The 57,671-nt window shown below is 64.9% G+C and carries 43 protein-coding genes and 1 pseudogene (2 of these 44 only partly in view); 27 read left to right on the top strand and 17 right to left on the bottom strand.

The features are described 5' to 3' along the window. Window positions 1-1,998, bottom strand: the 5' portion of a protein-coding gene (locus QN397_RS06850) for an indolepyruvate ferredoxin oxidoreductase family protein (protein ID WP_323500504.1). 1,611 nt of this gene lie to the left of the window's left edge; the window shows 1,998 of its 3,609 coding nt (coding positions 1-1,998); it begins with the start codon at window positions 1,996-1,998; its stop codon lies beyond the left edge, outside the window. 174 nt (window positions 1,999-2,172) lie between these two features. Between QN397_RS06850 and QN397_RS06845 the strand changes: the two genes are divergently transcribed. Together QN397_RS06845 and QN397_RS06840 are read left to right on the top strand one after the other, a co-directional pair. Next, window positions 2,173-2,676, top strand: coding sequence for an Lrp/AsnC family transcriptional regulator (locus tag QN397_RS06845; protein WP_323500503.1), 504 nt, complete (start codon window positions 2,173-2,175; stop codon window positions 2,674-2,676). A 6-nt stretch (window positions 2,677-2,682) separates the two neighbouring features. Beyond that, complete coding sequence (locus QN397_RS06840) at window positions 2,683-4,332, top strand: MFS transporter (protein ID WP_323500502.1); 1,650 nt, start codon at window positions 2,683-2,685, stop codon at window positions 4,330-4,332. Between the two features lie 10 nt (window positions 4,333-4,342). Here the strand turns inward: QN397_RS06840 and ltnD are convergent, their stop codons facing one another. Continuing rightward, complete coding sequence (gene ltnD, locus QN397_RS06835; RefSeq protein WP_323500501.1) at window positions 4,343-5,254, bottom strand: L-threonate dehydrogenase; 912 nt, start codon at window positions 5,252-5,254, stop codon at window positions 4,343-4,345. Window positions 5,255-5,279: 25 nt separating this feature from the next. Beyond that, entirely contained in the window at window positions 5,280-7,484 is a 2,205-nt protein-coding gene (locus QN397_RS06830) for a PAS domain-containing hybrid sensor histidine kinase/response regulator (protein ID WP_323500500.1), read from the bottom strand. 115 nt (window positions 7,485-7,599) lie between these two features. Between QN397_RS06830 and QN397_RS06825 the strand changes: the two genes are divergently transcribed. From QN397_RS06825 to QN397_RS06800, 6 genes are all read left to right on the top strand, one after another. Beyond that, window positions 7,600-8,610: a diguanylate cyclase gene (locus tag QN397_RS06825; protein ID WP_416352314.1), complete on the top strand. Its 1,011-nt coding sequence runs from the start codon at window positions 7,600-7,602 to the stop codon at window positions 8,608-8,610. Window positions 8,611-8,842: 232 nt separating this feature from the next. Continuing rightward, window positions 8,843-9,073: a BcsR/BcsP family cellulose biosynthesis protein gene (bcsR, locus tag QN397_RS06820; protein WP_323498185.1), complete on the top strand. Its 231-nt coding sequence runs from the start codon at window positions 8,843-8,845 to the stop codon at window positions 9,071-9,073. Then, complete coding sequence (gene bcsA, locus QN397_RS06815; RefSeq protein WP_323500498.1) at window positions 9,055-11,256, top strand: UDP-forming cellulose synthase catalytic subunit; 2,202 nt, start codon at window positions 9,055-9,057, stop codon at window positions 11,254-11,256. Before bcsR ends, bcsA begins: the two co-directional genes overlap by 19 nt. Next, on the top strand, window positions 11,256-13,574 hold the full coding sequence (gene bcsB, locus QN397_RS06810; protein ID WP_323500497.1) for a cellulose biosynthesis cyclic di-GMP-binding regulatory protein BcsB: 2,319 nt from the start codon (window positions 11,256-11,258) through the stop codon (window positions 13,572-13,574). The genes bcsA and bcsB overlap by 1 nt, the downstream gene beginning before the upstream one ends. After that, entirely contained in the window at window positions 13,571-14,749 is a 1,179-nt protein-coding gene (gene bcsZ, locus QN397_RS06805) for a cellulose synthase complex periplasmic endoglucanase BcsZ (protein WP_323500496.1), read from the top strand. Before bcsB ends, bcsZ begins: the two co-directional genes overlap by 4 nt. Then, on the top strand, window positions 14,725-17,622 hold the full coding sequence (locus tag QN397_RS06800) for a cellulose biosynthesis protein BcsC (protein WP_323500495.1): 2,898 nt from the start codon (window positions 14,725-14,727) through the stop codon (window positions 17,620-17,622). Before bcsZ ends, QN397_RS06800 begins: the two co-directional genes overlap by 25 nt. Window positions 17,623-17,644: 22 nt before the next feature. Here QN397_RS06800 and QN397_RS06795 read toward each other — a convergent pair whose 3' ends face one another. Next, entirely contained in the window at window positions 17,645-19,351 is a 1,707-nt protein-coding gene (locus tag QN397_RS06795; RefSeq protein ID WP_323500494.1) for a bifunctional diguanylate cyclase/phosphodiesterase, read from the bottom strand. 79 nt (window positions 19,352-19,430) lie between these two features. Further along, window positions 19,431-22,106 carry an alpha-ketoglutarate dehydrogenase gene (mdeB, locus tag QN397_RS06790; protein WP_323500493.1) on the bottom strand — a complete coding sequence of 892 codons (2,676 nt, stop codon included), beginning with the start codon at window positions 22,104-22,106 and terminating at the stop codon, window positions 19,431-19,433. 122 nt (window positions 22,107-22,228) lie between these two features. Between mdeB and QN397_RS06785 the strand changes: the two genes are divergently transcribed. After that, entirely contained in the window at window positions 22,229-24,649 is a 2,421-nt protein-coding gene (locus QN397_RS06785) for a PhoX family protein (RefSeq protein ID WP_323500492.1), read from the top strand. Here the strand turns inward: QN397_RS06785 and QN397_RS06780 are convergent. The 4 genes and pseudogenes from QN397_RS06780 to QN397_RS06765 all read right to left on the bottom strand — a co-directional run bounded on the left by QN397_RS06780 (window position 24,565) and on the right by QN397_RS06765 (window position 28,611). Then, window positions 24,565-24,966 (bottom strand): hemagglutinin repeat-containing protein, encoded by a 402-nt coding sequence (locus QN397_RS06780; RefSeq protein ID WP_323500491.1) that lies wholly within the window; start codon window positions 24,964-24,966, stop codon window positions 24,565-24,567. The two genes, QN397_RS06785 and QN397_RS06780, sit on opposite strands and share 85 nt — an antisense overlap. Before the next feature lie 83 nt (window positions 24,967-25,049). Beyond that, complete coding sequence (locus QN397_RS06775; RefSeq protein ID WP_323500490.1) at window positions 25,050-25,388, bottom strand: hypothetical protein; 339 nt, start codon at window positions 25,386-25,388, stop codon at window positions 25,050-25,052. A gap of 2 nt (window positions 25,389-25,390) precedes the next feature. Next, window positions 25,391-27,461, bottom strand: a pseudogene (locus tag QN397_RS06770) (hemagglutinin repeat-containing protein). 4 nt (window positions 27,462-27,465) lie between these two features. After that, a complete protein-coding gene (locus tag QN397_RS06765) occupies window positions 27,466-28,611 on the bottom strand; it encodes a murein transglycosylase A (RefSeq protein ID WP_323500489.1) in 1,146 nt (381 codons plus the stop codon). Between QN397_RS06765 and QN397_RS06760 the strand changes: the two genes are divergently transcribed. Next, window positions 28,610-28,771 (top strand): hypothetical protein, encoded by a 162-nt coding sequence (locus QN397_RS06760; protein ID WP_187053606.1) that lies wholly within the window; start codon window positions 28,610-28,612, stop codon window positions 28,769-28,771. The two genes, QN397_RS06765 and QN397_RS06760, sit on opposite strands and share 2 nt — an antisense overlap. Window positions 28,772-28,831: 60 nt before the next feature. Further along, window positions 28,832-29,485, top strand: coding sequence for an OmpA family protein (locus QN397_RS06755; RefSeq protein ID WP_323500488.1), 654 nt, complete (start codon window positions 28,832-28,834; stop codon window positions 29,483-29,485). 17 nt (window positions 29,486-29,502) lie between these two features. On the opposite strand, the gene QN397_RS06750 is transcribed toward QN397_RS06755, so the two are convergent. The 3 genes from QN397_RS06750 to QN397_RS06740 form a co-directional block, all read right to left on the bottom strand. After that, window positions 29,503-30,129 carry a response regulator transcription factor gene (locus tag QN397_RS06750; protein ID WP_323500487.1) on the bottom strand — a complete coding sequence of 209 codons (627 nt, stop codon included), beginning with the start codon at window positions 30,127-30,129 and terminating at the stop codon, window positions 29,503-29,505. Between the two features lie 14 nt (window positions 30,130-30,143). Next, entirely contained in the window at window positions 30,144-32,186 is a 2,043-nt protein-coding gene (locus tag QN397_RS06745) for a PAS domain-containing sensor histidine kinase (protein WP_323500518.1), read from the bottom strand. A 153-nt stretch (window positions 32,187-32,339) separates the two neighbouring features. Beyond that, window positions 32,340-36,464 (bottom strand): YhdP family protein, encoded by a 4,125-nt coding sequence (locus QN397_RS06740; protein WP_323500486.1) that lies wholly within the window; start codon window positions 36,462-36,464, stop codon window positions 32,340-32,342. Window positions 36,465-36,489: 25 nt separating this feature from the next. On the opposite strand from QN397_RS06740, the gene glnE reads away from it, so the two are divergent. Continuing rightward, window positions 36,490-39,297 carry a bifunctional [glutamate--ammonia ligase]-adenylyl-L-tyrosine phosphorylase/[glutamate--ammonia-ligase] adenylyltransferase gene (gene glnE / locus QN397_RS06735; RefSeq protein WP_323500485.1) on the top strand — a complete coding sequence of 936 codons (2,808 nt, stop codon included), beginning with the start codon at window positions 36,490-36,492 and terminating at the stop codon, window positions 39,295-39,297. A 4-nt stretch (window positions 39,298-39,301) separates the two neighbouring features. After that, on the top strand, window positions 39,302-40,348 hold the full coding sequence (locus tag QN397_RS06730; RefSeq protein ID WP_323500484.1) for a septal ring lytic transglycosylase RlpA family protein: 1,047 nt from the start codon (window positions 39,302-39,304) through the stop codon (window positions 40,346-40,348). 15 nt (window positions 40,349-40,363) lie between these two features. Here the strand turns inward: QN397_RS06730 and QN397_RS06725 are convergent, their stop codons facing one another. Then, window positions 40,364-41,221 carry a ferritin-like domain-containing protein gene (locus QN397_RS06725; protein WP_323500483.1) on the bottom strand — a complete coding sequence of 286 codons (858 nt, stop codon included), beginning with the start codon at window positions 41,219-41,221 and terminating at the stop codon, window positions 40,364-40,366. A 127-nt stretch (window positions 41,222-41,348) separates the two neighbouring features. On the opposite strand from QN397_RS06725, the gene QN397_RS06720 reads away from it, so the two are divergent. Further along, entirely contained in the window at window positions 41,349-41,990 is a 642-nt protein-coding gene (locus QN397_RS06720) for a glutathione peroxidase (protein WP_323500482.1), read from the top strand. A gap of 288 nt (window positions 41,991-42,278) precedes the next feature. Here the strand turns inward: QN397_RS06720 and QN397_RS06715 are convergent, their stop codons facing one another. Then, entirely contained in the window at window positions 42,279-42,890 is a 612-nt protein-coding gene (locus tag QN397_RS06715) for a glutathione S-transferase N-terminal domain-containing protein (RefSeq protein ID WP_323500481.1), read from the bottom strand. A 97-nt stretch (window positions 42,891-42,987) separates the two neighbouring features. On the opposite strand from QN397_RS06715, the gene QN397_RS06710 reads away from it, so the two are divergent. The 4 genes from QN397_RS06710 to QN397_RS06695 are packed head-to-tail and all read left to right on the top strand — an operon-like array spanning window position 42,988 to window position 47,261. Then, entirely contained in the window at window positions 42,988-44,175 is a 1,188-nt protein-coding gene (locus QN397_RS06710) for a YjgN family protein (RefSeq protein ID WP_323500480.1), read from the top strand. Window positions 44,176-44,182: 7 nt separating this feature from the next. Further along, on the top strand, window positions 44,183-45,271 hold the full coding sequence (locus tag QN397_RS06705) for a M48 family metallopeptidase (RefSeq protein ID WP_323500479.1): 1,089 nt from the start codon (window positions 44,183-44,185) through the stop codon (window positions 45,269-45,271). Window positions 45,272-45,321: 50 nt separating this feature from the next. Next, on the top strand, window positions 45,322-46,701 hold the full coding sequence (gene purB / locus QN397_RS06700; protein ID WP_323500478.1) for an adenylosuccinate lyase: 1,380 nt from the start codon (window positions 45,322-45,324) through the stop codon (window positions 46,699-46,701). After that, window positions 46,701-47,261 (top strand): YaeQ family protein, encoded by a 561-nt coding sequence (locus QN397_RS06695; protein WP_187053618.1) that lies wholly within the window; start codon window positions 46,701-46,703, stop codon window positions 47,259-47,261. Before purB ends, QN397_RS06695 begins: the two co-directional genes overlap by 1 nt. A gap of 27 nt (window positions 47,262-47,288) precedes the next feature. On the opposite strand, the gene QN397_RS06690 is transcribed toward QN397_RS06695, so the two are convergent. Both QN397_RS06690 and QN397_RS06685 read right to left on the bottom strand, forming a co-directional pair. Further along, complete coding sequence (locus tag QN397_RS06690; protein ID WP_323500477.1) at window positions 47,289-47,591, bottom strand: putative signal transducing protein; 303 nt, start codon at window positions 47,589-47,591, stop codon at window positions 47,289-47,291. Between the two features lie 2 nt (window positions 47,592-47,593). Further along, window positions 47,594-48,046: a DUF3717 domain-containing protein gene (locus QN397_RS06685; protein ID WP_323500476.1), complete on the bottom strand. Its 453-nt coding sequence runs from the start codon at window positions 48,044-48,046 to the stop codon at window positions 47,594-47,596. Between the two features lie 472 nt (window positions 48,047-48,518). Here QN397_RS06685 and QN397_RS06680 point away from each other — a divergent pair, with 472 nt between their 5' ends. From QN397_RS06680 to QN397_RS06670, 3 genes are read left to right on the top strand one after another with little or no spacing between them, the layout of a single operon-like run. After that, window positions 48,519-49,277 carry a TerC family protein gene (locus QN397_RS06680; RefSeq protein ID WP_323500475.1) on the top strand — a complete coding sequence of 253 codons (759 nt, stop codon included), beginning with the start codon at window positions 48,519-48,521 and terminating at the stop codon, window positions 49,275-49,277. 46 nt (window positions 49,278-49,323) lie between these two features. Further along, window positions 49,324-49,851 carry a hypothetical protein gene (locus QN397_RS06675; protein ID WP_323500474.1) on the top strand — a complete coding sequence of 176 codons (528 nt, stop codon included), beginning with the start codon at window positions 49,324-49,326 and terminating at the stop codon, window positions 49,849-49,851. 44 nt (window positions 49,852-49,895) lie between these two features. After that, entirely contained in the window at window positions 49,896-50,249 is a 354-nt protein-coding gene (locus QN397_RS06670) for a phage holin family protein (protein WP_323500473.1), read from the top strand. A gap of 19 nt (window positions 50,250-50,268) precedes the next feature. On the opposite strand, the gene QN397_RS06665 is transcribed toward QN397_RS06670, so the two are convergent. Next, entirely contained in the window at window positions 50,269-51,885 is a 1,617-nt protein-coding gene (locus QN397_RS06665) for a M48 family metalloprotease (RefSeq protein ID WP_323500472.1), read from the bottom strand. Window positions 51,886-51,940: 55 nt separating this feature from the next. Here QN397_RS06665 and moaC point away from each other — a divergent pair, with 55 nt between their 5' ends. From moaC to QN397_RS06635, 6 genes are all read left to right on the top strand, one after another. Beyond that, window positions 51,941-52,420, top strand: a complete 480-nt coding sequence (gene moaC / locus QN397_RS06660) for a cyclic pyranopterin monophosphate synthase MoaC (RefSeq protein WP_187053625.1) — start codon at window positions 51,941-51,943, stop codon at window positions 52,418-52,420. 139 nt (window positions 52,421-52,559) lie between these two features. Further along, window positions 52,560-53,207 (top strand): Tfp pilus assembly protein FimT/FimU, encoded by a 648-nt coding sequence (locus QN397_RS06655; protein WP_323500471.1) that lies wholly within the window; start codon window positions 52,560-52,562, stop codon window positions 53,205-53,207. After that, window positions 53,204-53,770: a type IV pilus modification protein PilV gene (gene pilV / locus QN397_RS06650; RefSeq protein ID WP_323500470.1), complete on the top strand. Its 567-nt coding sequence runs from the start codon at window positions 53,204-53,206 to the stop codon at window positions 53,768-53,770. Before QN397_RS06655 ends, pilV begins: the two co-directional genes overlap by 4 nt. A 35-nt stretch (window positions 53,771-53,805) precedes the next feature. Continuing rightward, on the top strand, window positions 53,806-54,552 hold the full coding sequence (locus QN397_RS06645; protein ID WP_323500469.1) for a prepilin-type N-terminal cleavage/methylation domain-containing protein: 747 nt from the start codon (window positions 53,806-53,808) through the stop codon (window positions 54,550-54,552). Beyond that, window positions 54,549-55,139 (top strand): pilus assembly PilX family protein, encoded by a 591-nt coding sequence (locus QN397_RS06640; RefSeq protein WP_323500468.1) that lies wholly within the window; start codon window positions 54,549-54,551, stop codon window positions 55,137-55,139. Before QN397_RS06645 ends, QN397_RS06640 begins: the two co-directional genes overlap by 4 nt. Before the next feature lie 14 nt (window positions 55,140-55,153). Continuing rightward, window positions 55,154-57,671 carry the 5' portion of a pilus assembly protein gene (locus QN397_RS06635; RefSeq protein WP_323500467.1) on the top strand. 836 nt of this gene lie beyond the right edge of the window, so only the first 2,518 of its 3,354 coding nucleotides appear in the window; its start codon is at window positions 55,154-55,156; its stop codon lies off the right edge, out of view.

Here is a 57,671-nt window from a genome sequence, read left to right as displayed (position 1 = left end):
CGCCGTGCCGCGCTTGCGGCGGCGCCGCTTTTCGGTCGCGCAGGTCTGGTCGTAAATGATCGTGGTCGTGCCCTTGATCTCGCGAAACTCGCGCTGGATTTCGTCGAGATCGTCGCGATGGCGAATGGCGACGCCCTTGCCGGCGTAGCTGCCCGGCACCGTGACGCCGTCGTACTTCTCGGGTTCGTCGGTGACGATGACGACCTTCATGGCGCCTTCGGCATGCAGGCTTTCCGCGATCTGAAGGACCGAATGGCCTTCGGGCCGCTCGCCGATCGCCTGACCGCCGGTCATGGCGACCGCGTCGTTGTAGAGGATCTTGTAGGTGATGTTCACGCCCGCCGCGATCGACTGGCGAATGGCGAGCAGGCCGCTGTGAAAGTACGTCCCGTCGCCCAGGTTCGCGAAGATGTGCTGGTCGGTGGTGAAAGGCTGCTGGCCGACCCACGGCACGCCCTCGCCGCCCATCTGCGTGAAGCCGATGGTGCTGCGGTCCATCCAGGTTGCCATGAAGTGGCAGCCGATGCCGGCCATGGCGCGTGAACCTTCGGGCACCACGGTGCTGGTGTTGTGCGGACAGCCCGAGCAGAACCAGGGCTGGCGCCCCTCGGTCACGCCGCCGGCCTGCATGATTTCCATCGAGCGCTCCTTGGCGTCGAGGATGGCGATCTGCGCCTGCACGCGCGCTCGCATGTCGGCGCCAGCATTGTCGAGGATGCCGAGCTTCTTCAGGCGCTGCGCGATGGCCTTGGCGATCAGAGCCGGATTCAAGTCGGCGTTGGCGCGCAGCAGCGTGTTCGCGGTCGGGTTCGACATCGACCATTCGCCACCCGAAAAGTCGCCATCGTCGAGCTCGTTGAATTTGCCCACGACATGCGGCCGGACGTCGGCGCGCCAGTTGTAGAGCTCCTCTTTCAATTGGTATTCGATGACCTGGCGCTTCTCTTCGACCACCAGGATCTCTTGCAAGCCGGTTGCGAACTCGCGGGTGAGTTGCGCCTCGAGCGGCCACACCACGCCGACCTTGTGCAGACGAATGCCGAGCTGTCGACAAGTCGCGTCGTCGAGGCCAAGGTCCAGCAACGCCTGGCGCGTGTCGTTGTAAGCCTTGCCGCTGGCCATGATGCCGAAGCGATCATGGTCACCTTCGATCACGTTGTAGTTGAGGCGGTTGGCACGGATGTACGCCAGCGCGGCGTACCACTTGTAGTGCATCAAGCGTGCCTCCTGCTCCAGCGCGTGGTCGGGCCAACGAATGTGCAGGCCGCCCGGCGGCATTTCGAAGTCGGTCGGGATCACGATGTCGACACGCTCCGGGTCGATCATGGCCGTCGCGCTCGACTCGACGATTTCCTGGATCGTCTTCATGCCTGACCAGATGCCCGAGAACCGGCTCATCGCGAAGGCGTGAACGCCGAGGTCGAGAATTTCCTGCACGTTGGCCGGAAAGAACACCGGCGTGCCGCAGGCCTTGAAGATGTGGTCGCTCTGGTGCGCCGCAGTGCTGCTCTTGCTGATGTGGTCATCGCCTGCCACCGCGATCACGCCGCCGAACTCGGTGGTGCCAGCCATATTGGCGTGCTTGAAGACGTCGGAGCAACGGTCCACGCCCGGCCCCTTGCCGTACCAGATGCCGAAAACGCCGTCGAACTTGTTGGTACCCGGCGGCGAGAAGCCCAGTTGCTGCGTGCCCCACAGCGCGGTGGCCGCCAGCTCTTCGTTGACGCCCGGCTGGAACACGATGTTCTGCGCCTTCAGGTACTTGCTGGCCTTCCACAGCGCCTGGTCGTAGCCGCCGAGCGGCGAGCCGCGGTAGCCGCTGATGAAGCCCGCCGTGTTCTTGCCGTTTTGCTGGTCGCGCAGGCGCTGCAGCATCGGCAGCTTGACCAGCGCCTGCACCCCGCTCATGAAGGCGCGACCGTAGTCGAGCGAATATTTGTCGTCGAGGGTGACGGTCTCTAGCGCCTTGCGAATGTGCTCGGGCAGGGGTGCATTCATCGTCTCTGTCTCCTGAATTGGCGTGGCCTTGTGGGCGTGGCTGAAGGGTCTGTGCCCGGTAGGGCGCGTGCCCACGTTGTACGCAAAGTGTATGCCTGGGTCACGGACAGGTGTTTGCGTTCTTTGCCTTCAAAACGCCGCTTCCAGAATGGATCTTTCTTAAAATAGCGTCTTATGGAAAGCATCGACAAGTTCGATCTGGCAATCCTGCAAGAACTGCAGACCGACGGCCGCCTCACCAATGCCGAACTTGCGCAACGCGTCGGTCTCTCCGCCGCGCCCTGCTGGCGCCGCGTGCGTGCGCTCGAAGAGGCGGGCTTCATCAAGGGCTATCACGCAGAAATCGACCGCCACAAGATCGGACTCGGCGTGCTGGCTTTCGTGCGGGTCGACACCGAGCGCGTCCAGGGCGACGCCACCCGCAAACTCGAGGACGCTATCCGCAAGCTGCCCGAGGTGGTGGCCTGCCACTACATCAGCGGCACCGGCACCTTCGAGCTGCAGGTGGTGGCGCAAGACCTCGACAGCTTTTCGAGCTTCGCTCGCCAGCACCTGATGAACCTGCCCAATGTGAAAGACCTGCACACCAGTTTTTCGCTGGGCGAAGTCAAAGCGAACAGTGCGTTGCCGCTGGGGCATTTGGCCGGCAAGCCTTCGCGTACGCGAGCGGGACGATAGCCGGCGATGCCACCGATTTCCCCCGACCAGAACGCCGAGCCAGAGACTTATGCCGAGCCGGCCACCGACCTGCGCCCACCCCGCGTCGGCGCGTTCGACCCGCTGAGCCTGCCGGTGTTCCGCATGCTGTGGAGCACCTGGCTCATCGCCAATGTCTGCATGTGGATGAACGACGTGGCGGCGGCGTGGATGATGACCACGCTCACCACGACGCCGATCTGGGTCGCGCTGGTGCAATCGGCCTCGACCTTGCCGGTGTTCTTGCTCGGGCTGCCGAGCGGCGCATTGGCGGACATCCTGGATCGGCGGCGCTGGCTGATCGCCACGCAGTTCTGGCTGGCCGGCGCCGCCGTCGTGCTGTGCGCAGCGAGCGTGCTCGACCTCATCAACGCGCCGCTGCTGCTGGCACTCACCTTCGCCAACGGCATCGGGCTGGCGATGCGTTGGCCGGTGTTCGCGGCCATCGTGCCGGAGCTGGTGCCGCGCACCCAATTGCCGGCGGCGCTCGGGCTCAACGGCATCGCGATGAACGCATCGCGCATCATCGGCCCGCTGCTGGCCGGCGCGCTCATCGCCAGCGCGGGCAGCGTATGGGTGTTCGGACTCAACGCGGTGCTGTCGGTGGCCTCCGGCTTTGTCGTGATGCGCTGGCGGCGTGAGCACATACCCAATCCGCTCGGCCGCGAAAAGCTCATCGGCGCGATGCGCGTCGGCGTGCAGTTCGTGCGGCAATCGCAGCGCATGCGCGCGGTGCTCGTGCGCATCTCGATCTTCTTCCTGCATTCCACCGCGCTGCTCGCCCTGCTGCCTTTGCTGGCGCGCGGCCTGCACGGCGGCGATGCCGGCACCTTCACGCTGTTGCTCGCTTCGATGGGTGCAGGTGCGATCGTTGTGGTGCTGTTCCTGCCGCGGTTGCGCCAGGCTTTCGACCGCGATCAACTGGTGCTGCGCGGCACGCTCATCCAGTCGGCCGCCACGGCTGTGATGGCCTACGCGCCCAACACCTGGGTCGCGGTGCCCGCCATGTTCTTCGCCGGTGCCGCCTGGATCACTGTGGCCAATTCACTGTCGGTATCGGCCCAGCTCGCATTGCCGGACTGGGTGCGAGCCCGCGGCATGTCGATGTACCAGATGGCGATCATGGGCGCGACCGCTTTCGGTGCTGCCGTGTGGGGCCAGATCGCCACGGTCGGCACGCTGCAGACCGCCTTGCTGATCGGTGCCGTGAGCGGCGTTCTGATGATGGGCGTGGCGTTGCGCTACGTGGTGGATGGCGGCGGCAGCGACGAAGACAACGACCTGAGCCCCGCGCGTGAAGGCTGGGCGCAGGCGCCTGCGCATCCGGCACCGAGCGAGGGCCGCGTCGTCATCACGGTCCAATACATCATCGATCCGGCACGGGCCGCGGCCTTTCATCTGGTGATGCAGCAGACGCGCCGCACGCGGCTGGCCGAAGGCGCGATCGGCTGGGAACTGCTCAACGACATTCGCGAGCCGGAACGCTATGTCGAGCAGATCGTCGATGCGTCGTGGACCGAGCATCTGCGGCGCTTCAACCGTGCGACCGCCGCCGACCTGGCGCTGCGTGAACGCCGCCTTGCGTTCCATAGGGGCGAGGGCCCGCCGGTCGTTACGCGCTATATCGTGAAGCGTTGAACTCGCCCTGTCAGGACTTCTTCGTGGGCAACTCGATGCCAGGGAAGATCTTGATCACCGCGCTGTCGTCTTCCTTCGCAAAGCCGGCGGTCGAGGCTTGCATGAACATCTGGTGCGCGGTGCTCGACAATGGCAACGGAAACTTCGTCGCGCGCGCCATGTCGAGCACGATGCCGAGGTCTTTCACGAAGATGTCGACGGCCGACAACGGTGTGTAGTCGGCGGCGAGCACGTGGGCCATCCGGTTTTCGAACATCCAGCTGTTGCCGGCGCTGTGCGTGATGACTTCGTACAGCGCGGCCGGGTCGACGCCTTCACGCAGGCCGAGTGCCATCGCCTCTGCCGCCGCGGCAATGTGCACGCCGGCCAGCAACTGGTTGATGACCTTGACCTTGCTGCCCGCGCCGGCCTTGTCACCCAGGCGGTAGACCTTGCCGGCCATTGCATCGAGCACTTCGCCGACCTTGGCATAGGCCTCGGGCGTGGCGGCCGTCATCATCGTCATCTCGCCGCTGGCGGCCCGCGCGGCACCACCGGAAATTGGCGCGTCGATGTACAGCAGGCCCATGGCCGCCAGGCGGGACTCGAAGGCGATCGACACGGTCGGGTCGACGGTGGAACACATCACGAACACACTGCCGGGCTTCATCGTGGCCGCGACGCCGTTTGCGAATTTGTCACCAACACTGCCGAACAGCACGCTCTCGGTCTGCGCCGCGTTCACGACCACCGAGACCACCACGTCGCACTGCGCGCCCAACTCGGCCAGCGACGCACAGGCGGCGCCGCCGTCTTTAGCGAACGCATCGGCAACTTCTTTGCGCACATCGAACACGCGCAGGTCGAAGCCCTTGCGGCGCAACGATTGCGCCATGCCACTGCCCATGGCACCGAGGCCGATCAGACCAATCTTCAACGTCATCTTGTCGTCTCCTTTTGTTGTGTAGTCAAGCCAGTAGTTTTTCCAGATCGACATCGACTCGCGTCGCTTCGCGGTCGAGCACATTCACGCAATACAGCACCTCGATCCATTGCTCTGCGCGCACCGCTGTTTCCAGCTGACGCGAAGCCTGTGCCGCGCCAAGCGCGAAGATGGCCGAGAAGGCGCCTTTGAGCGCGTGAACGTGCTGCAGCAGCACCGGCACTTCACGCGCGATCGAGGCCTTGCGAATGGCGCGGCGCCGCAGCGCGATGTCTTCCCGCATCACGCCGGCGAGTTCACGCACAGACGCCATGTCGTTGCCCATGGTCTCCAGGAGCCGCGCAAGGTCCAGTGCCGATGCGCCCTTGCGCTCGGGAGCGGGCACAGAGGCGATAGGCGCTGGCGCTGTCACCACGGCGGTGATCGTCTTGCGCACCGACGGTGCCGAAAGTGAAACGGGCGCCACTGGCGCCGGCCTGCTCGGAAAGGCGCTCAGGTCGAAATCGAATTCAGGCACGAGCACTTCAGGCACCTCGCTCGACGCGCGCATCGCCGACTGCATGGCCTCGGCCAGCCGCGCGGGCGACACGGGCTTGGAGACATAGCCGTCCATGCCCTCGGCAAGGCAACGCTCGCGATCGCCGGCCATCGCATGCGCGGTGAGCGCGACGATGGGCGTGCGCGGGCGGCCGGGCAGCGCCGCTTCGCGCGCGCGAATCTGCGCGGTGGCATCGAAGCCGCTCATGACCGGCATCTGCACGTCCATCAGCACCAGATCGAAGCGCTGCCGTTGCCACGCGCTCACGGCCTCCTCGCCGTTGCGCACGACCGTGAAGGTGCACCCCATGTCGCCCAGCAGCCGGCGCATCAACAACTCGTTGACGGCATGGTCTTCCGCCAGCAGCACGTTCAGGCCGTGCACCGTGAGCATGTCGAGCGGAGCCGGCTCCGACAGCACGCTGAAGTCGTCGTTGGCCTCGTCGAACACGGCGGTGAAGCTGAAGGTGCTGCCCTGCTGCGGTCGACTCTCGACCCGGACCTCGCCCTCCATCATGTTCACCAGCCGCGCGCAAATCGCCAGGCCCAGGCCGGTGCCGCCGTGTCGCCGCGTGGTCGACGCATCGGCCTGCGTGAAGGCCTCGAAAATCTGCCGCTGCTTGTCCTCCGGGATGCCGATGCCGGTGTCGCGCACCGAGAACAGCAGCCGCTGCCGACGCGGCGGAAGATCGCCCTGGTCGTCGTCGACAGCCAGCGTGACATGGATGCTGCCGCGTTCGGTGAACTTGATGGCGTTCGACATCAGGTTCGACATCACCTGGCGCAACCGTCCGGGGTCACCCACGACCACCGGCGGCACATCGGGTGCGATGTCGATATCGACACTCACGCCTTTCTTCTCCGCAGCCGGGACATGCAGCGCGACCACGTCGTTGATCCAGCGTTCGACGTCGAAGCGGATCTGCTCGAAGACCAGCTTGCCGGCTTCGATCTTGGACAGGTCGAGCACGTCGTTCAGCAAGCCCAGCAAGGCGGTGGCCGAGCTGTCGACCAGTTGCAGGTAGCGCCGCTGCTCGGCATCGAGCTTCGACTTGTGAAGGAGCCGAGTGAGTCCGAGGATCGCGTTGAGCGGCGTGCGCACTTCGTGGCTCATGTTGGCCAGGAACTCGCCCTTGGCGCGGCTGCTTTCCTCCGCCTCGGCGCGCGCCTTGTCGATCTCGGCCAGCATCTCGCGGCGCGCCGTGATGTCGCGGTTGTAGCCGGTGAGCTTCAGCGGGGCACCGGCGGTATCGCGCTCGGTGATCATGCCGATGCTCTCGATCCAGATCCACCCTGTGGCTGCCGCCACGCGGTGCTCGACCGAATAGCGATCGCTGTTGCCATTGAGGGCAGCCTCGAATGCGGCGCGCACCGCCAGCACATCCTCGGGATGCACCCGCGACAGCAGTCCGCGCAGATCCCAAAGACTGTCGGGCGCCGCATCACCGATCATCTCGTCCCAGCGCAGGCTGAGAAAAATGCGGCCGCTCGGCACATCGCACTCCCACTGCGCAACGCGCGCTGCCTCGGCGACCAGCATGTGGCGCCGCGCCGACACCAGCGTCTTGCGCGAGGCTTCGATTTCTTCGGCCTGGCGCAGCGTCAACGCCTCGAGCGCATCACGCTCTTCGGACAGCCGCTCGATGCGGACCAGCGCACCTTGCAAGGCGTCGTCGTGCTCAGCATGTGTCATTTCAGATGCGGGTTGTAACTTCGAGGCGTAATAATGAAAACGACTTAGTGCTCGATCAAAAAATCATTTGCCGAACAAATCCACGGCGCCTTTTGGCGCGTAAGCCAAAACGAGTATGCACGTGAACGTTGGACTTAAAAACGATGAGGATGATGCCGAGGCGGAGAGCGCCACGGTGCTGCTGGTCGACGACCAGCCGGTCATCGGCCTGATCGTTCGCAAGATGCTGTCGAGCGACGCAGCCATCGGATTCCACGAGTGCAACGACGCCACCGCAGCGATCGACACGGCGCGCGCTTGCCGTCCCACCGTCATCCTGCAAGACCTCGACATGCCGGGCGCCAACGGGCTCGATCTGGTCATGGCTTACCGCTCGATCCCCGAGCTGCGGAACATTCCGATCATCGTGCTGTCGTCCAACGACGAGCCAGCGATGAAGAAGGCGGCCTTCGCCATCGGCGCCAACGACTACCTGGTCAAGCTGCCGGAGCCGATCGAGTTGATGGCGCGCGTGCGCTACCACTCACGCTCCTACATGGCGCTGCTCCAGCGCGACAACGCCTACCGCGCACTGCACGAGGGCCGGACGAAGCTGCGGCAAAGCAACTTGGAGCTGCAGCGCCTGACCAACTCGGATGGACTGACCGGCCTCGCAAACCGTCGCTACTTCAACACGTACATCGAGCAGGCGTGGGCCACATCCCAAAAAGACGCCTCCGTGCTGTCGCTGTTGATGATCGATGTCGACTACTTCAAGCTCTTCAACGATGCGTTCGGCCACCTTGCAGGAGACGACGCGCTGCAGCGGGTCGCGCAAGCGGTGCAGGGCGCGATAGTCGAACCGATGAGTCTTGCCGCACGATTCGGTGGTGAAGAGTTTGCCGTGATCCTCCCCTGCAAGGGTGCCAAAGCGGCCTGTGAAATGGGCGAACGCGTGCGCCGTGTTGTCGAGGCATTGGGCATTCCCCATCCTTCGGTCGCAGGCGCCAGTGTCACCGTGAGCATCGGGGTAGCGACGATGACGGCCAGTGTCGCGACACGCTCGACCGACCTGATCGCCGCGGCAGATGCCCGGCTCTATTGCGCCAAATACGACGGGCGCAATCGGGTGGTCGGCGCGGCTTAGCGGTCGCGGCGATTGCGCTTGTCCGCAATCGCACATATGCAACAGCAGGGCGTTGTGCACGCCATGTTGGTTGGCAACAAGGAGGTCGTCCGCGAAAATGAAATCTCTCAGATTCGCTCATGATTTCCCACAAAACCCTCTTGAAGTACCACGAACGTTCTACTTGCTCGGTTCAGTGGCCCGAATTCGATCGGGCATTCGCTGCCGACTCGAGTGACGGCCTTGAATTTCCATGACGACCGAAGGCGATCAGCCCGAGGACATTGCTTGCCTGTTCCGTAAGTTCGGCGGCGATCCGACGACATACAAGGAGTTCGCGCCACGCGACGAGCCCGCTGCCGATGTGGGCGTACGGCCACTGATTTCGCCTTTCCCCGCGACTGCACCGGCGCCCGAGCCTGTGCCGCCCTCCGCCGTGACGGCACGGCGTGGCTTGCTGTCCCGATGGCGCAGACCCAGCTGACCCACGTCGTCACGCTGCCGCCCGAGCCGCCACCGGCCGAGTCGCTGCTGCTCGACCATCCGGTGCTGCGTGTCGTCGCTTGGGTCGCCACCTTCGCGCTACTGCCCGCCGTCGTCATCACGCCGCTGACGCTGCACCAGCAGCTCACGCTGTCGGTTGTCATTTTGATCACCGGTCTCGTCGTCAACCGCTTTGCCGGACGCTTCGCCAGCCTGGTGCTTATCTTTCTTTCGGTGGTGGCATCGTCGCGCTACATGTACTGGCGCGTGACCGAGACGATGACCATGGACAGCGCGCTCCAGGTCGTGCTCGGCGCGGGTCTGTTGATGGCGGAGGTCTACGCCTTCATCGTGCTGCTGCTCGGCTATGTCCAGACCGCTTGGCCGCTCGGCCGCAAGCCCGTACCCATGCCGGCCGACCCGGCAGTCTGGCCGACCATCGACGTCTTCATCCCGACCTACAACGAGCCACTGTCGGTGGTGCGCCCGACGGTGCTCGCCGCGCAGGCCATCGACTGGCCGCGCGACAAGATCAACATCTTCGTGCTGGACGACGGGCGGCGCGAAGAGTTCCGCGTGTTCTGCGAGGCGGTCGGTGTCGCGCACGTCACCCGCACCGACAACAAGCACGCCAAGGCCGGCAACATCAACGCCGCGCTGAAGAACACCAGCGGTGAGTTCGTCGCCATCTTCGACTGCGACCACATCCCGACGCGTTCGTTCATGCAGATCGCATTGGGCTGGTTCGACCGCGAACCCAAGCTCGGCATGGTGCAATTGCCGCACTACTTCTTCTCGCCCGATCCTTTCGAGAAGAACCTCGATACCTTCGGCACAGTGCCGAACGAAGGCGAGTTGTTCTACGGCCTCATCCAGGACGGTAACGACCTCTGGAACGCGACCTTCTTTTGCGGCTCGTGCGCCGTGCTGCGGCGGACCATCTGCGAAGAGGTCGGCGGTATCGCCACCGAGACGGTGACCGAAGACGCGCACACCGCGCTCAAGATCCATCGGCTCGGCTACAGCACCGCGTACCTCGCGCTGCCGCAAGCGGCCGGCCTGGCGACCGAAAGCCTGTCGGGCCATGTCGGGCAACGCATTCGCTGGGCGCGCGGCATGACCCAGATCTTTCGCATCGACAACCCGCTGTTCGGCAAGGGCCTGAGCTGGGCGCAGCGCCTTTGCTACCTCAACGCGATGCTGCACTTCCTGTACGGCCTGCCGCGCATCATCTACCTCACAGCGCCACTGGCTTACCTGTTCTTCGGCGCGAGCGTGATCCACGCCTCGGCCTCGATGATCTTCGCCTACGCGCTGCCGCACGTGTTCCACGCCAACTTCACCAACAGCAGGGTGCAGGGGCGGTTCAGGTACCTGTTCTGGAACGAGGTGTACGAGGCGGTACTGGCCTGGTACATCTTCAGGCCGACGCTGGTCGCGCTCATCAATCCCAAGCTCGGCAGCTTCAACGTGACGGCCAAGGGCGGCCTGATCCAGAAGCAATATTTCGACACCGAGATCGCGCGCGCGAGCATGTTGCTGATGGCGATCAACTTCGTCGGCGTCGTCGTCGGCTTGTGGCGCCTCACCTTCGTGGATGCCGACAACATCGCGACGGTATGGCTCAACCTGGCGTGGACCGTCTACAACCTGATGATCCTCGGCGCCTGCGTGGCGGCCGCCAACGAGTCGCGCCAGGTGCGCAGCGCGCATCGCGTCGCGCTCGAAGTGCCGGCCACGCTGCACTTTTCCGACGGCCGTTCGATGCGCTGCACCACCTCCGATTTTTCGACCGGTGGCCTCGCCCTCGACCTGCCGGCGGAAGTACTGGCCGAGGATGCGACGCCGGTCGAAGTCGCGCTCTATCGCGGCAACACCGAGTACCGCTTTCCGGCCACCGTTCGCTTCAACAGCGGCAAGCGGATGGGCCTGCGCTTCGACCCCATGAGCTTCGCGCAGGAGCGCGCGCTGGTGCAATGCACCACCGCCCGCGCCGACATCTGGGTCGCGCGCTGGGGCAACCATCCACGTATGGCGGCTCACCGCGTCATGGCACGCATCGCGCACATCAGCGCCATCGGATTCAAAGACATGTTCGCTCACTATCTGCGTACCGCCGCCGGTAAGTTCCACGCGCCGGCGCCCGCCACGGCCGCCCTGCGCGACGCCAAGGATCCGATCTGATGCGCGCCGCTCTCGTTGCCCGTTCCGGTGTCATGTTCGGCATCGTCGCGCTGCTCGGTCTGGCGACTGCACCGGCCGATGTCGCATGGGCGCAGGCCCGGCCTGCGGCGAGCGCCGTGCCGGCATTGCCCGCGGCTGCGCCAGCTGCCAGCGGCGACCCCCGCACGCTCAACCTCAAACAGCTCGGACTCAACTACGCCATCAAGCTGCGTGGCGTCAGCGGGACTGTCGGCATTCCGTTCAGCGTGCGTGCCGACGAGCTCGTCACCGCTGCTTCTCTGCGGCTCAACTACGCGTTCTCGCCGTCGCTCATTCCCGCGCTGTCGCACCTCAAGGTGAGCGTGAACGATGTCGAGGTAACGACCTTGCCGTATGGCGCGGCCGAGGCAGGCAAACCGCAGACCGTCGACATCCCTATCGACCGCCGCCTCATCGCGGACTTCAACCGCATCAACATCGAACTGGTCGCGCACTACACGAACGAATGCGAAGACCCCGACCACAGCAGCCTGTGGGCCACCGTCGACGCGTCGAGCGCGCTGACGCTCAACGTGACGCCGCTCAAGGTCACGAGCGACCTCGCGACGCTGCCGCAGCCCTTCTTCGACCGGCGCGATGTGCGGCGCGCGAGCATTCCGTTCGTCTTCGCCGGAGCATCGGCCTCTGCAGCGTCGACCACCGCTGCGCTGGGTGCGGCCGGCATCGTGTCGTCGTGGCTCGGCGGGCTTGCCGGCTATCGCGGCGCGACCTTTCCGGTGACGACCGGAGAGTTGCCCACTGCGGCGCACGCAGTCGTCTTTGCCACGCCGGAGAGCAGCATCGCAGGCCTCATCCTGCCAGCGATCAAAGGACCGACGCTGACCGCGGTCGACCATCCACGCGACCCGGCCTTCAAGCTGTTGCTGGTGATGGGCCGCAACGCTGCCGAGCTGACCACCGCTGCATCGGCGCTGGCACTCAACAGCCGCGCGTTCACCGGCGCGACATCGACCATCGCCGACCTGCAGTTGCCCGCGCCGCGCAAGCCGCACGATGCGCCGCGATGGATTTCAAGTGACCGCCCTGTCATGCTCGGCGAGCTGGCACCGGGGCCCGTTTTTTCCGTGTCGGGCTACACGCCGGACGTGGTCAAGGTCGATCTGCTGATCCCGCCAGACCTCTTCACCTGGCGCAGCCGCGGCATCCCGCTCGACCTGCAATACCGCTACACGCCCCGCGTGCGGCCCGACCAGTCGACGCTGAACCTGAGCGTCAACGACACCTTCATCGGATCGTTGCCGCTGCGTGCGGCCAACATGGCGAGCGATGCCTGGTGGAACGTGTTCGCGCTGAAGTTGCTGCCCGATGGTTCGGCCCTGCACAGCACCCAGCTGCATCTGCCGCCGCTCGCCATGGGCTCGCGCAGCCAGCTCCGGATGCACTACTACTTCGAGCAGCCGAGGACCACCTGCACACCCGTACTGGACAACGTGCGCGGCGGCATCGACCCGACCTCGACCATCGACGTATCGCGCTTTCCGCACTACATCGCGATGCCCGAACTGGCCGCTTACGCAAATGGCGGCTTCCCGTTTTCGCGGATGGCCGACCTGGCCGAAACCGCGGTGGTGATGCCCGATCGCGCGGAGCGGGGCGACATCGAAACTTACCTCGCGCTGATGGGCCACATCGGCGACGTGACCGGCTACCCGGCCCTGCGCGTCACGGTCGGCTCGGCTTCCAACGTCGATCAGTGGGCCGACAAGGATCTGCTGGTGCTCGGCAACCTGAAGAACCAGCCGCTCTTCACCCGATGGGCCGCACAGATGCCGTTGCGGCGCGACCCTGCCGCAACTGCAGGCCAGGGCGCCGAGCAGTTCCACATCGGTACCTGGTTCGAGGACACGCTGAACCTGATCCAGGGCTCGCGTCAACGCGAAGACCTGCCCACCAGCACCACGCAGATGTCGGTGTTCGAAGAGCGCACCGATGCCGTGCTGGCGGGCTTTCAGTCGCCGCTTCGTGCCGGCCGCAGCGTGGTCGCGGTGGTGGCCAACGAAGCCTCGCAACCAGCGCTCGTCAACGCGCTGCTGACGCCCGATCTGCTGCAACGCATCCAGGGCAGCATGTCGATCGTCCGGGCCGCACAGGTGAGCAGCCTGCTGAGCGGCGAGACCTACTACGTGGGCACGCTGCCGCCGTTCACCTGGCTGCAATGGAACCTGTCGCGCAGCCCGTTGCTGCTGGCAGGGCTGGTCGTGCTCGTCGCGCTGCTGGGTGCCGGCGTCTCTTTCGCCAGTCTGCAATTGCTGGCCCGCAAGCGCTTGCGTCGCCAATGAATCCATTCGATTCCCGCATCGCAGACCGGCGGCGCTGGCTCGCCGGCCTGGCGCTGTCACCGCTTGCTGCGAGCCTTGCCGCATGGCCTGCCTGGGCGCGCGCTGGCGCCGGCGACTGCATCACGTCGTCCGACTGGTCGCGCTTTGCCGCACGCCACATCCAGGCCGATGGCCGCGTGATCGACTTCGACACGCCGCAACAGCAGTCGACCTCCGAGAGCCACTCGTACGGCCTGTTCTTTTCGCTGGTACACAACGACCGCGACACCTTCGCCCGCTTGCTGACATGGACCGACACCAACCTGGCCGGCGGCAGTCTTGCCACGCGCTTGCCGGCCTGGCAATGGGGACGCCAGCCCGACGGCAAAAGCTGGGGCGTGCTCGACAGCAATCCGGCTTCCGACGCTGACCTGTGGCTCGCCTATTCCCTGCTCGAAGCGGGCCGCCTGTGGAACCTGCCGCGCTATCGCTCGCTCGGCCGTGCCGTGCTGCAAATGGTCGCGCGCGACGAAGTCACGACGCTCGACGGACTCGGCCGCATGCTCTTGCCTTGGCCGCAGTCAGTGGCCACGGGGCCGGCCTGGCGGCTCAATCCCAGCTACATGCCCCTGCAGTTGCTGCGCTACTTTCAGCAGGAGTCGCCGCGAGGGCCGTGGGGCGAGATTGCCGACAACACGCTGGGCATGATCAGCGCCGTCACACCGCAAGGCTTCGCGCCCGACTGGTGTGCCTGGTCGAGCGACGACAAGGCTTTCGTCGCCGACCCGGACAAGGGGCCGGTCGGAAGCTACGACGCAATCCGCACGTACTTGTGGGCCGGCATGCTGCATGCTGAGGACCCGGCCCGCACGATGCTGCTCAAGAGCCTCTACGGCCCGCGCCGCGCCATCCAGCAGGGCAAGCCGATGCCCGAGTACGTCGACACGTCGACCGGTGTCGGCCGGGGCATCGGCCCGACCGGCTACACCGCGGCGCTGTTGCCGTACCTCAAGGCACAAGGCGCCGCCGTACCGTTTTTGCCGCCACCGTCCTCGACGCACAAGCCGCTCCCCTACTACGAACGCATGCTGATCCTCTTCGGCCAGGGCTGGCTCGAGGGCCGCTTCGCCTTCGGCAAGACCGGCGAGCTGCAAACCCATTGGAAGTCTCCATGTCCTTCCGCACGACCGACATGAAAACCCCCCTCCATGCGCCCTTCGCTTTGTCGCCGACGTCGATGCGGCAACGCGCTCCGGCCCGGCAATGGATCGTCCGGCTCGGCTTGCTCGGTACCTTGTGCGCAGGGGCCGGCGCCGGTGGTTCGGCTTTCGCGCAGAGCGACGCGCGTTCGGCCCTGATCGAGCAAGGCAACTACTGGCAGAGCCTCGGTCGCGCCGAGCTCGCGGAAGAGAGCTGGACGAAGCTGCTGCGCGTCGATCCGAAGTCGGCCGATGCGATGTACGGCATGGCGCAGGTCGAGCTCACCCGCGGCAATGCCGAAGCCGCGCGCAGCTGGATCACACAACTGCAAACCGCACACCCGACCGATGCGCGTGTGGCGCGTCTGCAGCAGCAGGCTCGCCAGCCCGGTGCGTCCGCCGGTGACCTGCAGCGCGCCCGCGCCGCCGCGCAGGCCGGACGCGCAGCCGAAGCAGTGCAGCTCTATCGCGCGCTGTTCGGCAACCGGCCACCGCCGACACCACTGGCACTGGAGTTCTACGGGGTGCTTGGCGGCACGCCGCAAGGCTACGACGAAGCACGCAAGGGCGTCGCGCAGCTGATCAAAAGCCAGCAGGGCAACCTCAACGCCAGGCTCGCATTGGCGCAGCTCGACACCTACCGCGAGCCGAGCCGGCGCGACGGCATCAAGCAACTGGCAGACCTGTCCAAGCAACCCAGCGTGGCGGCCCGCGCCAGGGCAAGTTGGCGGCAGGCGTTGCTCTGGCTCGACGCCCGTGCGGCCGACGCCCCGCTCTATCGGGACTACCTCGCGGATCAGCCCGACCCGGCGGTGTCGGCGCGGCTCGGCACGCTGGCGGAAGCACGCACGGCATCGACCGCTTCGCCGGCCGCACAAGCGCTCGGCGAAGGCTTCAAGGCACTCGACCGCGGCGACAACGCCCTCGCGCAGCAGCGCTTTCGGCAGGCGTTGCGCGCGCAGCCGGGTGCTCTCGACGCACTCGGCGGGCTCGGCTTGGTCCGCCTCAAGCAGGAGCGATTTGCCGAAGCCGAGCAGTTGCTGCGGCAGGCATCGAAGGCACCGAACGGCGGCAAGTGGGCATCTGCCTTGCGCAGCGCCAGCTACTGGACATTGATCCGCCAGGCCACCGCGGCGCGCGACAGGAACGACACGACCGCAGCGCGCGCGCTGCTGGAGCGCGCTGTGAAGCTCGATGCACGCGAGCCGGTCGGGCAGAACGCGCTGGCCGATCTGCGGCTTGCCGCAGGCCCGTTCAGCGACGCCGGGCAAGGCACCCGCGTGCGCGTCGAACAGGCGCGCGCGCAAGCCCGCACCCAGGTCGAAGCGGGCGACGACGCCGGTGCGCGACGCACGCTCGAAGACGCGAGGCTCATCGCGCCCGACAGCCCGTGGGTGCAGTTCGACCTCGCCAGCATCTATCGGCGCAACGGCCTCATGGCACAGGCTCGCGACCTGATGGACGGCCTCTTGCTGTCACAGCCCGACAAGCCGGACGCGTTGTATGCCAGCGCCTTGTTCGCATCCGATGCTGGTGACCCGGCGTCCGGCCTGCAATACCTCGATCGCATCCCCGCCAACGCCCGCACGCTCGACATGTCGGCGCTGCAGGACCGCCTGTGGGCGCAAGGCCAGGCCGATGCGCTACGCGATGCCGGCAACCTCGAAGCCGAGCGCAGCGCGACCCTGAGCGTCGGCACCAGCTTTCGCACACGCGCCGGCGAGGCCGGCATGAGCAGGCTGTCGGACAGGGAGATCCCGATCGAGGCCCGCATCCCGGTCCGCAACGGCAAGATCGTGATCGGTGCGACGCCGACGTTTCTCGATGCCGGCACGCTGTCGCCGGCGTTCGGCACGGCCGGTCGCTTCGGCGCCGGGCCGGCCGCCGCGCTCGCGCAACTGCAGGGCACCGCACCGGCCGTCGGCTCGCAGACCGCCAGCGGCGTCGGACTGAGCTTGGGCTATGAAGGCAAGAACCTGAGCGCCAGCATCGGCACCACGCCGCTCGGCTTTTCTGAGACCAATGTCATCGGCAACGTCAGCTACGCCGGCCAGCTCAGTGACAAGGTGTCGCTGAAAGGCGAGCTGTCGCGCCGCGCGGTGACCGACAGCCTGCTGTCTTTTGCAGGCGCCAAAGATGCGCTCACCGGAGAGAAGTTCGGCGGCGTGGTCGCGACCGGTGGCCGGCTCGACCTGACGCGCGACAACGGCACCTACGGCTTCTACGGCTACGGCTCGTACCACGCGCTGACCGGCACCAACGTGCAGAACAACGATCGCGCCGAGCTGGGCGGCGGCATCTACGTGCACCTGATGAAGAGCGCCACGTCGAGCCTCACCGCGGGCATGAACATCGACCTGCTGCACTACGGCAAGAACCTGAGCTACTACACCTTTGGGCAGGGCGGCTACTTCAGTCCGCAGCGCTACATGAGCGTCGCGTTTCCAATCGACTGGACCGGCCAGCACGACCGTCTGTCGTGGCGGCTCAACGCATCGTTGGGCGTGCAGTCGTTCACCCAGAACGATTCGCCGTACTTCCCGACCGACCCCACACGCCAGTCGGACGCTGCACGCGCGACCGCGGTCGCCACGGCGCTTGGCGTCAACAGCGCGCCGTTCACCGGCTCGTACCTGGAATCGAGCAAGACCGGCCTCGCCTACAACCTGGCCGGCCTGCTCGAATACCAGTTGGCCCCGCAGGTCTACCTCGGTGGTTTGCTGAGCTTCAACAATGCGCAGAACTACCGCCAGGTGACGGGCGGCATCTACCTGCGCTACGTGTTCGGCGGCTCGTCGGAGGCAGGCCGGTCGCGCAACGGCGGCGCCACGCTGCGTCCGCTCAGCTCCCCTTACACGCCGCTGCTTTGAAGCGTTGCTTTGAGGCGTTGCTTCAAGCCGCAGGCGCCGCGTGTCCCCACGGCGGCGCGCGCTCGAACTCCGCGATCCACTCCGGAATCTGTGGCGCGAACATCGGCCGGGCGATGCCGTAGCCCTGGCCGAACGTGCAGCCGAGCGCCATCAGCGCATCGCCGTGCGCGACGGACTCGACACCCTCGGCGATGGCCTTGCGCCCGAGCCCGTGCGCCATTACCAGGATGCCTTCGACGATGGCCCTGTCTTCTGCGTCCTCGACCATGCCGCGCACGAAAGACTGGTCGAGCTTGAGCGCCGCCACCGGCAACTGGCGCAAATAAGTGAGCGATGAATAGCCGGTGCCGAAGTCGTCCAGCGTGACCGGCACGCCGAGCATCTTGCAGGCCAGGATGAAGTCGGCCACCGCGCCGAAATCCTTGATGGCGGTGGTTTCCAGGATCTCCAGTTCGAGCACGCCGGCCTGCAGTTGCGGATAGCGCGCCAGGTGCCGCGTCAGCCGCTCGATGAAGTCGGGCCGCAGCAAATGGCGCGGGCTGATGTTGACGCTGATCGACGTGCGCAAACCACCATCGAGCCACGCTGCCGCCTGCCGCATCGACTCGCCGATGACCCAGTCGCCGAGCAGCTCGACCAGTTCGTGGTCTTCGATGAGCGGCACGAAAGCGACCGGCTGCAACAGCCCGTATTGCGGATGTTGCCAGCGCACAAGCGCCTCCATGCCGATGACCTTGCCGTGCGCCATGTCGACCTTGGGCTGGTACGCGAGCACGAACTCGCTCTGCTCCAGGCCGTTCCGGATGCGCTGGCGAATCTGCTGCTCCTGGTGCTGCTCGAGCGCACGCGACGCGTCGAAATACTGCACCTGGCTGCCACCACCGCGCTTGGCAAAAAAGAGCGCATAGCGCGCGTGCTGCAGCAGCACTTCGGTCGGCTCCTCGCCATAGCGCATCAACGCCACGCCGACGCTGACGCGAATGCGCGTGGTGCGTTCCTGCAGCCGGAACGGGTGGGCCAGTCGGGCCAGCACCTGCTCGATCAAATCGTCGCATTGCGCCTGGCTGGTGAAAGACATCACCAGCGCGAACTCGTCGCCGCCGACGCGGGCCACGGTGGCATCGTGCGGCACCGCCGCCTTCAGCCGGCGCGCAACTTCGCGCAACACGGCGTCGCCACCGACCGGGCCGAAGCCGTCGTTGACGTTGCGGAACTGGTCGAGGTCGAGATAGCAGATCGCCAGCAGCCGCTCGGGGTCGCCGTCGTGCATGTGCGGCGCGCGCTGCAGTTCTTCCAGGGTTGGAATGCGGTTGGGCAGCCGGGTGAGTGCGTCGTGCCGCGACAGCATGTCGAGCCGCTCGGCGCGCACGCGGCTCATCTTCAGGCCGAAGCTCCACAGGATGGATTGGTCGTCCATGCGCTCCGCACGCATGTCGACCAGCAGGCCCTCGCCGTGCAGCCCGCGCAGGACGACGTTGTCGCGCTCGACCACGCCGAGTGCGGGCACGGCGACGTCGCTCAGGGCTTCGGTGTTGAATGCGGTTTTTGCGCCGAGCGTGGGGCCACCCCCGACTCCCGCTTCAACGGCCACCGGTTCGAGCACCTCGGCAAACGGCAGATCAGCCAGCGAGCCCGGCGCATAGCCCAGCAAGTGGTGCGCGTCCACGTCGGCCCAGAGGATCTGCCCATCGCGAATCTTGAGGTGGCCGACGAGCGTGCGGGTGAACATGGCGGCAATTGTTCACCAAAGTACGCCCGCCGGGGCGCAGGAATCGCATCGAGCGCACAAAACAGCGTTAGGCGACGACTCAGCGCATCGCGTGCCGCGCAGCCCGCACGATGCTGGCCGCATCGACACCGAAGAAGTCGCGGAGGGCCGCACGCGTGTCGCTGCGCCCGAAACCGTCGGTGCCGAGCGTGAGGTAGCGGCGGCCTTCGGGCAGGTAGGCGCGCACGCTCTCAGGCACGGCACGGACATAGTCGGTCGCGGCCACGACGGGGCCGTTGCCCCGGCCGAGTTGCTGGGCGATGAAGGGCATTGAGACGGCATCGCCACGCAACGCCGCCGCCTCGCACGCGCCGCCATCGCGCGCGACCTCGCTCCAGCTGGTAACGCTGAACACATCGACCGCGATGCCCTCGCTCGCCAGTTGCTGCGCGGCCTTGATCACTTCCGTGAGGATGGCGCCGGAGCCCAATAGCGTGACGTCCGCGACTCCCTTCGCTTCACCGTACCGTCCGAACCGATAGCACCCGCGCAACACATCCGCATGCACTTGCGCCGGCAGGCTCGGCTGCGCGTAGTTCTCGTTCATCAAGGTCACGTAGTAGAAAACGTCCTTCTGCTCGACCAGCATCTCGCGCATGCCCGCATCGACGATCACCGCCATTTCGCCGGCGAAGGCCGGGTCGTAGGCCTTGCAGTTGGGAATGGTCGCTGCGATCAGATGGCTGGTGCCATCCTGGTGCTGCAGCCCTTCGCCGCCGAGCGTGGTGCGGCCCGATGTGGCGCCGAGCAGAAAGCCGCGCGAGCGCTGGTCGGCGGCTGCCCAGATCTGGTCGCCGACGCGCTGGAAGCCGAACATCGAGTAGTAGATGTAGAACGGCAGCATCGCAAGGCCGTGCACGCTGTAGCTCGTTGCGGCAGCGGTCCAGCTGGCGATGGCGCCGGCCTCGCTGATGCCTTCTTCCAGGATCTGCCCGTCGGTGGCTTCGCGGTAGCTCAGGATGGTGTCGATGTCTTCCGGCGCATAGCGCTGGCCCACGCTCGAATAGATGCCGACCTGCTTGAACAAGTTGGCCATGCCGAAGGTGCGCGCCTCGTCGGCCACGATGGGCACCACGCGCGGGCCCAATGCCTTGTCTTTCATCAGCGCGCCGAGCATGCGCACGAACGCCATGGTGGTGCTCATGTCCTTGCCGTCGGCTTCGAGCGCGAACTTGGCGTAGGCATCGATGGCTGGCACGGGCACCACGTCGCAGGTTGTCTCGCGCCGCGGCATCGCGCCACCGAGTGCTTCGCGATGCGCCTTGAGGTAGCGCATCTCGGCGCTGTCGTCGGCCGGCTTGTAGAAAGACAGCGAGGTCGCCTGCTCGTCGGAGAGCGGCAGGTTGAAGCGATTGCGAAAGCCGATGAGGTCGGCACTCTCGAACTTCTTGTGCGAGTGCGTGGTCATCTTGCCTTGCCCCGCGCCCATGCCGTAGCCCTTCTTGGTGTGGGCCAGGATGACGGTCGGCTGCCCGACGTGCGCCGCGGCTGCAGCATAGGCGGCGTGGATCTTCACGAAGTCGTGGCCGCCGCGCTTGAGGCGATCGATCTGTTCGTCGGTCATGCCTTGCGCCAGGCGCTTCAATTCTTCGTTCTGGCCAAAGAAGGTGTCGCGGTTGAAGCGGCCGTCCTTTGCGGCGAAGGTCTGCATCTGACCGTCGACCGTGTTGGCGAAGGCACGGGCCAGCGCGCCGGTGGTGTCGCGCGCGAAGAGGCCGTCCCAGTCGCTGCCCCAGATCAGCTTGACGACGTTCCATCCTGCCCCGGCGAAGAGCTTTTCGAGCTCGTCGATGATGCGGCCGTTGCCGCGCACCGGGCCGTCCAGGCGCTGCAGGTTGCAGTTGACGACCCACACCAGGTTGTCGAGCTTCTCGCGCGCGGCCAGGGTCAATGCGCTCATGGATTCGGGCTCGTCCATCTCGCCGTCGCCGAACACGCCCCACACGCGTCGCTCTGCGACGTGTTTTCCGTTTTCATTGCGGGCGCTGCAGTCGAGCAGCTGCCGATCGGTGAGGTAGCGCATGAAGCGTGCGTGGTAGATCGAGCTGATTGGACCGATGCCCATCGAGCCGGTCGGAAACTGCCAGAAGTCGGGCATCAGGTAGGGATGCGGGTAGCTGCTCAGGCCGCGTGCGCCCTTGCCCTGGGTGAAGGCGGGGGCGGTCAGCTCCTGGCGGTAGTGCGTGAGATCGTCTTCGCTCAGTCGGCCTTCGAGAAACGCCCTTGCGTAGACACCCGGTGCGCTGTGCGGCTGGAAGAACACCAGATCACCACGATGGCCCTCGTTCTTGGCATGAAAGAAGTGGTTGAAGCCCATCTCGAACAGATCGGCCGCGCTGGCGTAGCTGGCGATGTGGCCGCCGAGTTCGCCGTAGGAATGGTTGGCGCGCACCACCATCGCCAGCGCGTTCCAGCGCATGAGGGAGGCCAGGCGTTCTTCGATCGCGAGGTCGCCGGGGAAGGCCGGTTGCGCATCGACGGCGATGGTGTTGACGTACAGCGTGCACAGCTCGGGTTGCCAGCCGATGCGTTGGGCGCGGGCCTGCTCGGCAAGAGCGTCGAGGATCTGCTTTGCGCGCTCCGGGCCGCTGGCTTCGACCAGCGCGGCGAAGGCGTCGCGCCACTCGGCTGTTTCCTGCGGGTCAGGATCCCCTGTAGACGCTCCCGTGGGCGCGCCAGCGAGGACACTGAGTTGAAGCGTGGACAAGGCGTTCATTCGTTGGTTCCGATTCGGTGTGCTTCGACAGTATCGCCACTGCCGCGCATTGCCACGAAACCGTCATATCGCGTGGATATGGTCAGGCTCCCGTCAGCCAGCAACAAAAGCCATAGCCCGCCATGAACGATAGAACGCTTCCGACTTCTCTTGTCAATCCGTACGCCGACCCGGACGACTTCGACAACAACCCGAGCGCCAACACAGCGCTCGGTGACGTCATCGCCACACGCATGCATCGGCGGCATTTGCTGCGCGGCGGCGTCGGCGCACTCGCTGCCGCGACGCTCGGCCCGCTGGCACTGAGTGCCTGCGGCGGTGGCGGCAGCAGCGGCGGCTTCCCGATCATTTCGCCGGCGCCCGCTCCCGCACCGGTGCCCGCACCGCCGCCCCCTGCACCGGCACCCGCGCCAGCCGCTGGTCCAGCGCTGGGCTTCACGGCAGTGAGCAAGAGTCTGGCCGACAGCATCGTCGTGCCGCTCGGCTACACCGCGACCGTGATCTACGCGACCGGCGACTCGATCGACCCGGCCGTCAGCGACTACAAGAACGACGGCACCGACGACAACTTCGGCCGACGCAGCGGCGACCAGCACGACGGCATGCACTTCTTCGGCCTGACCGGCGACGGCAAGCCGACGCTGACCAACAGCGACCGCGGCCTGATGTGCATCAACCACGAAGCCATCAACGGCACGGTGGCCTTCATGCACCCGAACGGCCAGACCAATGCCGGCGCTACTGCCGGTGCACGGCCCGAAGCCGAAGCGCTGAAAGAAGTCGAGGCGCACGGCGCATCGGTGGTCGAATTGGCCCGCAGCGGCGGCAAGCTGGCGACGGTCAAGACATCGACCTTCAACCGCCGCATCACGCCGCGCACGCCGATGACATTCGGCGGTCCGGCCAAAGGCTCGGCCTTGCTGAAGACGCTGTACTCACCCGCCGGCACGACCACGCGCGGGATGATCGGCAACTGCGCCAGCGGGTACACGCCGTGGGGCACGTACCTCACTTGCGAAGAGAACTTCGCCGGCTTCTTCACCCGTGGCGCGGCCGACGATGCGCAACGCACGCCCAAGGAACTCACGGCCTTCCTGCGCATCGGGCTGAAGCAGAACGTGACGGGCGGCCAGCGCTGGTCGACCGTGGTTGCGGCCGACCCGGCAAGCACCGAATACCAACGCTGGAACGCCAGCAAAACCGGCGCATCGACCGATGGCACGGACGACTTCCGCAACACGCACAACACCTTTGGCTGGGTCGTCGAAATCGATCCGTACGACCTGTCGTCCACACCCGTCAAGCACACCGGCCTCGGCCGCTTCGCGCACGAAGGTGCATGGCCGAGCAACCCGGTTGTCGGCAAGCCGCTGGCCTTCTACATGGGCGACGATTCGCGCAGCGAGTACGTCTACAAGTACGTCTCGAAAGCCACCTGGATCGCGGCCGATGCGAACCCGAGCGACCGCCTCGCGACCGGCGCCAAGTACCTGGACGACGGCACGCTCTACGCAGCCAAGTTCAACGCCGACGGCAGCGGCACCTGGCTCAAGCTCGACCTGACCAACGCGGCGATTTCGGGCAACACGGCCTACGCTTTCACCGACCTGGCGGACGTGCTGGTCAACGCGCGTCTGGCTGCCGATGCGGCCGGCGCCACCAAGTGCGATCGCCCCGAATGGACGGCGGTGAATCCGCTCAACGGCGAGATCTACATCACCATGACGGAGAACCCGGACCGTGGCAACGTCGGCTCCACCAGCAGCAACAACGTGCCCAACCCCGACGTGGATCCGGCCTTTCCGCGCTACTGGCTCGACAACAAGGCCATCACCACGCAAAACGCTGCGGTGCAGGCCAACAAGGGCGACGTCAACGGCCAGGTCATGCGCATCCGCGAAACCGACAACGACGCATCGGCCACCACCTTCAACTGGGACATCTACCTCTTCGGCAGCCAGGCCAAGGCCGATGCAGGGCTGGACGATGTCAACTACCAGAAGAACGTGAACCTGTCGGCGCTCTCCGACTTCAACGACCTCTCCAAGCCCGACGGCTGCTGGTTCTCGCGCGCCAGCGGCATCCTGTGGATCGAGACCGACGACAACGCCTACTACGACGTCACCAACTGCATGCTGCTGGCTGCCATTCCGGGCACGTACGGCGACGGCGGAAAGATGGACGTGGTCAACCAGGCCAACGGCAAGCCGGGCACCGCCGGCACCGCACCGGTGACCGTCACGACCTATGCCGGCAAGAAGATGACCGACACCATCTTCAAGCGCTTCTTGACGGCCCCGAAGGGATCGGAAGTGACTGGCCTGGCCGAGTCGCCGGACGGCAAGGCGCTGTTCATCAACATCCAGCATCCGGGCGAGAACACCGCCGCCGCGAACATCGGTGACCCGACCAAGTACGAGAGCCATTGGCCAGGCACCGGCGCCGGCATCGCGCTGCCTTATGGTCCCGGTGGTGCGGTAGCGCGCCCGCGTTCAGCGACGGTGATGATCACGAAGAACGACGGCGGGGTCATCGGGTTGTAGGCGTTGAGAGTGCCGCCGACATCGGCTTTGACCGTGTCGGCGGTGAGCGCGAGCACGGCACGCGACTGGCTCGCCCCCACATCGTGGGCGAAGCCGTTCTGCGCGCCCACGCTGTAGCTGGCGCCCAGGGTCTGCTTGCTGCCGCTCAAAGTGCTGGTCTGGGTGGTGGTGTTCTGCGCGGCCTGCAGGGTGACCGCGTTGTCGGCGTCGAGCGTGACGTTGCTGCCGCTGAGCGTGGCACCGGTGGCGGTGATGTTGGTGCCGGCACCGCCGCCGGTCGCCGGTCGCCGGTCGCCGTGATCTACGCCTGAATGCATGATCGTTCTGGGCAGACTCGCTTCGTTACTGTAAGCGGAACATTGGACAGCACTCGTGCCGACGCAGCGTCTTTAAGATAGCCTCACCGACTTCTCCATTTTTCTACTGACGGTAGTTCAATTATTGGCTGTTGATCCAATCGCCGAATCTCTAATTCATAAGGTCGTCCGATTGCACTTCCTAACGCTAACAGTTCCAGCGGTGCACCATCCAAATCCGCAGCGCACCAATCAAGCAGAATTGAATACCCTTCTGCACCCAAAACGCTGTCGACGTAGAAAAATTTAACGTGATACCAATCCTTGTCCTCCGGCGCAACATCCTCTGCCAGCATGGAAGCGAAAGGTAACGGATCGGAGTTCAAGGTTCGTAGTGAAATTTTACTTAACAACTCAGTTTCGTATGATTTAAGTGGGCGCATCGCTATTTTGGAAAGATTGTGCCGACATTTAGTCGACCATTGGAAAGACGGATTACTCGGTATTCGATTTGAACTCCATTTACATTGGTTTGATATGAAATAGATTTTTGACTTGAAGTTTCGAAGGAGCCATTGGCAATTCTGCGATCGACGTCTTCCCTGACCGCAAGTTCTGCTTCTTCGACGGCTATCCCTTTCGCCTCTAATCGGGCTCCGGAATGTCGCGATACACCACCAAAGTCGAGGTCTTTACTAGAAACCGATTTGTCGTTGTCTCCACTTGGCGGAGGCGTGGCCCCACTTGGCGGCGTCCCGTAAGTGTCCGCCTGATTGCCCCCTGTCGGCCCGCTGCCCGAACTCCCATCCCCGTTGGCCGCATTCATCGCAACCGCCGTGACGACTACGACGAGTTTCCCCAAAAAGGGAAGCTGAGTTTGCAGCGCACTGACAAGCGCTGCAGTGCCCGCGTCCAGCAGACCTATCGCGGTGCCAGAGACGTTTGAGAGCGCACGGACGAATGCCCCGGTCGCAACGCCACCAGAGGCCGATGTGTAGGTGTCGCTGACAGGGTCGTACTTCAATCCGCCCGTGGCGACAGCGCTTGCCAGCGAAGCTACTGCACCACGCGCTGCAGCGGAAGATTCCGCACCGGCGGCTGCAACAGCCGGGAAGATGACTTTCACCGCCGGGTTGCTCTGGTCGGTACCCGTCAGGCCCATCTGGTAAGCCAGGGGGTCGGTCGCCGCTTGGTGAACCGCATCCTGCACAAACGCATCGTTGTCGTAGATGGTCTTGAGGTCCAGCACGAATGTTTTGAGGTCCGGACTGAGCGTCGGGTCGCCCTGGATGGTCGCAAACCCCTGGCGCGTTGCCTGGTCACCTTGCACCAGCTCTGTTGCGGCAGGTGTCGGATTGCCCGGTGTCGGCACTGCCGTCACGCCAGTCGGTGCGAACAAGGCCGTGAGCCAGCTCACGGCCGCATCTGCAACAACCGGCCCGAAGGTGTTCGTGAACGCCGAAGTGATCTGCACCTGCGTCTGCACCTCGCTCAGCAACGCGCCGGCATCGGCGTACTGCTGCGTCAGCCCGTTCGACGAATCGCCCGTCCGCACGGCCGTGTTGCCCCCGCTCCCGGAGATCCCTGCTGTCGTCACGCTGGTCTGACTGCCGCCCGCGCTGCCGAAGCCGTAGCCACCCCCGATGCCGCTGCTGGTGGTGGGAGTGCCGTCCTGGCTCAAGCCGTTCGACTGCGAGCCGCTATAGCTGGCGTTCAGGCTGTAGCCGCGCCCGCTGCCGATGTCGTAGTTGACGATGTTGCTGGTCGTCAGACTGCCGGTCGCGAACGTGTTCACCCCGGCGTCCACCGCCCCCTGCGTGCTGGCAATCACCCCGCCCACCAGGTTCGTGCTGCCCGCCACAGTGACCTGGGAGCCGCCGTCGCCCGCCTGGATGCCGGTTTGCTCAGTCACGCTGGCGTAGCTGCCGTTGCCCTTGGCCGTGTTGTCGCTCACGCTGCCGGTCACCGGGGTGCCTGCACACCAGATCACGCACAGGCTCACATCGAAGCCACCGCCGCTTTGCCTGGACGTGGAGGTGCTGGTGTCCTGCAGGCTGGTGATGCTCAGGTTGCCGCCGACATCGGCTTTGACGGTGTCGGCGGTGAGCACAGCACCCGACAGCGTGGTGCTGCCGCCGCTGCGGATGGTGACGGTGTTGTCCGCATCCACATATGTGTTGACCTGGCTGACGTCGCGGCCGTCTCCTTTGCCGCGCGACTGGCTCGCCCCGATGTCGATCGGTGAAGCCGTTCTGCTCGCCCACGCTGTAACTTGCGCCCGGGATCTGCTTGCTGCCGCTGGAACTGCTGGTCTGGGTGGTGGTGTTCTGTGCGGCTTGAAGCGTGACGGCGTTGTCGGCGTCGAGCGTGACGTTGCTGCTGCTGAGCGTGGCACCGGTGGCAGTGACTTGACGGGCTGGCGTCAGATATTGCACGGGCCGTGTGGTGCGCTGTACGCAGGCATGCTTTGCCGAAGAGAGCTTTTGGCTTACCCGAGCCCGCGTGGCGCGCGGCATCTGCTCAAGGCGTGGCAACCGCCTTCGGCCACAGCGCCCACAAGCGCAACGGCTGGTTCACCTTGGCGGCCAGCCGCCCCGCATCGATGCCGGTGCCTGCGAAGTAATCGGCGCGCACCGCGCCGAGGATGGCGCTGCCGGTGTCTTGCGCGACCACGAGCTTGGCGAGCTGCAAGGTTGGGCCGTTCGACGCGAGCCAGACCGGCGTGCCGTACGGAATGCTGTCGCGATCGACCGCAATGGAGCGGCCCGCAGTGAGCGGCACACCTTGCGCACCGCGCGGACCGGCATCCATGTCGGTCAACGCTTCTTCACGGAAAAACACGTAGCGCGGGTTGCTCCACAGCAGTTGCGGCACGCGCTGCGGGTTTTGCGCGGCCCAGGCCTTGGTGTCGTCGGGCCACTTGGTGACACGCGTGGCGCCTTGGCCGACGAGCCATGACTGGATGCTCTTGTAGGGCTGATCGTTCGTGCCGGCGAAAGCCACGCGCACCGTGCGTTGCGAGCCATCGGCTTCGGTGATGTGTAACCGGCCCGATCCCTGGATGTGCAGCATCATCATGTCGATGGGGTCGGTCAGCCATGCGATCTCGCGGCCGCGCAATGCGGCCTGTGCTTCGGGCACCGTGTCGATCTCTTGACGGGTGAACCAGGGGCGGCGCGCACCGATGCTCGCAGGCGGTTGATAGAGCGGGACGCTGAACGCAGCGGTGGGCCGACGCGAGGCTTCGAACACCGGTTCGTAGTAGCTGGTGAGCTGACCATCGCTCTGGCCGGCAAGCGACTCGATGCGGTACGGCTGCAGCCGGTCGATCATCCACTGGCGCTGTTCGTCGGGGCTGCCGATCGACAGCCGCCGCACGTCGCCGCACAGTGGCTTGAACACCGCATTGGGCCGAGCGCAGTTCGACAGCAATGCGATCCAGCCTTCATGCAGCGGGTCTTCGACGAAGCCGGGAAGCTCGGTCCACGCGACCGGCACCCAGCGGCTTTTGGGATGCATGAGCGAGCCCGTGAGCGGGCCGAGATCGGGCGGGGGCGTGGCGGCCGAAGGCGCAGTGGCATCGGGCAGACGCGGGCCGAAGGAGCACCCCGCCAGCATTGCCACTACCATCGCCACCCCAAGCCGCCACCGGAGTCCTTGTTTCATGGGTCTGATTTTGCTCGAAGCCTTCGCAGCCGGCGCGGTGCTTGTCCTCATCGTCTGGTGGACCATGTTCTCCGGCCGCAAGCGCGGTGAAATCGATGACACACCCGCACACAAGGACGGGGATGCGGCCGACGCTGACGACAAGCTGCCGCCAACATAATCGCGGCTCTTTAGATAATCAGTCGTTAACCAGTTCAGTCACCGAGTCAAAGGGATCACCATGAAAAAACTCATTCTTGCAACCGCCACCGCTGCCGTCGTTTTGTCGGGCTGCGCCGGTATGACCGATACGCAACGCACCACCGGTGCGGGCGCCGGCATCGGCGCGTTGGCCGGTGCCGCCATCGGCTCCGCCACGGGCGGCAATCGCGGTGCGATCGGCACCGGTGCAGCGGTCGGCGCACTGGCCGGCGCAGCAGGCGGCTACTTCTGGTCGCAACGCATGGAAGCGCAAAAGCGCCAGATGGAACAGGCCACGCAAGGCACCGGCATCGCGGTCACGCAAACGGCCAACAACGAGCTCAAGCTGGCGATTCCGAGCGACGCGTCGTTCGACATCGGCCGCGCCGCCATCAAGTCCAATCTCGCACCGGTGCTCGACCAGTTCGCGACCGGCCTGCGCAACAACGCGAATGCCGACGTGCGCATCATCGGCCACACCGACAACACCGGCTCCGACGCCATCAACAACCCGTTGTCGGTCGAACGCGCCGCCAGCACGCGCGACTATCTGGTCTCGCGCGGCGTGCGTTCCTCGGCGATCAACATAGATGGCCGCGGTTCGCGCGAGCCGGTGGCCAACAACGCGACCGACAGTGGCCGTGCACAAAACCGCCGCATCGAAATCTACGTGGGCGAGCGTTCGCAGGGCTAACGCAAAAAGACGGCCGTTCAGGCCGGCCGCAGCAGGTTGGCCAGCTCCACGGCCGACCTGACCTCCATCTTTTCGAACAGCCGCGCGCGGTGAACTTCCACCGTGCGCACGCTGATAGAGAGCTGGTCGGCAATCAGCTTGTTGGGCAGGCCTTCGACGACGAGCCGCATCACCTCGTGCTCGCGCTCCGTGAGTTCTGCGATGCGATCGGTAAGCCGGCGCTGCGCCTGCTTGCGGTCCAGCGATCGCAGCGATGCGCCCAGCGCGTGCTCGATGCGATCGACCAGCGCGTTGTCTGAAAACGGCTTCTCGCAAAAGTCGAACGCGCCACGCTTGACCAAGTCCACTGCGGTCGGCACATCGGCATGGCCGGTCAAGAAAATCACCGGCATCGCATCGAGCAGACCTCGCTCTGCCAACCGATCGAACAACACGAGCCCGCTGGTGCCGGGCATGCGCACGTCGAGCAGCAGGCAATGCGGCCGCTCGGTCACCGGCATGTCGAGAAGCCGCTCTTCGAACGCCTCGGCGGTGGCGAAGTGTTCGCTCTCCAGCCGACGCGAGCGCAGCAGCCACGCCAATGCTTCGCGCACGCTGGCGTCGTCGTCGACGATAAAGATGAGGGCATCGTTCAGCGGTTGCACGGACGTATGTTCTTTCAGGCAGCGGGCAAGGTAAAGCGGAACACGGTGCCGCGCGGCCGATGCGGTGCATAGACCAACGCACCGCCATGTTGTTCGACGACCGTGCGACAAAGGCTCAGGCCGAGCCCCATGCCGTCGGCCCGCGTGGTGAAGAAGGGCGTGAAGAGCCGCTCTTCGACGTCCTTGCTGATGCCGCTGCCGATGTCGGCCACCGAGAACTCGACCCAGCGACGGCCTTCAGCGGCGCGTGCGTTGCCATTGCTGTTCCCGTTTCTGTTGTCGGTGCCGCCAGCCAGCAGCACGCGCAGTTGCAGCACGCGGTCGACGAACTCCGGCAGGTCCATCGCCTGCATTCCGTTGCGTGCCAGATTGAGCAGCACCTGCTCGACCAGCGTGCGGTCGCACAGCACGGCCGGCAACGGGTCTTCGAGCACCATGTCGATGCGCACTGAGAGCTTGCGCGCCTGCAATTGCACCAGCGGCAGCACGGCATCGATGAGCGCACGTGGCGCCACCGCCTCGCGCGTACGGTCGCGCCGCCGCACGAAGTCATGCACGCTGCGAATCACCTGCCCGGCGCGGTCGGCCTGCTCGGCGATGCGGCGCACGGCCATCGCGACTTCGACATTGGTGTCGATCACCGCGCCAAGGTCCGCGTCGCCCCGATCGGCTCCACCTTCGAGCAGGTTGAGCGAGCCGCTCGCATAGCTGGCAATCGCCGCGAGCGGCTGCGCGAGTTCGTGGCTCAGCAGCGAGGCCATCTCGCCGACGGTCGCGAGTCTGGCGCTGGCCTGCAGCCGCTCCTGGCTGGCGCGCGACAGTTCTTCGATGCGACGCTGCTCGCTGACATCGATGAAGGCGCTCATCCAGCCGGTTTGCACGCGCTGTGCGTTGAGCAGCGGCGCCTCGAAGATCAGCACCGGAAAGCGCGAGCCGTCCTTGCGCATGAAGACCGATTCGAAGCCTTCGCGCGGTGGCACGCCGCCGGCCAGACGATGCGCTTGTCGCTGCTGATATTCGTGCGCCAGTTCGGTCGGCCAATAGGGCGCCTCGGGCATGCCGGGGGCGTCGCGATGACCCGACTCCGATCCAGCCGTCTCCCCGTGCACGGCCATCAATTCTTCTGCGCTGAAGCCGACCATCTCGCAGAAGGCCGGGTTGACATAAGTGAGCCGGCCACGGAGGTCGCGCGCGCGCAGGCCGGTGATCACCGAGTCTTCCATCGCCTTGCGGAACGCGAGCGTCTCGGCAAGTTCGAACTCGGCCTTGAGACGGCGCCGCGTATCGCGTGCCAGCAGCACCAGCACCGACACCAGCGCGATCGAGATGGCAGTCACCAGCGCGGTCAGCAGGTTGGGGAAGATATCGGGCGCAGCGCGCCAGCCGTCGACGCGCAGCATGAGCGTGACGCCCGGCAAGTCGACCAGCTGCTGCGAAGTGAAGATGCGCGTGCCGGCGCGACGGCGCACGCCGATGATGGCGAGACGCGTGCCATCGGGCTCGGCAAAGGCGACCTCCTGGCCGCGTGCAAGCGTCGGGCCGAGCAGCTCGGTCAGCATGTCGCGCAAGCCATAGGTCGCAACCAGATAACCGCCCTCGACCGGCACGCACAGCTCCATCAGTTCGATGCCACCGCCTTCGGGCATCGGCACGTAGTGGCTCGGCGAATAGGCCGGTGCCACCAGCTTGCGGGCAGCCGCGCAGGCCAGTGCGACATCGTTTTGCTCGCTGCCGCGTGTGACCTTGTCGAAGATGCGCATGCGGTACGGGGTTTCGAGCACGGCCAAAGGCATCAGACCCGCATCGCGCCGCTCCAGCCGGACCATCTCGCGGTGCTCGCGCAGCAGCGCTGCTGCCTCGGGTGGCCACGCTGCATCGCCTCGCGCGTTTTGCGCGGGCAACCGCAACGCACGCAGGCTTTGAATGTTGCGCTGCAGGCTGGCGCGCAAATCAGCTACTGCGTCGGTGGTGTCGCGATCGAGCGCGGCCTGGGCCTGCTCGACCTCATGGCGCCCCGCCAGCCAGACCACGGTGCCCAGCAATGCAAGCACGAGCATGGCGAGCAACAGCCACAGATACCAGCGCTGCCAGGCGTTGCGCTCGAAGCCAGGGACGCTCACCGCACGCTCATGCTTCGAGCGGCAAGGCATGCGTGCGCGCCAGATTGACCCCGCACGAGACGGCGGAAACCATCTGGATCGCAGCGACTTTCATTGCTTGATCTCCGTGTTGGACGGTATGCCAGGCGGCGGCGTCGATCCCGCCAGTGGCGTTCGGCGCGCCACCTTGGTGATCTTCGGGTCGGTCCACGAGCCTTCGATCTGGAACTCCTGTGTGGCGGCTGCGGACAACGGCTTACTCAGCAACCACTGCGCCAGGAAGGTGCCGAGCCCGATGGCCGGATTGATGGCAGTAGCGACCAGCGCAGCCGTGCCGGCCGTGATCTCGGGCACCACCACCACGCGCAAATTTTGCGTCTCGTGCGCAATGTCGGCCGAGCCCTCCAGCAACGCCGCGGCGTTCACGCCCTTCATCTGCAGGTTGTTGGTGATGGCCGTGCCATCGACGATGCGGGCATCGCCGCGCACGAAATCGAAGGAGAAGCCCTGGCTGAACACATCGCGGAAATCGAGCGTGAGGCGGCGCGGCAGGGCTTGCAGATTCAGCACGCCCAGCAGCTTGGCCAAGCCCGGGTCGGCCTTCAAAAACTGGCCTGATTCGACATCGACCTGCAGTTGTCCGTTGAGGCTCGGATAGTCGAGCGAGAACGGTGATCCTTGCCAGTCCACATCACCGCCCAGCTTGCCTTTGCCGCGCCGCAGAACGTCCTTCATGCCGAAGCGATTGAGCACAGCCCCGGCATCGGCGATGTCGAGCTTGAAGTTCATCGAAGTGCGACGCGGTGCGGCACGGCCACGCGGCGCCGCACCCGGCACTGCCGCCCACGAACCCTGCGCTGTGAAGGTGGCTTCAGGCATCGTGAGGCTGAGCTTGTTGAGCTTCCATTCGCGCGTTGCGCCGCCGAGGTTGACGGCATCGATTTCGGCACGGCCGAGCCGCTTGCCGAGCAGCTCGAAATCATCGACCACCACATCGAGCGCAGGCAGCGTGTCGGGTTGCTCGTCGAGCAGCGATTCGACCGCGTGCGCCTCGCTCGGCGCGATCTTCAAGCGCGCCAGTCGCGCGTGCAATCGACCTGCCTGCGTATGCCGATATTCGGCATAGCCGCTCAGTTCGACGGCGTCGATGTTGGCCCGCCACAGCGTGCCGTCGCGCGTGCCGCCCAGCACCACGTCGTGCAGCGTGCGGCCCGATACCGCGAGCTCCTTGGCGCGCACGGCGATCATCGTCGGCAAATACGAGAGCGCATCGTCGGCGCTGGTGGCGTTGGCCACGGCCTCGGGCGCACTGCCGGTGGTCTCGGTGAAGAGCGTCTGCCAGGCCGCGAGGTCGAGCCGCGGGAGGTTGATGTTGGCCTGCACACCATTTGGTGGCGGCGCAGCGGCTTCGCCCGCGTTGAGCCCGACTGCGATGAAGCCGCGCAGCACCTTGGCATCGTCGCCCGACACATCGCGGACGTACTGCGCCGATGCGACCTTGCCGAGTTCGACCGACAACTGGTCTTGCACCAGCGGCGTGCGGCCGGCGCGGGCCTCGCGCGACAACACTTTCTTCTCGACCTTGAGCGGCATCGCTTCGTCGGCTGGCTTGGCAAGTGGCGCAGGCAATTGCAGCCCGAGGCCGACGAGGCTGCTGGTCAGCAGGAACTCCGGCGTGCCGTCGCGCGCCGACAGCGAGGCGGTGTAGCCAGCGGTGCCGGTCGCCTTGGTTGCCAGCCGCGCAAGCCAGTCGACCTCACGCGCGGCATGCAAGCCTTCAGCGGTCACGGTGCCCGTCGCCTTGAAGCTCAGGTCTTGCGGCGTGGCACCCGCCCCCACGGCTGATCCACCAAAGCGTCCCTTGCCTTCGATGTGCGTTTCGCCGCCCATCAAACGCGCCTGCACGCCGGCCAGCGAGAAACCGCCTTCGGTGAAGTTCAGGGTGCCGCGCGCCTGCGTCAGCGCCGGTGCTTCGGGCACGAGTTGCAGATCGTTGTCGGTCAGCGCGATGCTGGCCTGTACCTTTGCCTTGTCGACGGCCGCGAGCGGGAGGTCGAGCTTGAGCCGGTAGTCCGCATTGCCGGTAGCGCGCACCTTGCCCATCGGCTCGCCGAGCGGGCCAGCCAGCACCGCGCCGGCATGCAGCAGCTCGGCCAGCGGCCCGCGCGCCTGTGCATCGACCTTCAGCAGCGCGGCAGGGTGCGCCATGTCGGCGATCTGCGCTTCGGCCTTTTCGATCTCGATGCCGGGCGCGCCGACGATGCGGCCACGCGCGTTGCGCACCAGCATGCCGGCGCGCTCGAACACCAGTTCGCCGGAAAGGCGATCGAGCGCCGGCCAGACGACGGCGGGTGACACGCCCCGCGCCATGGCGCCGGTCGATTTGGCAAGCTGCGGCGGCACGTAGGCGTAGGTCACATCGGCCACCTTGGCCGCGATACGAAAGTCGCCATCGCGCGGGTCCATGAAGGGCATGTCGTGCAGGTCGCCCTTGACGCGAAACTCCACGATGCTGGCGCTACCCTTGTTTACGGCATCGCGCACGTAGTCGCGCGTCGGCTTGGGGATGTCGAGCGGCAGGTAGCGAAACACGCGCGTGCCGTCGGCGCGGGTCAGCTTGCCCTGCAGGTCGAGCACGCCCGGGTGGCGGCTCTTGCCATGCGACACGGCCGGATCGCTGGTGCGCCAGGTGGCTTCGGCCTCGCCCTCGGCATCGGCGTTGGCAAAGCGCGCTTTCGACACCTGCACCTGCACCTTGTCACCGTCGAGCTTCCATTGCAGTTGCGACGACAGCTGGTCGATCGGCACCACCGGCTCTTCGAACACGCCGGGCAAATCGAGCGCGCCCTTGCCGATCGACAAGCTCGCGGTGCCGCCGGCCTGGCTGGCATCGAACTCGGCGGTGGCACCGCGCAAGCCCGGCGTGCCGATGCGCACACCTTCCGGTGGCGCTTGCGACGCCAGGCTGAAGCCGCTGACACGCCCTTTGGCCTGGTAGGTCTCAAGCGCATCGAACGGGCCTTGCCAACGCGTGTCGATGCGCTCGACCAGGCCGCGCGGCGCGAACGATTCGATGGCCTTGTGCGTGGCATCGCCCAACGGCAGACGATCGGCGATGAGCGCGAGCGCGCCCAGGTCGAGACGATCGGCCTTGAATGCGCCGTGCTCCGCCGTCTTGCCGCGCGCCGGCGTGTGCTGAAACCACAGGTTGCCGCCGGGCCAGCGCGAGCCGTCGGCGGTATCGAACTGCAGGTCGCGGGTCGAGAATTCGAGCGTCTGGTCCTTCAACTGGCCGGCCAGTCGTCCGGTCACCGCGCGGAGCACCAGCGGCTGCAGCTTGTCGCCGAGCGAGGCATCGATTCGCGCCAGCCCGAGATCGGCCGCGCCGCCGACGAGCTTGCCGTCGTCCACATCGGCCCAGACGCGCAATGCGCCGTTGCCTTCGCGAATGCGCGCGTCGAGCGCTACGTAGCGACCGAGCCGCGTGGCATCGATGTTCGGCAGGTCGGCGTAGATCTGCCCACCCCAGTTTTGCCACTTGCCGCTGTGCACCGACAGCAGGGGCTGGCGGAACTGGCCCCGCAACGTGAAGCGGTCGCCCCAACCTGCGGGCGGCGTGGCGTCGAGCCGCAATGCATGGCGCCGCGCGCTGTTGCGCGAGACGAACTCCACGTTGGTCAGTAGCACCGGTTCGGCACGGCGACGCTCGTCGGTCCAGCGCACCGTGCCGCCCTGGATGATGAATTCGCGCTGGCCGAAGAACCAATCGGCCGCGCGCGTTTCTCCGGTGGTGTCGATCGACACATCGAGACCAGCGACATGCAGCTTGCCTGCGGCATCGAGTCGCACTTCGAGCTGCGGGCTTTCGATATAGAGCTGCTCGAAGTTGGTCTTCCAGAGCGACCGCGGCGACACGCTCGCCACCACGCGCGACAGGCGCAACGCATCGCGCTGTTGGGCGTCTTGCAGCACCACGTCGCGCAGCTCGAAAGTGGGGAACAAACCGTTCGATTGCGCGGTGATGGAACCGATGCGAACAGGTACCCCGATGACCCTGCTGGCTTGTGCCTCGAGCGCACCGCGGTATTCGCCGATTCGCGGCACAATCCAACCGTGTAGGACAAGCACTGACAGCGCGAAGACCAGCCACGCGCCCATCAGCAAACCCAACAGCCAGCGCGCCGTGACAGCGGTGACTTTGAGCAGACGTGAAGGGGAAGACACCGTGTCGTTCATTGAGAGTCGCGCTGTATTAGGAATTATGACTGCCAGCCTCCAGACGGGTTCCACCGAAGACGGTGATAAGACAGCCGGTGCCGCGTTGGCGCCGCTGGCTTCACCGTTGTCGTCGCACTCGCGCTTCGTGCAGCGACTGCGACGCCGATACGCGGCTGAATTGACCCTGCTGCCGAAGGGCACACCGACGCGCGCAACGATGCAAATCGCCTTCGATGCGTTGCAGGCACGCAGTGGACATGCAGCGAGTGCCCATGTGGGCGATGCACTGCGCACCGTGCGCCAGTTGGTGATGGAGCGCCTGGCCGTGCTCGACTGCGACGAAGGCGCACCGCTCGCCGATGTCGTTCGCGCCGTGACCGAGCTGGCCGAGTTCGCACTCGATGTCGCCTGCCGCACCGCGTTGTCGGAACTCGAAGCCATCCACGGCGCGCCGCTTGGTGAAGAAGAAAAGGCTGGCCAAGTCGCGCAATTGTGGATCGTCGGGATGGGCAAGCTCGGCGCACGCGAACTCAACGTGTCGAGCGACATCGACCTTATCTACCTGTACGACCACGACGGCGAAACGGCGGGCAACGCCGAAGGCCGCGGCAAGCTGTCGAACCAGGAATATTTCGCGCGGGCGGTCAAGCGCATCTATGCGCTGGTCGGAGACACGACGGAGCACGGCTTCGTCTTTCGCATCGACCTGGCATTGCGTCCCAATGGCAACTCAGGGCCAACGGTGGTGTCGCTAGACGCACTCGAGGAATACCTGCAGGTGCAGGGCCGCGAGTGGGAACGCTTTGCGTGGCTCAAGAGCCGCGTGGTGGCGCCTTCGTCGGCGGTAGCCGATGGCTCGGCACAGGCGCTGCGCGGCGTGGTGCTGCCGTTCGTCTTTCGTCGCTACCTCGACTACAGCGTGTTCGATTCGCTGCGCATCCTGCATCGGCAGATCCGCGAACAGTCGGCGCGCCGCAGCGCCGGGCGGCCGGAGCGGGCCAACGACGTCAAGCTGTCGCGTGGAGGCATCCGCGAGATCGAGTTCACCGTGCAATTGCTGCAGGTGGTGCGCGGCGGGCAGTTCCCGGAATTGCGCACGCGGCCCACGCTCGACGCCTTGCAGCGGCTGGCACGCGCTGGCCTGATGCCGCAGGAAACCGCGGATGCGATGGCCGCTGCCTATGAATTTTTGCGCCGTGTCGAACACCGCATCCAGTACCTCGACGACCAGCAGACGCACATGCTGCCGGTCAGCGACGACGACCTGCGCTGGATCGCTGCGACTCTGGGTTTCAACGGCGTCTGCCCGTTTTTGGAACAGCTCGATACGCACCGCGAGTTCGTCGCGGAGGAGTTCGACAAGCTGCTCGGCGGCGAAAAGAACTGCAGCAAATGCAAAGGCGGCAAGAGCAGCGGCACCTCGGGCGAACTGGTCGATTTGATCGACAGCCTGCCGCCGGCTTTCGGTGAGCGCATCAAGGCGTGGTGCGAGCATCCGCGCATCCTGGCGTTGCGCGACGACACGCGGGCACGCTTGCGGCAGTTGGTGCAGCGCACCGCCCAATGGCTGCGCGAGCCCGACAACGATGGCCCCGGCCAGATATCGCGCCACACCGATGCTGCCCTGCGCTGGGCCGACTGGATCGAGCCGCTGCTGCGGCGCGAAAGCTACCTGGCGTTGCTGGTCGAACGGCCCGCCGTACAGGAGCGCTTGCTGCGCTTGCTGGGCTCGGCCAAATGGCCGGCGCGCTACCTCACGCAAAACCCGGGCGTCATCGATGAACTGGCCAGCGACGAAATGCTCCTGGGCCGTTTCGACGCCGCGGACTTCGAGCGCGAACTGGAAGCGCGGCATGCAGCGCTGCGCGGCACCGGCGAGGCCGACGAAGAGCGCCTGCTCAACCTGCTGCGTCATGCGCATCACGCCGAACTGTTTCGCACACTGGCACGCGACGTCGATGGCCGCATCACGGTGGAACAGGTGGCAGACGACCTGAGCGCGCTGGCCGACGTGGTGCTGCGTGTGACCGCGCGCTGGTGCTGGAAGCAAGTGCGCAACCCGCATCGTGAAGAGCCGCAGTGCGCCATCATTGGCTACGGCAAGCTGGGCGGCAAAGAGCTCGGCTACGGCAGCGATCTCGACATCGTTTTCGTCTACGAAGACGACGACGAACGCGCCGGCGACGTTTACGCGACCTATGTGCGCAAGTTGATCAACTGGCTCACCGTGAAAACGCGTGAGGGCGACCTCTTCGACATCGACACGGCCCTGCGGCCCAACGGCAACTCGGGCTTGCTTGCCAGCAGCTTCGCGGCCTACGAAAGGTACCAACTGGGCCGCGGCAGCAACACCGCGTGGACGTGGGAGCACCAGGCCATGACGCGTGCCCGCTTCGTGCTCGGTGATGCCGCGCTCGGCGCGCGCTTCGACGCGGTGCGGGAGGCCGTCATTGTGGCGCCACGCGACCGCGACGCGTTGAAAGCCGAGATCATCGCGATGCGCGACAAGGTGCGCGCCGCCAGGCCGGTGAAGGCCGGCAAATTCGACGTCAAGCACAGCCGCGGCGGCATGGTCGATGCCGAATTCGCGGTGCAATTCCTCGTGCTCTGCGCGGCCAAGGCGCACCCGGAACTGATCGACAACGTCGGCAACATCGCACTGCTGCTGCGGGCCGAAGCCGCCGGCTTGCTGCCTGAAGGCGTCGGGCGCGGTGCTGCTTCGGCGTACCGCGAATTGCGCCGTGTGCAGCATCGGGCGCGTCTTAACGAAGAGCCGACGCAGGTCGACCTGCCGGGCCTGGCGGTCGAGCGCGAAGCGATGCTGGCGCTGTGGAAGGCCGTGTTTGGTTGAGGCGATGACGCGGTCGTCGACCGTCTCGGCAGTTGCTGTGGCGATGGCCGCGGCCGTGCTGCTCGCTGCCTGTGCCAGCGGACCGCGCGGTGGTCGCGATGGCGCGCCGTCGAATCCTCCTTCAGGACTGTCGCGCACGCCCGACGCCGAACCCCGCGTCGAAACCATCCGTGGCACCAATGGCACCAGCAAGCCCTACACCGTGCTCGGCCGTTCGTATGTGCCGATTGCCGACGACCGACCTTTCAAGGAAACAGGGCTGGCCTCGTGGTACGGCAGCAAGTTCCACAGCCAGTCGACCGCCAGCGGCGAACCCTACGACATGTACGCCATGACGGCCGCGCACAAGACTCTGCCGCTGCCGAGCTACGTGCGCGTGCGCAATCCGGCCAACGGACGCGAGGCGATCGTGCGGGTGAACGACCGCGGCCCGTTCCACGACGATCGGGTGATCGACCTCAGCTATGCGGCGGCGGCCAAGCTGGACTTGCTGCGCGGCGTGGCGCCGGCCGAGATCGAGCGCATCACGAACCAGGAGATTCAGGCGGGAACATGGCGGCGCAGCGGCGACGCCGCGGCCTTCGCGTCGGCAGGACCGCAGAACGAGCAAACGATGGCGCCTGTCGCAACGCTGTCGCCTTTGCCGACCTCTTCTCAGAGCGTCGAAGTGCCTTCGGTTTTCACGACGCCGGTGGTTTCTTCGCCGCGCGCTGAAGTCGCGGATCTGCCGGCGATGCAGCCATTGGCGCCATTGGCTTCAAGTGCACCAACCGGGTCGACCACGCCTGCCGCCGACGCGCCACCCGGCATGTCGACCGCAGGCTTCTGGGTGCAACTGGGCGCCTTCAGCCAGCGCGACGGCGCCATCGCCTTTCAGCAGAAGATGGCGACGACGATGCCGCAACTCGCGGCCAACCTCAATGTGTTCAGCGAGGGCAACACCCATCGCGTTCAGGTGGGGCCCTACGCCTCGCGGGACATCGCTCGCAGCACGGCGGAGCAAGTGCGAAACGGCCTGCAACTGGCGCCGATCGTCGTCGAGCGGCGCTGAACCAGGCGCCCTGTTTCAAGCGCCCTGGTAAACCGTCTTCGGAGCGATCGTCGTCGCCAGCTCCTTGCGGTAGCGGTTCAGCTCCTGCACGGTCTTGAAGCTGCGGTTCATCAACAGGCTCAGGTTGTGCAGGATGCGCTCGCCGACCTTGCTTTCCCACACAGCATCGAACTTGATCTGGTTGTCGAGCCAATGCTCGAGCCAGTCCGGATCGGGCATGCGGCTCTGGATCGTGTCGCGCGGAAAGTGCGCCTTGCTCACGTGCAGGTTGGTAGGGTGCAGCGCCTGGGCCGTGCGGCGCGCGCTGGCCATCAACACGCCGACCTTGGTGAAAGCGGCACGCGCTTCGTCACCGAACTTTTCCATCGCACGCTTCATGTAGCGCAGATAGGCGCCGCCGTGGCGCGCTTCGTCCTGGCTCAACGTGGTGTAGATGTGCTTGATGACCGGCTCGGTATGCCATTCGGCGGCGCGGCGATACCAATGGTTGAGGCGAATCTCGCCGCAGAAATGCAGCATGAGCGTTTCGAGCGGCGGCGCCGGATCGAAATCGAAGCGCACGTCGTGCAGCTCCTGCTCGGTCGGCGCGTGCTGGGGGCTGAAGCGCTTGAGGTATTCCATCAGCACCAATGAATGCTTTTGCTCCTCGAAAAACCAGATCGACATGAATGCCGAAAAATCACTGTCGTGCCGGTTGTCGCGCAAAAACATTTCAGTGGCCGGCAGCGCCGCCCACTCGGTAATGGCATTCATCTTGATCGTCTGAGCCTGCTCTTCGGTGAGCTTGGTCGCGTCGAATGACTGCCACGGAATATCCCGCTCCATGTCCCAACGGACGGATTCGAGTTGTCTGAAAAGTTCCGGGTAGAGCATTCAAATCTTTCTAAGGCGGGCAGATTTTAATAGGCACGTTCAGCACGCCTGTGACAACCGCGCGATGATGTGTATACGCGCATCTTTCGCGAACAGATGCGCCCCTTCTATTTGCAGGAGATTCCCCATGCGAATTACCGTCTTGAAATCTGCTTTTCGTTCTGCGCCAACGCTCGCGTTCGCCCTCACCTGTGTAGTGTCTCTCGCCCTGTTTGCGCAGATGGCACGCGCTCAGAGTGCTCCGTCTACGGCCCCTGGGGCTGGCGCCGCACCATCCGGCGCCGGCACATGCCCCGCCATACTGAACTACACGTTCCCCCGGCTGCAAGACGAAAAACCCCAGTCGCTGTGCCAGTACAGCGGCAAGGTCGTGCTGATCGTCAACACGGCGAGCTTCTGCGGATTCACGCCGCAGTACAAGGGCCTCGAAGCGCTCGATGCCAAGTACCGGTCGCGCGGGTTGGTGGTGTTGGGCTTCCCATCGAATGACTTCTCGCAGGAATCGGGCTCGAACAAAGAGATCGCCGACTTTTGCGAAAGTACCTTCGGCGTGAAATTTCCGATGTTCTCGAAAAGCTCGGTTCGCGGCAGTGAGGCCAACCCGCTTTTCAAACAACTTGCCAAAATCTCGGGCACCACGCCGAAATGGAACTTCTATAAATACCTGATCGGCCGGGACGGCAAAGTGGTCGACGCGTACTCGAGCATGACCGCGCCGGAAGACCGCAGCTTCGTTCGCGAACTCGAAAAGCAGCTCGGCGCAGACTAGGCCGACCTGAGCTTGGCGCGCCGCATTTCGACTTCACAAATGTTTACGAAGACACCGGGAACTGGCTGGCGCGCAAGGCTCTCATAACTGGCTCGGGCGCCAAAGAAAGCCCGTCAGTTTTCATGTTGCGAGGTCTTCCGAATGCTTGTCGTTCGGTCGAAATCCCGAGGCGATTCTTCTCCTCCTCCCTCCCTCCCTTCTTCGCGTCGGGGCACCTCGCAACATTTTTGTACGAAAGAAAAACGGCACCCTCGGGTGCCGTTTTCATTGGTGCAGTGCGATGTGCCTTCAGGGCTGGGTGTCCGCAAAACTCGGACGCAACATCAACTTGTCGTGGAGCTTCGCGAGATTCCCATGATTGGCGCGCCAATCGATCTCCGGAAAGCGATAGCTGAGCCAGCCCAGCGCGCAACCGACCGCGATGTCCGACAGGCTCAGGTGAATGCCGCTGCAAAAAGGCTTGTCGCCCAAGCCCTTGGCCATGGCGGCAATGCCGTTCTCGATCTTGACGCTCTGGCGGTCCATCCACGCCTGACTGCGCTCGGTGTCGGCACGGTTCGCCCAGGTGGCTTCGAGCCGCCACGCGATGCCGGCGTCCATGACGCCGTCGGCCAGCGCTTCCCAGGTTTTGACTTCGGCCCGTTCGCGGCTTTGCGCCGGAATGAGCTTGCCGACCGGCGACAGCGTGTCGAGATACTCGACGATCACGCGCGAATCGAACATGGCCTCGCTGCCATCCATGATCAGGCAAGGCACTTTGCCGAGCGGGTTGGACGTCGAGATGGTGCTGTCGGCCGCCCAGACGTCTTCGATCACGAATTGGTATTCGAGTCGCTTTTCAGCCAGCACCACGCGCACCTTGCGCACATAGGGGCTGGCAGCAGATCCGATCAATTTCATGTGGACTCTCTCCCTCGGGTGACGTGTAGTTTCGACCTCATTCTAGGGGACGGTGCAGGGCAAAATGTCGGGCACTAACAACGCAGGGAGAAGGATCATGGGCATAGACATGCAGATCGACGCGCGGCCGGAAAGCGAGCCACCGCACCGCCATCCGATCGAATTCACGGCGAGCGGCAGCGAGTATTTCCGCATCTGGATCGTCAACCTGCTGCTGATCGTCGTGACGCTCGGGCTCTACCTGCCATGGGCCAAAGTGCGCAAGCTCAAATATTTCTACAGCAACACCTGGGTCGGGGGCGACGCGCTCGACTTTCATGGCCAGCCGGTCAAGATGCTGCGCGGCACGCTCATTGCCGCCGCCTTCCTGATCGTCTACTCGGTCGGCAGCAATTTCTCTGGCTGGGCGGCGTTGTTCGCGGCGCTGGCGTTCGTCTTGCTGTGGCCGGCGCTGTTCCGCGCATCGATGCGCTTCCGGCTCGCCAACACCAGTTGGCGCGGGCTGCGCTTTCACTTTGCCGGCAGCACGCGCGGCGCGTATGCGGCGATGCTGCCGCCACTTGCGCTCGCACTGTTGCCCGTGGCGCTGGCGGGTGCATTGGCTGGCCCGACCGACAGCATCAAGCCGGGCACCTTGCCCGTGTTGGCGACATCCCTGGTCGGCATCGGTATGACGATCTTCTTTCTCGGCCTGCCCTACTTTCTCTGGCGCCTGAAGCGCTACCAGCACAACCACTACGCGATCGGCGGCCTGCAAACGCGCCTCAGCGCCGACGTGGGCGTGCTCTACGGCATCTTCATCAAGTTGATGGGCGTGGGGTTCGTGGCGGTGATTGCACTGCTCGGCGTCGTGGCCATCTTCGCGTTCACCGGCTATGCGAGCCGCAAGAGCGGCGGCGGCCTGGGCGCGACCTTCATCATCCTGTCGTTCGTGCTCGGCATCGGCGGCGTCTTCTTGCTCAACGTGCTGCCCAAGTCGTACCTGCAAGTGCGGCTGCAGAACCTGCTGTGGTCGACCACCGGCAACGACCTCATGCGCTTCGACAGCCAATTGAAGCTCAAGCGGTATCTGCCATTGCAGTTCAAGAACTATCTGCTGATCTTTTTGACGCTGGGCCTGTACTGGCCGTTCGCGGTGATCGGCACGCGACGCGCGCAACTGGAAGCCGTGGTGCTTGAAACCCGCATTGCGCTCGACGACATCACGCAGACCGCGGCGCGTGAAAACCCGACGGCGGCGGGTGACATGGCTGCGGATCTGTTCGGCATGGACATCGGGTTGTGAGCCTTCCGTGATCGAGGCTCCACACGACGCGCTGTCGGCGCGCTTCTTCGACGGCGTCCACAGCCGGCCGCACGCCGCGCTGCTGCAAACGCGCGAACGCATGCTTCTCATCACGCCCACCGAAGAGGGCGCGTTCGCGCCGCTGTCCGCGCCCCTCAGCGCGGTCTGCTGGCCCGAGCGCACCCGCCATGGGGGACGCCTCGCGCAGCTGCCCGACGGCGCGAGCCTGCAAGCGCTCGACGTGGGTGCCTGGGACGACTGGGTCGGTCGTCACCATCGAAGCGACAGCTGGGTGGTGCGCGCGCAGCAAACCTGGCGCAGCGTCGCAGTCGCGCTGGTGCTGCTCCTCGGCGCTGTCGCCGCGATGTACCAATGGGGCTTGCCCTGGGTCGCCACGGGCGTGACGGCGGCCGTGCCGCGCAGTGTCGACGCGCTGGTCGGGCAGCAGGTGCTGGCGTCGCTCGACGACAGCTTACTCAAGCCGACGACCTTGCCGCCAGACGCCCAGCAGCGCATCCGCGACGGCTTCGCGCGGATGATCCATCGGGCCCATCCCGATGGCGCGCCCGAGGTGCGGCTCGAGTTCCGCAGCGCCCGCGATCCGCGCTTCGGGCCCAACGCACTGGCGCTGCCCGGCGGCACCATCGTGCTGACCGACGCGCTGGTCGAGCTCATGCCGGGCAACGACGATGCCGTGCTCGGCGTGCTGGGACACGAGTTCGGCCATGTGCTGCGGCGCCACGCGATGCGGCAACTGGTGCAGGCGTCGGCAGTGGGCTTCGCTGTGTCGATCGCTTTCGGCGACTACGGCACGCTGATCGGCAGCGCGCCCGTGTTGCTGGCCACGCTCGGCTATTCGCGCGACCTGGAGCGCGAAGCCGATGCCGAATCCGTGCGGCTGATGCGCGCCAGCGGCATCTCGCCGCGCGCCATGGCGACTTTCTTCGAGGCGCTCGAGCGTTGGCGCACAGATCGAAACGGTAAGAAGGGCGAAAAGGACGGCACGGCAGGTGACGATGCGATCGGGCTGGCGTTCTCGTCGCATCCCGCGACCGCAGAGCGCATCGAGTTCTTCAAAAACGCCGCGCAGGAGTAAGAGCCGCTGTGGCCATTTAGGCCCCGGTCTCCGCCGCCTAAAATTGGCCCATGGCCTTCTCTACCGTTTCCGCTCTTTCCCCCCTCGATGGCCGCTACGCGTCGCGACTCTCGGCGCTCCGCCCGTTGATGAGCGAGCAGGGCTACATGCACCGTCGCGTGCAAGTCGAGGTGGCCTGGTTCATCGCGCTCTCGGACTGCGGCTTCGTCGAGTTCAAGCCGCTCACCGGCGGCGCGCGCAAGTATTTGCTCGGCCTCGTCTCGCATTTCAGCGAAGCCGATGCGCTCGCGATCAAGGAGATCGAAAAGGTCACCAACCACGACGTGAAAGCCGTCGAGTACTGGATCAAGTCCAAGTTCGAGGCGCGGCCGGAGCTGCTCTCCGCCGCGGAGTTCGTGCACTTCGCCTGCACCAGCGAAGACATCAACAACACCAGCCATGCGCTGCAGATTCAGGCCGCGCGCGACGTCGTCGTGCTGCCCGCCATCGACGGGCTCATCACCAAGCTGCGCGATATGGCCCACCAGTTCGCCGACGTTTCGATGCTGGCGCGCACGCACGGCCAGACGGCGAGCCCGACCACCGTCGGCAAGGAGATCGCCAACGTCGCGGTGCGCCTGGCCAAGGCCCGCGAGCAGATCGCCAAGGTCGACCTGCTCGGCAAGATGAACGGCGCTGTCGGAAACTACAACGCGCACATGGCGGCGTGGCCCGATTTCGATTGGGAGGCGTTCAGCCGCAAGGTCGTAGAGACGCCGGCACCCCTCGGACTGGGCCTGACGTTTCAGCCCTACAGCATCCAGATCGAACCGCACGACTACATGGCCGAGTTGTTCGACGCCGTGGCGCGTGCCGACACCATCCTCATCGATTTCTCGCGTGACATCTGGGGCTACGTGAGCCTCGGCTATTTCAAACAGCGGCTGAAGAAGGGCGAGATCGGCTCATCCACCATGCCGCACAAGGTCAACCCGATCGACTTCGAAAACGCGGAAGGCAATCTCGGCCTCGCCAACGCCCTGTTGCGCCACATGAGCGAGAAGCTGCCGATCAGCCGCTGGCAACGCGACCTCACCGACAGCACCGTGCTGCGCAACGTCGGCGTGGCTTTCGGTTATGCGGTGCTTGCGTACTCGAGCCTGTCGACCGGCCTGGGCAAACTGGAGCTGAACGAAGAAGCGCTCGCCGACGACCTCGACGCATCATGGGAAGTGCTGGCCGAACCGATCCAGACCGTGATGCGCCGCTTCGGCGTGCAGGGCGCGTACGAACAGTTGAAAGAAGTGACGCGCGGCAAGACGGTGACGTCTGAAGCACTGCACGGATTGATCCGCTCGCTGGAGATTCCCGAGACGGAAAAAGCGCGGCTGCTGGCGATGACGCCTGCGAGCTACATCGGCAAGGCAGCAGAGCTGGCGAAGCGCGCCTGATGGCACTCAAATCCACCATCTTCAAAGCGAACCTCGCGGTCGCCGACATCGACCACAGCTACTACGCGGACCATCAACTCACGCTGGCGCGGCATCCGAGCGAGAACGACGAGCGGATGATGATTCGGCTCATCGCGCTGGCGCTCAACGCCTACAAGCTTCAGAGCGTGTGCGATGGCGATGGCGTGCTGGCCTTTGGCGCGGGGCTGTCGAACCCGGACGATCCGGATGTGTCGCTGCGCGATTTCACTGGGCGCACGCGCGTGTGGATCGAGGTCGGTCAGCCTGAAGAAAAGCCGCTCATCAAGGCTTGCGGCAAGGCAGACGAGGTGCTGTTGTATTGCTTCAGCCATGCGGCCGGCATCTGGTGGAAGGGCATCGAAACCAAGCTGACGCGGCCGCAGAATTTGCAGGTGTGGCGCGTGCCGAGCGAGACGTCGCAGGCTGTCGCTGCACTGGCGCAGCGCAGCATGCAATTGCAGGCGACGATTCAGGAAGGCACGTTGATGCTGGGCGATGGCGTGAAGAGCATCGACATCGAGCTGATTCGGCTCAAATAGAGCCAGCCGCAGCGCCGCAGCAAGAGTTCAGGCCGGCATCATCCGGCCGCAGTGCCAGCATTGCTCGAAGCCGCCTTCGACCAGCTCACCGCACTCGCACATCCATCGGCGTTGTGGCCGGTTCTTCAACTCGTGCAGCAAGCGCTCGGCAGTTTCGAGCTGCGTCGCGTCGTCGATCCATATTTCAGGCAGGCACTGGTCGGGCGGCAACTGGCCGGCAGCCGCACCGAGGTACTCGCGCTGCACCGTCGCGCCAATGCCGTCTTCGCGAAGCGCGTGCGCCCAGAGCGTCGCGATTGCGAGGTTGGGTGCTTGCGCGAGTCGGCGCATGGTCAGCCCGGTGGCTTGGTGTCGGTGCCGTCATCGGGCCAGACCTGCTCCGCTTCACGCGCCCGCTCGGCGTACTTGTTGAAGCGCCAGGCCGTGTCTTCCATCGTGATGCGGCGCCAGGTCTCGCGCTTGGCAGCCGGCGTCATCGCGGGCCAGTGCTGCACCTCGCCGAAGGTGCGGCCACAGCCCTTGCACTCATCGTCGCCCTGACTCGTGGAGCAGATCGCGATGCAGGGCGTGTCGGGCGTCGTCTCATACCAAGTAAGCCATGCTGCCCATGCATCTTTCGGGAAGCCGACCTCGTCGACATAGTCTTCATGGTGATAGACCATGAGCGCGTAGACCTCTGCCAGGTCGCGAATTTCAGGCGCCAGTGTGATGCCGTCGGGGGAAGGCTTTTTGTCGCGCCAGAAGTTGATGGCGGCCTCGATGTCGGTGATGTGAATGGCGGCCATACGAAAAACAAGCGGGAAGAAAACAGCGAGCTGAAGAGTGAAACTCATCATAGACGGGCAATGTCCCAAGTGTTGTCATGGGTTTGTTCGCTCTTAAATTGATAGCACTGATGCCAGTGGCAGCGCGGCTTCTGCCATCGATTCTTTTAAGCGCAATGATTTTTGGGGTTGTCAGCCGTCGAAGGCCGATGTTCTAATCTGCCCACGAAGGGGAGTAGCTCCCGCCCGTTGCATCTACTGCAGCGGATATCGACAGGTCGTCAATACGGAGCCTCATGCTTCCGGCCTGTCGGGCAACGCGCAGTGCATCAGAGCAGTGAGCGATGTCGAGCAAGACCTTCGATTGAACCTGTTGTCAGGTTGGTCGAAGCGTCGTTTGCAAGCTCCCGGCACAACCGGTCTTTCATTCAAACGTTCCGGCCCATGCGGCACCGGACCAGTAGAACGAAAAACAGATCGGAGTGCTTTGCACATGGAGTTTCTTTCAGCCCCTTGGTGGTCGGCCCTGCTGGCGATCATCGTCATCGACCTGGTGCTCGCCGGCGACAACGCGATCGTCATTGCGCTCGCGGCACGCCGGCTCCCACCCAAGTTGCAGAAGAAGGCCATCGTCTGGGGGACCGTCGGCGCCATCGTGCTGCGCTCGGCCATGACCATCGGCGTGGTGTGGCTGCTGAAGGTGCCGGGGTTGATGCTGGTCGGCGGTGTCGGCCTGCTGTGGATCGCCTACAAGCTCATTTCCGACTCGAGCGGGGAACAGGAACACGGGGCCGGCGCGTCCACCTTCTGGGGCGCGATGAAGACCATCGTGGTGGCCGATGCGCTGATGGGCATCGACAACGTGCTCGGCGTGGCCGGCGCGGCGCATGGCGAGTTCGGCCTGGTCGTCATCGGCCTGGTGATCAGCATTCCGATCGTGGTGTTCGGCAGCACCCTGGTGCTGAAACTGGTCGAGCGCTATCCGTCGATCACGTACATCGGCGCGGCAGTGCTCGCGTACACCGCCGCCAAGATGATCGTGGCGGAACCGTTCCTCGCCGACATCTTCGGCACGCGTGAGGCGCCCGCCACGGCGTTGCGATACGCAGTCGAAGCCGCCTGCATCGCTCTGGTGCTGGCAGCGGCCTGGCTCGCGACGCGCAAGCCTTCAGCGGAACGTTCCGCCAAAGGCGAAGCGCCCGAAAAACAACAACAACAACAAGACAAGACGCCGCACCCGGAGCGACCTTGAACGTTTGAAGTCGCATTCGGCAGCTTTTCAACGAAGGAGCAACACCATGGAAACGATCATCCTGTACGTGGACGACGCGGTTTATGCCCGCGAGCACCTTGCCAAACTGGCACCCGGCGTGCCGGTGGCGCTGGACGATGAGAGCGCATCGACAGTGCCGGGCACCTTGGGCGTCGATGCTCGCGCCGCTTTCGAACCCAGACACTGGATCGTGGTCGCCTGCGCACCGCGCATGACGCACCGCATCAGCAAATGGGTGAGCCACAGTGCGCGTGAAAACTGGCGCGGCAAATGGTTCGCCAAGGTGCAGGCGCAACTGGTGCCGTTGCTCGAAGCGGCCGGCGACCAGGTCACGTCGATGCTGGCCGGTGGCTCGCTGACCGAGATGACGCAGCATCTTCGGCAGATCCACGGCATGGCCACGGTAGTGGACGCACGCCGGCCCAAGATCGGGGTCGATCTGGAGCCCGTTGCGCCCGGCCAGAAGCCGCCTGCTGCACCGGGCTGGGCGCTGCCAGGCGCGGTAGTTGGCATGGGCGCGCTGCTGGTCATCGCGGGCGAATTGAGCGACTGATTTCAAGCGAGTGACAACCCCGGTCGCTGCGGTATCCTGACCGCATGCGACTCATCCTGAAATGGCTGCTCAGCGCGATCGCGCTGCTGGCAGTGGCTTATCTCTTCAACGGCGTGCAGGTGACGAGCTTCGGCTCGGCGCTCATCGCGGCTGCTGTCATCGGCCTGCTCAACATGGTCGTGCGGCCGGTGCTGGTGGTGCTCACGCTGCCGGTGACGATCGTCACGCTCGGCCTCTTTCTGTTCGTCATCAACGCGTTGATGTTCTGGGCCGCGTCCGGGTTGCTCGGCGGCTTTCACGTCAACGGGTTTGGCGCCGCGCTGCTCGGCTCGCTGATCTATTCGTTGCTCGGGCTGGTGATCGAAGCAGCGCTCGGCGGACTCTTCTCCAAGCGCTGACCCGGGCCCAGCGGACCGCCTACTTCAGTGGAGGCTCTTCTGCCTGCTGCTTGACCAGCGCATCGACCGCGCGTGCGCGCGTGTCGATGATCGACGCCTCGTAGTGGTCCACCGCGTTGGGTGCGCCACGCGCCGACAGGTTGCGCGACAACTCCTGCGCCGCCTTGTAGCGGTCGCGCGCGCCGGCGTAATCGAGGATGGCGACGTTGGCTTCGGCATCGGCGCGGATCGCCCGAACCGGATCGCCCTGTGCGTTGTAGAGGCTCGACAGCGCACGCCAAGCCGTGGCATCACGCGGTTGCAGCGCGGTGTAGTCGCGCAGCACCGGCACCATCGGCGCCGGGTTGCGCGTGGCGACGGCGGCCTGCACGGCGAGCAGCATCTCAGGTCGGTCTTTGGCCTTGGCGTTGAGCAGAGAGGCGGCCTTGGCGGGGTTGCCGGCATCGAGTTCGATTTCAATAGCGAGCAAGCGGGCGAGACGTGATGCCGATGCATCGCCGGCCGTGCGCGTAACCAGACGATCGCTCAATGCGCGCGACGCCTTGAAGTCCTTCAACTCATTGGTCGAAAACGCCGCGGCATAGAGCAGGCCGGCTTGTTGCGCCGGCGTGCTCTTGGTGAAGTCGCTGCCGGAACCGGCTTCGACCCATTGGCGCAACACGTCGACGCCTGGCCGCGTCAACACGCGAGCGCGGGCCGAGATCATTGCGTGGTCCATGACCAGTGGCAAGCCCGGCGTCATCGGAACCGACGCGGCGCGCTTCGACGTTACGCCGGTCGAAGCGGTCGCCGCATCCATGTCTCGAAACTGAAAGCGCCCCTGCATGTCGGCGATGCGCTCGGTGTCCATCGGGTGACTGCGCAGATATGGGTACGAGGCGTTGTCGTTCAGTCGCGCGGCGAACTGCAGTTTTTCGAACATCGCCTCGGCGCCGCGCGGGTCGTAGCCGGCTTGCGTCATCACACCGAAGCCGACGCGATCGGCCTCGCGCTCCATGTCGCGAGAAAAGGCGAGCTGGCTTTGCATCGCATACGCCTGGCTGCCCATCAGCATCGCGTTGCCGGCGTCACCATTGCGGGCCTTCATGGCGGCGAGCATGCCGATCACCATGGCCGCGATCATGAGCGGCATCTGCTTGGCATCGCGCGACATGATGCGTGCGATGTGGCGCTGCGTGACGTGCGACAGCTCGTGGCCGAGCACGGTCGCAAGCTCGTCCCGGCTGCCGATGATGGCGACCAGACCGAGGTTGAGCCCGAGATATCCACCGGGCAACGCAAAGGCATTGATGGTGCTGTCGCGGCCCAGAAAGATCTGCCAGGCAAAGCGCTCATCGAGCTCGGGCGTGAGCTCGCCACGCACCCGCGCTGCGGCCAGCAAACGCTGCCAGATGTCCTGCACGTATTCGACGATGACCGGGTCGTCGATGTAGTCGGTGTCGCGGTAGATCTCGCGCGCGATCTGGTCGCCGAGTCGGCGCTCGGCACTGGCCGTCATCTCGCCGCCATCTCCCATGCCGGGCAACAACTGCGCGCGCGCAACAGGCGGCATCAAGGCTTGCGCCGCGATCAAAACGGCAGCGCACAGCGCACGAAGTACAGGCTTCGATCTGGAATTTGAAGTCAGGCTTGGCATCGGTCTTTCCTGGGCCGGGCTCGTATGATGCGGCGTTCTGCCGATCGTTCACCCCATGAGTTCACTCACCCATTTTGACGCCCAGGGCCATGCCCACATGGTCGATGTCGCGGCCAAGCCAGCCACCCATCGCATAGCCGTTGCAAGCGGCCGCATCGTGATGCAGGCCGCCACGCTGGCGCTCATCGAATCCGGCACCGCCAAGAAGGGCGACGTGCTCGGCGTGGCGCGCATCGCCGGCATCCAGGCCGCCAAGAAAACCAGCGACCTCATTCCGCTTTGCCACCCACTGGCGCTGACGCATGTGTCGATCGCCTTTGCCATCGTCAAAGGCGGGGTGCCGCAGGTGGCGTGCAAGGCGACCGTCGAGACAGTCGGGCCGACGGGTGTCGAGATGGAAGCGCTGACCGCTGTTCAGGTCGCACTGCTGACCATTTACGACATGGTGAAGGCGGTCGACCGCGGAATGACGATTACCGATGTGCATGTGCTGGAGAAGCACGGGGGGAAGTCGGGGAGTTTCGTGGCGGGGTAGCGCCAGATAGAGAGCGGATAGCACGGGGAGTGAGCAGCAGAGACGGCAGTGCGGCTCCGGGCACAACAAGACGAGTGGCAGTTTTGGCCGGGCGAACGGTTTTGCTTGTTTTAACGTTTACTGACATTCTGTAACCGTTATGCACTTAACTGTCTCTAATTTGCAAAGCCCGTCTCTTCGAGGGTTTGCCCTTGTAAAACCCCTCATGGTGGCGCTTGGACGCGCCCGGACGTGTCTGCGTTCGAGCGCGCCAATACAGCGGGCTGAAAAGGGAATGACCGCCATCGAGTTGCTCGTGGTTCTTGCCGTGATCGCCATCTTGGCGGTGGTCGCAGTGCCCTCTTTCGTCGACCTGACTCAAAGAAATCGCGTTTCCGGGGAAGTCAATGGCTTCGTCGGCGATTTGCAGTTCGCCCGTTCGGAGGCGATCAAGGAAGGGCAGACCGTGACGATCTGCGCGTCGTCGGACGGCTCGACCTGTGCATCCGGCGGCAACTGGAAGACCGGATGGCTCGTGTTTGCAGACGCGAACGGCAACCAGGTTCACGACTCGACCGAGACCGTACTCAGGAAGCAACCCGCTTTGGCCGGAACAGACACGTTCACTGCAAGCGGCAACACCTCGGCCATTTCGTACAGCCGCGACGGATTCGCAATGTCTTTCACCGGCACGGTGACCTTGACAGTGCACACCACTCCGCTGAACGCGGCCGCGACTCGCTGCATCGCAGTCAATTTGGTGGGGCGGCAGCAAGTCCAATCGGCCAACGGAGGCACATGTCAATGAATCGAAGCCAAACGCTTTATCGTCGACAGCAAGGCTTCACACTTATCGAAGTGATGATTGCCGTCCTCGTGGTGACAGTCGGCCTGCTGGGCTTCGCCAAGATGCAGGCACTTGCAATCTCAAGCACGCAAGTTGCCAGCAGTCGTTCGATGATTGCGCTGCAGAGCGCGAGCCTCGCTGCGGCGATGCATGGAAACAAGACCTACTGGGCGGGCGGAGTCGCCCCGGCCGCATTCAGTACGTCGGGACTCACTGTCACCGACGCCACCGGTGTGCTGAGCGCGACGCCTCCTGTTTGCCGGGCGGCGACGTTGCCTTCGGCTCCGCTTTGCACGCCCGCACAACTCGCAGCCTACGACCTGCAGTTGTGGGCTGCCAGCATGGCCAGCCTTTTCCCCACCTACACGTCGGCAGGGACGTGCACGGTGTCGGCAAGCACGCCCATCAGCTGCACGGTGACGGTTTCCTGGACTGAGAAGTACGTGTCTTCCAACCAGAACACCGCGTCCAACAGTGCCTCCACCGCCGGCACCAGAACCTACACGCTCTACGTCGAACCATGAACTCCGTTGCTTCAACACCGTCTGGAGGCCGTCGCATGCAACAGGCCGGCTTCACGTTGATCGAGCTGATGATCTCGCTGACGATTGCGCTTTTCATGCTGGCGGCCATCGTCGCGATCTACGTCAACATGAAGGCCACCTTCGTGGCGCAAGACGAATTGGCACAGCTTCAGGACAGCGAGCGCCTCGCACTGACCATGCTGACCACGACGATTCAATCGGCCGGCTATTTCTCCGATCCCGTTAACAGCACCGCCATCACTTCACTGCCAGCGGCCAGCGTGACCTGGCCCAGCGGCACCGTCTCAGCGCTGGCAGCAGGCCAAGGCGTGGTCGGTGCTGGCAACGCTTTAGGCACAGGTACGGGCAGCGACACCATTGCTGTGCAATACCAGACCGCCAGTGGCGACGGCTTGATGAACTGCCAGGGTCAGACCAACCCCGCGACATCTGGGGTGAAGCAGGTGTGGATCAACAGCTTTTCCATCAATGCGAGTAACGAACTCACCTGCACGGTCGGCACGGGAACGCCGGTCGCTCTGGCCAGCAACGTCGGACAGATGAGCATCGTCTATGGCGTCGACACCGACGGAGACGCGAATAACAGCACCGACACCTACATGCCCGGCTCGGGTGTTGCCGCTGCCGGTCTGTGGGCCCGGGTACATACCGCACAGATCACGCTCAGATTTCTGAACACGCTCAGCTCCACGCCGAGCGCGCCCGTGCTCCTGACCGGCCCCGGCATCGTCCAGAGCATCAATTTCAAGAACAATCCGTGACACGCCAACACCCCCATGGGTCTCGTCCCCAACGAGGCATCGCACTCATCACTTCACTGTTGATTCTGGTGATCATTTCGTTGTTGGCTGTGAGCATGTATCGCAGTTTTGGTCTGCAAGAAAAAATTGCCGGCAACACGCTCGAAAAGCAGCGCTCGCTACAGGCGGCGGAAAGCGCACTCCAATACGGCGAATGGTGGATCGGCCGCGGCAGTGGCGGTGGTGGATCGGCCTGCAGCGGCGTGTTCAGCGCCAACGATCAGACCGCCATGAAAATCTGCAACGTGCCGATGAGCATCGCCACGTCCAGCACACTTCCCTGGGCCGTAAGAGGCAACTACCAGCCGCCGAGCATGACGGTGCAGAGCGGCGGCGGCCTCAATACCGGAAGCACCGGGATTGCCAACGACATCAACTACGCCACCCTGCCGAGCGTCTATGTGTCGTACCTCGGCCTCGCTCCGGACGGCAAGACCATGCTTTATCAGGTGACCGGTGCCGGCTACGGCGGCAGCACTGCGACTGCCAGCGTCGTTCAAAGTACCTATGCAATGAAGTTCAGCGTGACTGACATCGGCCAGCCGTAGTTCAAGGAGACCACATGACCTCAAAATACTTCCGCCTCGCACTGGCACTGGCCGCGCTCGGCGCGCTGTCATTCAGTGCCCAAGCACAGCTAGTGATCAGCGACACGCTCACAGGAACATCCTCTTCCTATAACTGGAAGAGCTTGAATGGGGCGTGCCTCACTGCCGGAAACAACTCGGTGATACCGCCGGCGACCTCGCCCATCATCCCCGCGTGTGTCGGGTTGGCCTACTACAGCGGCAAGACACAGGTTGGCGGTGTGAGCGGCAGGTTGCCGGATGCAGCAGGCAGCGGCGCCCTTCGCCTGACGAATGGCGACACGCAAAACGGCGGCTCCAATGGCGACAACCAGACCGGCGCCATCGTGTCCAACTTCACCTTTCCCACCACGCAAGGACTGCAGGTCACCTTTACCACGGCCACGTATGGCGGCGACGGCGGCACCGGAGCGGACGGCATCAGTTTCTTTCTGTCCGACGGCAGCCAGGCGCCCTCGGTGGGCGGCCTGGGTGGCAGCCTGGGCTACAGCTGCTCCAACGTGAACGGCTCGTACAACGGCGTCGTCGGGGCCTACATCGGCGTTGGCATCGACGAATACGGCAACTTTTCAAATAGGAACGACAACACGAGCAGCGGACCCGGCTTCCAGGCGGGCCGAATCAGTCTGCGCGGCGCCGGCTCCACAGCGTTCGCATCGCTGTCGACCTCGCCAGCAACCAGCGCTTATTACCCCACGACGCTCAACGCGAGCGACCAGCAGTCGGCGGTGCAAAACACCTGCAGGACGGGAACGATCTGGAACTACAGCGGCAACAAGATCGGCAACGTCAACAACAAGAACGACACGACGATCCAGCTCGCATACAACTATCCGTTTTTGCTTGGCTCCAATTTGCCCGCGGGGTTCAGCCTGTCCAATCAGCAGGGAATGAACATGCCTGTGCGCGGCAATGCAACGCCGATCACTTACGGCTTGAAACTGACGCAGGACGGACTGCTCAGTCTCTCTTACAGCGTCAACGGTGGCATTGCGCAAAACGTACTGACAAACCAGTCCATCACTGCTTCGAACGGCCCGCTACCTGCGTCTTTCAGATTCGGCTTCTCCGCAGGCACCGGCGGCTCCAACAACGTGCATGAAATCATGTGCTTCAAGGCAGCACAGATCAACGCTGCTGCAAGCTCGGCCGGCATCAATATCCAGCAATCGGCCAAGGTGCAAGTCGGCACGCAGGTCTACCTTGCCTATTACCACCCGGTGAACTGGTGGGGCCAACTGACTGCGCAAAATCTTGTCGAAGACGCAACGACGTCGACAGTCTCGATCAATCCGGTCGCCAATTGGGACGCGAGTTGCGTCCTCACAGGCGGCGCCTGCAGCGCCACGGGTGCTGCCAGCACCCCGGTGCAGGGATCCTCGTCACGCAACGTTCTGACCTGGAACGGCAGCGCAGGCATTCCGCTGCTGTGGCTCGGCCTCTCCGCCGCGCAGAAAAGTGCACTGGACCCGACGGCTGGAACAACAGCCACCAGCTCGACGCGCCTGGACTACCTTCGAGGTGATCGAACGCAAGAAATTGGCGGCGCGGCCAACGGACCTTTCCGCGCGCGAAACAGCGTGCTCGGCGACATCGTCAGCAGCAGCCCGACATGGGTCGGGGCACCCAACCTGCCCTACAAAGGCATCTGGAAAGACGCGCTCCGCCCGACCACGAGCATGCCAGAGGGATCGAGCTACGGCGCCTACGCGACGAGCAATGCGACGCGGACCAACGTGGTGTACGCAGGCGCCAACGACGGCCTGCTGCACGGGTTCCGGGCCGGTGCCTACGACTCGAGCGGCAACTTCAACACTGCCGCTGCCAACGATGGCAATGAACTACTGGCATACATGCCGGCGCAGGTCCTCAACACCATCCACGCCACGCCACCCACAGCCGCCTCGCTCGACTACTCCTCGCCCCAGTACAGCCACAACGCCTTCGTGGATGCCACGCCCGGCACGGGCGATCTCTACTATCAGGGGGGCTGGCACACCTGGCTCGCAGGTGGCCTGGGCGACGGCGGCAATGCCGGCGGCGTCATCGGCGACAACACCACGGTGGCAACCGGCGGCCTTTACGTCCTCGACGTCACCAACCCGACAAATTTCAGCGAGGCGAATGCCGCCAGCCTGGTCATCGGCGACTGGACTTCCACCTCTGCGAGCCTGACCTGCCCGACCGACACCGCCGGCACCTTTTGCCGCGACAACCTCGGAAGTACTTTCGGAACCCCCATCATCCGCCGTCTGCACGACGGCAATTGGGCTGTTATTTTTGGCAACGGCCTCAACAGCAAGAGCGGCAAGGCGGGCGTGTTTGTAATGACGGTCGACCAGACCACCGGTGCGAAGAGCTTTCGCTACCTCGACACCGGTGTGGGCACCGCTACTGCGCGGAACGGCATCGCCTACGTCGCCTCCGCCGACCTCGATGGCGACCACATCACGGACTATCTGTACGCCGGCGACGTGCTCGGCAATATGTGGC

It is taken from the genome of Variovorax sp. RTB1 (assembly GCF_035018765.1).
In the GTDB taxonomy this organism is placed as follows: domain Bacteria; phylum Pseudomonadota; class Gammaproteobacteria; order Burkholderiales; family Burkholderiaceae_C; genus Variovorax.
This window is presented reverse-complemented; position numbering and strand designations above follow the sequence as displayed.

What these genes read in the sequence shown, in the direction of transcription:
- QN397_RS06845 (WP_323500503.1), top strand. Translation starts at nt 2,173, where the DNA reads ATGGAAAGCATCGACAAGTTCGATCTGGCAATCCTGCAAGAACTGCAG.
- QN397_RS06840 (WP_323500502.1), top strand. Translation starts at nt 2,683, where the DNA reads ATGCCACCGATTTCCCCCGACCAGAACGCCGAGCCAGAGACTTATGCC.
- ltnD (WP_323500501.1), bottom strand. Translation starts at nt 5,254, where the DNA reads ATGACGTTGAAGATTGGTCTGATCGGCCTCGGTGCCATGGGCAGTGGC.
- QN397_RS06830 (WP_323500500.1), bottom strand. Translation starts at nt 7,484, where the DNA reads ATGACACATGCTGAGCACGACGACGCCTTGCAAGGTGCGCTGGTCCGC.
- QN397_RS06825 (WP_416352314.1), top strand. Translation starts at nt 7,600, where the DNA reads ATGCACGTGAACGTTGGACTTAAAAACGATGAGGATGATGCCGAGGCG.
- bcsR (WP_323498185.1), top strand. Translation starts at nt 8,843, where the DNA reads ATGACGACCGAAGGCGATCAGCCCGAGGACATTGCTTGCCTGTTCCGT.
- bcsA (WP_323500498.1), top strand. Translation starts at nt 9,055, where the DNA reads ATGGCGCAGACCCAGCTGACCCACGTCGTCACGCTGCCGCCCGAGCCG.
- bcsB (WP_323500497.1), top strand. Translation starts at nt 11,256, where the DNA reads ATGCGCGCCGCTCTCGTTGCCCGTTCCGGTGTCATGTTCGGCATCGTC.
- bcsZ (WP_323500496.1), top strand. Translation starts at nt 13,571, where the DNA reads ATGAATCCATTCGATTCCCGCATCGCAGACCGGCGGCGCTGGCTCGCC.
- QN397_RS06800 (WP_323500495.1), top strand. Translation starts at nt 14,725, where the DNA reads ATGTCCTTCCGCACGACCGACATGAAAACCCCCCTCCATGCGCCCTTC.
- QN397_RS06795 (WP_323500494.1), bottom strand. Translation starts at nt 19,351, where the DNA reads ATGTTCACCCGCACGCTCGTCGGCCACCTCAAGATTCGCGATGGGCAG.
- mdeB (WP_323500493.1), bottom strand. Translation starts at nt 22,106, where the DNA reads ATGAACGCCTTGTCCACGCTTCAACTCAGTGTCCTCGCTGGCGCGCCC.
- QN397_RS06785 (WP_323500492.1), top strand. Translation starts at nt 22,229, where the DNA reads ATGAACGATAGAACGCTTCCGACTTCTCTTGTCAATCCGTACGCCGAC.
- QN397_RS06780 (WP_323500491.1), bottom strand. Translation starts at nt 24,966, where the DNA reads ATGCATTCAGGCGTAGATCACGGCGACCGGCGACCGGCGACCGGCGGC.
- QN397_RS06775 (WP_323500490.1), bottom strand. Translation starts at nt 25,388, where the DNA reads ATGCGCCCACTTAAATCATACGAAACTGAGTTGTTAAGTAAAATTTCA.
- QN397_RS06760 (WP_187053606.1), top strand. Translation starts at nt 28,610, where the DNA reads ATGGGTCTGATTTTGCTCGAAGCCTTCGCAGCCGGCGCGGTGCTTGTC.
- QN397_RS06765 (WP_323500489.1), bottom strand. Translation starts at nt 28,611, where the DNA reads ATGAAACAAGGACTCCGGTGGCGGCTTGGGGTGGCGATGGTAGTGGCA.
- QN397_RS06755 (WP_323500488.1), top strand. Translation starts at nt 28,832, where the DNA reads ATGAAAAAACTCATTCTTGCAACCGCCACCGCTGCCGTCGTTTTGTCG.
- QN397_RS06745 (WP_323500518.1), bottom strand. Translation starts at nt 32,186, where the DNA reads ATGCTCGTGCTTGCATTGCTGGGCACCGTGGTCTGGCTGGCGGGGCGC.
- QN397_RS06740 (WP_323500486.1), bottom strand. Translation starts at nt 36,464, where the DNA reads ATGAACGACACGGTGTCTTCCCCTTCACGTCTGCTCAAAGTCACCGCT.
- glnE (WP_323500485.1), top strand. Translation starts at nt 36,490, where the DNA reads ATGACTGCCAGCCTCCAGACGGGTTCCACCGAAGACGGTGATAAGACA.
- QN397_RS06730 (WP_323500484.1), top strand. Translation starts at nt 39,302, where the DNA reads ATGACGCGGTCGTCGACCGTCTCGGCAGTTGCTGTGGCGATGGCCGCG.
- QN397_RS06725 (WP_323500483.1), bottom strand. Translation starts at nt 41,221, where the DNA reads ATGCTCTACCCGGAACTTTTCAGACAACTCGAATCCGTCCGTTGGGAC.
- QN397_RS06720 (WP_323500482.1), top strand. Translation starts at nt 41,349, where the DNA reads ATGCGAATTACCGTCTTGAAATCTGCTTTTCGTTCTGCGCCAACGCTC.
- QN397_RS06715 (WP_323500481.1), bottom strand. Translation starts at nt 42,890, where the DNA reads ATGAAATTGATCGGATCTGCTGCCAGCCCCTATGTGCGCAAGGTGCGC.
- QN397_RS06710 (WP_323500480.1), top strand. Translation starts at nt 42,988, where the DNA reads ATGGGCATAGACATGCAGATCGACGCGCGGCCGGAAAGCGAGCCACCG.
- purB (WP_323500478.1), top strand. Translation starts at nt 45,322, where the DNA reads ATGGCCTTCTCTACCGTTTCCGCTCTTTCCCCCCTCGATGGCCGCTAC.
- QN397_RS06695 (WP_187053618.1), top strand. Translation starts at nt 46,701, where the DNA reads ATGGCACTCAAATCCACCATCTTCAAAGCGAACCTCGCGGTCGCCGAC.
- QN397_RS06690 (WP_323500477.1), bottom strand. Translation starts at nt 47,591, where the DNA reads ATGCGCCGACTCGCGCAAGCACCCAACCTCGCAATCGCGACGCTCTGG.
- QN397_RS06685 (WP_323500476.1), bottom strand. Translation starts at nt 48,046, where the DNA reads ATGGCCGCCATTCACATCACCGACATCGAGGCCGCCATCAACTTCTGG.
- QN397_RS06680 (WP_323500475.1), top strand. Translation starts at nt 48,519, where the DNA reads ATGGAGTTTCTTTCAGCCCCTTGGTGGTCGGCCCTGCTGGCGATCATC.
- QN397_RS06675 (WP_323500474.1), top strand. Translation starts at nt 49,324, where the DNA reads ATGGAAACGATCATCCTGTACGTGGACGACGCGGTTTATGCCCGCGAG.
- QN397_RS06670 (WP_323500473.1), top strand. Translation starts at nt 49,896, where the DNA reads ATGCGACTCATCCTGAAATGGCTGCTCAGCGCGATCGCGCTGCTGGCA.
- QN397_RS06665 (WP_323500472.1), bottom strand. Translation starts at nt 51,885, where the DNA reads ATGCCAAGCCTGACTTCAAATTCCAGATCGAAGCCTGTACTTCGTGCG.
- moaC (WP_187053625.1), top strand. Translation starts at nt 51,941, where the DNA reads ATGAGTTCACTCACCCATTTTGACGCCCAGGGCCATGCCCACATGGTC.
- QN397_RS06655 (WP_323500471.1), top strand. Translation starts at nt 52,560, where the DNA reads ATGCACTTAACTGTCTCTAATTTGCAAAGCCCGTCTCTTCGAGGGTTT.
- pilV (WP_323500470.1), top strand. Translation starts at nt 53,204, where the DNA reads ATGAATCGAAGCCAAACGCTTTATCGTCGACAGCAAGGCTTCACACTT.
- QN397_RS06645 (WP_323500469.1), top strand. Translation starts at nt 53,806, where the DNA reads ATGCAACAGGCCGGCTTCACGTTGATCGAGCTGATGATCTCGCTGACG.